Raw genomic sequence first — 44,939 nt, 5'->3', positions numbered from 1 at the left:
AAAACCATTCAGTAAACATTATAACTGCAATTATGTAGTTATTATCATGCGTGTAATTCAGGTTTTAACGTGCTAATTACTTATTTAACGGATGAAATAAAGTGACCCAGTTATAAAAGATAAATTCTTAATCTGAATAGCGAATTTTTTGGCATAGTTTTGTTTGTTCAATTAAAGTGGCTGTCTAGTTTAGTCACTCTTATTTAACGGATGAAATAAAGTGACCCAGTTATAAAAGATAAATTCTTAATCTGAATAGCGAATTTTTTGGCATAGTTTTGTTTGTTCAATTAAAGTGGCTGTCTAGTTTAGTCACTAAAGTGGCTGTCTAGTTTAGTCTGGCATCAGTTCAAACGTAAAACATCGGCGAATTAGCATCTCTAATACACGCCGATGTTTATAACTTATTTAAGTAAGCACATTACTTGTAAGGTATTAAGCCTTAGTCTTGTTTACGGTTAAGGCTTATTAAACATATAGCTAAAAGTAACGTTGCAATCATGCCTGAAGCGCCAGCAACAGCTGATGGTAGAAATCCATCACGGCCAAAGGTGATTAAAATACCATTGGCAAGGATTGCAACTCCGCCTGCTAAGGCTGTAAGGCCGCCAATTGCTTTGCCACCTTTAGCGATAAAAGATAGTCCAAAAACAACTGCTGCTAATCCCAATAATAATTTAGCTGCGTAGTAAATCATGAATGACAAAGAAACCACGCCACCAATTAAAGGTTGTGCGCCTTCTACAGTGCCCGCTACTTTCCCAAATGTAGAAAACAAAGTAAGGCCAATACTCACTTGTACTATGTTAAGTATTGCGCTAAACGCGATTGCCGACCAGCCTAGTTGTGAATTTTTTGCTTGCACCATAGCTGTGCCTGCAAAGGCAACTAGTAAAGTAAATACCAGTGCTTCTAGCCCCCAAGCTACCTGCCTTGAAAAACTAATTTCTGCACTGTAAAGGACAGAATAAATAGCCTGTGATATCGCCAATACCAATAATAAAGATGCTGTAATTAGCATGGTGCGTTTATTCGTAAATTCCATTATGGGTCTCTTATAATTTTATATTTAATGCTTTAAAAAGCTGTAACAGATTTGAATAAATCAAACAGATGGGGCTTTTTAACTAATTAGCGTTCTACTTGCTGATATAAGACAGGTAAAGTTATTTAATTATTTCACTTAAACTTATAAAAATAATAATTAATAACAAATAGGCTAAAGCTTTGGATTTTTAACCCAAAATTAAATCGGTAAAACTGTTTTGATTCAAGCCATTTATGCTCTTAAAAGCGCAGCGACTAATTCCCTCTTAGTAAATCAACGTTTAACTATCTTAATTATCAAGAGGGCATTAATTTTGAGTACGTGGTTAAACGGCTTATTACTTAAGGCGTTAAGATAAAAACGTAAAATGAGACCAGTCACTTAACGCTGTAATAGTTTGCTTTGTAGGGGGCGCAACATAGATTAAACCTGCAATGGCAATAATTGAAGCTAGCGTAATTAACTTATTATCGAAGTCAGCTATTTTTAAAGCGGTGCCGAAAGAGCGTTTAATGGTGACATTGCTTAAATCTACACTGTAAATTTCATCCAGCAATAAATGAATTAATCCACCTAATAAAATAAACCCACCCGTTAACCAGGCAAAGACGGCTGCTTGTGTAGTTGATTGGTCATTTAGTTTCCATACTACTTGGGTCGTTAATAGCGCGCATAACAGTATAAATAGTAAAGAGTGGCAACTACCTCTATGTACTGTGATCCATTCAAAAATTGGTCTAATAATATATTTCATAAATCCGTAAACCAATAATGGCACTACGATTAACTCGATAAAGCTAATTTCAATAATGAGCTCGGTGGTTATGTAATGCAGTACCAGTAATACAGCGCTGAGTGCGAATAAGTTAAAAATAGTATCGAGTGATGTTGAGTTATCTGAATCTATATCTGGTAATAAGCCGCCGATTGATCCTAAAAACCATAACCAGAGTGCGCCCTTTAATTCAATATGTCCTGCAGATAATAAGGTGGCTGAGGCTAAGCCTGTGATGATTACGGCAGTATTAAGATGAGTATTGAAGTTTGCCATTGTATCTCTTTATGGGAAAAAGTAGGGCATTCTATCAATTGAAAAGTTTATTGTTCAATGTTCTTTAAAAATTGGGCTTAAATAACCTGGGCTCTGCTTATAAATCACTCTCTAGCAGCCATTTTTAGTGCTAACTGCGTTGAAAGAGCTCAATTAACCCTCTTACTTTTTAAACTCGTCATAAAATGCAATTTGTCCTCGGCCTGTTTCTTTTACGTGGTAGAGCATTTTGTCACCATTGATCATTAATTCGAGTAACTCATCACCATCATTAGGGCCGACTGCAATACCAATGCTTGCACCCACGGCGCATGTTTTATTTTGTGAAATATAAATGTCTTGTTGTAGCTCGTTTAGCATAGCGATTGATTGCTCACGCGTTTCTGCTTTGTTGTAGGTATTAACCTGCCTTGCAACTATAAACTCGTCACCGCCTAGGCGGATGCATATGTCGGTTTCTTGGGTAAAGTGCTTTTTAAATCGGTGTGCTATTTCAATAAGTACTTTATCACCGGCTTCGTGGCCGTAGGTGTCGTTAATGGGTTTAAACTTATCTAAATCAATCATCATTAGTACTAGGTGCTGATTGTGTTTAATGCACTCGCGCAGTGCTTTTTTAAGGCGTTTTTCGCCGGCTCGGCGATTAAGTAAGTCGGTAAGTGGGTCGTGATCGGCTTCAAAACGGGTTTGAAATTCGCGTTCGGCGCGCTCAGTTACATCATGTAAAATTACTTCAACGAAGTGTTCTTGATGAGCGCTTCGCTTTGTTTCACGTTGCTCTGTTAATCTAACAAATAAGCAGTGCAACCAAATAGTTTTATGGCCCACTTTACACTCTATATCTAGGGTTGCTTGTGGTGGGTTTTTATCACAACGTATATTTGCAAGCAGGCTTTGTAGTTCATCAACGTTATTTAACAGAGCAGGAAAGTGCAAGGTTGATAATTCTTCTTCGCCGGGTACGGTAAAGTAATGTTTAAACGCGGGGTTAAAGGTAGTTATAATATTTTTGTCATCTAATAAACAAATACCGGCGCTGGCTTGTTCAAAAATAAGTCTAAATTTAGCTTCTAGTTCTTGAGTTTTTTTACGAAGGGATTGCTCATTACTAATGGTTAGCTTTAACTCATGCATTAAGGCATTTATACCTTGCGTTAGCCTGCTTATTTCGTCTCGCTTACCTTGCTTAAACTGTAGCATTGTCATGGTTTCGGGATTGGTAGGATCAATTGTCGCAAAGCTGTCTGTTAGGTTTTGAATAGGCTGAGTGAGCCATTTGCGTACAACCAGCGACACAAAAAAAGCGATGACGATTGATTGAATCAGCATTAAAATAAATTCTTTTATAAGTGATGACTGTGCTTGTTGTTCAATAAAGTTATCGTCTGGGTATATGGCCAGTACACCAATAAAAGTGTCTTCTATAAAGGGGTGAACTAATTTAATTAAAACAGCTTCTTTTTTCTTGTTAGTAGAGCCACTTGCAATAAATAAATCCATTTCTCCTTTTGGGTTTACTTCTCCTTCTAAGCTTGCGCCTTGCACTAGATCATTACTTAGCAAGCCGTTAATAATTTCTTGGCTTAATTCACGATCGTTTAGGTAGGCTGCTATGGCGGCTGTTTTTTCCATTGTTTGCGCTAACTGTTGAACGAGTAGGTAATTTGTGTTTTTTTTCTCTTTAAAGCCTGAGTAATAAGAGAGCATAGACGAGACTAAAGACACAACAATAGCAACTAACGCAATTGATATAGCGACGCGTATGTAGAGTTTTTGGCTAATAATTTTAATCAAATGTGTATACCACTTTTACTGCATCTGTAACTTGCGAGAGCGGAATGTAGCCAATTGCAAATTGTGATGCTGCTATTTTGTTTATTGCGTCTTCTACCGATGTTGAAGGCGTGGGTGGCTTTGCGCGCCCTGAAAATAAAAGCCTTGCCCAATACGCATTTATTTTTTGCTCGTCTTTATTAACCAGTTTTAAGTAAAAGTCGTTTTTTAATGTTGATTGCGCGGGCAAATCAAGCGGTTTTGAGGTCTCACCATCAGGGAAAGTTAAATACCTGCCCATGTAAATATCAATAATTTCTCGTTTTGATAATGCGTTAATCGCATTGCTTTTATTAACCACGACTACAAACTCTGTAGATTTAGCATAAAAGCTCATAAAAAGCAGGCACAAGAGCAGCAATGCAGTTATAAAAAAGTTGCGAGGGCTCATCATTAAAACACCATACTAGCATTTAGACTAAGTATATGTACTTTGTGGCCCTCATCAACATCTGAAGGGTTGCTAAGACTCCATAAGCCAGCGCCTTGAGGTTTTATATCAAAGCGGTCTAACTGGGCTTTTAATGCTATGCGCTCAGACAGTTGCCATTTTACGCCTACGTTAATTGAGTGTTGGTGAACATTGGTAACTTTAACAGCAGACTGACTGGCAACTGCGAGTTGTTGTATAGGCACTGAAAATTGATCGGGAGTGCTTGGCGGAAAAGCAGGATCGTTTACTTTTATTACGTCATGTCGGTGTTTAGCCGCTGTAAAACCTGTATAAAATATTGCGTTATCTACACGGTAACCTGCACTAATGTAGCCACTAAGAACTGACGGAGCAACTATCCAATCGGATTCTGAAATACCCACCTCAGATTGGATTAGCCAATTGTTGTGATCGTAAGTAAGCCCAAACGCGGCGTATTCTATACTGTTACCTTTGGTGTTAAATTTGTTTGATATTTTTTGCGCTTGCGGCCATATACTTTGTGGTATTGAGTTGAGTGCGGCTAAATACTCATCTAAAGAGGTTAACTTATAATCCCCAAAGTCTGACTTTGATAATGAAAAACGCATAGTCCATGCATCTAATGTATAGGTTGCGCTAAAGGTGGTTAAGTTATCAAAATCAATAAAAAAGTCGTCATTATAGGCTTGTAGCTTGGCTGTTGTACTACCATAAGCAAGTTTTAAACGTAAAAAACCGTCGTTAATTGCTTTGCTGTATTCCACATCTACACCATCGAAATTTCCTGCAATGTTTGCAAAAGAGTAGTACGAATGAGGCGGGCGCACCCATAAATAGGCATATCCTACGTAAGGGTATTCCGATAGTAAGTAAAGGTCGCTATTTAACCTGCCTGCACGAATAGCCCAATGACGGGTAGGGCGATAGCGCACAAAGGCGAGCTCTAAAAAATTATCAAAGCTTTTAAAGGCATGATCTTGAATAACTACTTGAAACACAGAGTCCCAATTTTTTGAGAGTGATATATTAGCCTGCCCACCTAAAATTGAATCTCGCGTTGCTGAAAAACCAGATTCGTTGACATTTGAATAACTCGATGCAAAGCCAATATCTGAATCGTCCGTGTAGCTGAGTGTTAAGGATGCAAAACCACTAAATTGTACATCTATGTCGTTTGCATAGGTTTTATTAGCAGCAGAAATTGCCAATATTGCTATGGCAATTGTACCTCGGAACAACATGTTAGCTCGTATTTTTATAATGTAGATAGTAAAAAGATAGCACAATTTATTAAATTACCAACTTAAGCATTACAGTGCTTTATGAATTAAATACAAAAAAACATGACACACCCCCTAAATTTTGTACTTTGTTAAGCGAAGTACTGGGCCATAGGAAAAGCAAGGTGGAAAATTTGTGTTATCTATTGTTATAAGTGACGACAATATAGATTATGAATAGGGCGGTTTTTTGATATTACCAAACTTAAAACGTGTTGGTTACTGGATAAGCTTTACTTTTATAAGGCTGCTTAAATTAGGCAGCCTTTTGACTTAAAACTCTAAAAGCGCTTATTTAAAATGGTGCATAGCCATCATTTGGTTTATTTGGGTTAGTCCAGCGCTGTTTAGCATCAATAGGAATGCGTGGTGCACCTTGTGCTGGTAATCGACCGCGCTCCCCATACAACCACAATACAAAGTTAGTTCGCTCGCCACTGGTAATAGGCTTGGCTGCGTGTGCAATATTGCCACGATGTAACATGGCAGTGCCGGGCTTAAAGGTAAGTGATTTAATGTCACCTGTGTACGGGTGATAAAAGTCAACTTCTGACCCTGTAAACTCTTCCCCTGGTAAGTTTAAGTTAATATTAAGCGTTACGGCCGATGCATCTGTATGTGGACGAATTGACGAATCTGTGTTTGGCTCATAATAAATAGAAAAACCAAATGTTTGTGTATCAAACCCCATAACCTCCGGGAACAGCATACGCGAAATAGGGCGCATATAAGTGTTTAGTATTTCGTTATAAAACGCTTGAAAGCTTGGCGCGGCTAAATAACCTTCTGATCGACTATCAAGCATTGCACCACGGCGATTTAACACTATGCCGTATGGTGGACGCATAGGAATTTGCGAATTCCATACTTGTTCTAAATATCCGCGTAAAACCGCTAGGCGCTCTGGATCAAAAAATTGAAATTGAAACACATCAGGCGCTACTTCGTGTAATAACGCTTTTACGGCTAGCTCTTTTGATGGATCTTCTCATGCTTGCTTTACTGCTTCACGTAGGTTTTTATCAAGTAGTGAGTCGCCTAACGTAAACGTTGAGCTATCTATTGATGTTGTTTCCCATTCGCTCCACGCGTTTGTAATTAGGTCGGTGTTGCTATTCCAAAAGTCTTGTACTGCTGGTTCACGGTAAAGCATGGCTTGTCGTGTAGGTAACTCTAGAGCACGCGCTAGTTGTAATTGATTGGCAAACATTTTGTGTAACTCCAGTTGTTAAGTTTGGTTTATATCAATCTAGGAGTGCAATTTATTATATTTGATTTAGTAGATAAACAGCCTACTTTAGGAAACAGAATATACTATTTATTGATAATGAAGGTTTGTATACTTATTTGAAGCAGAGAAAGCTAGCTTTGTAGATAAGTAAAAGGCTGCACAATATGCAGCCTTTTGTTTGTGTAATTTAAGTTGCTTTATAAATACTAGTGAGTTGCTCTTTCGCCCCAAATATCTTCTAGGCGGCTGTCGCGACCACAACGCCAACGATAAGTGTTGTATCGGATTGGGTTGTTTTTGTAATAATCTTGGTGAAAGCTTTCCCTCCCTTTAATAGGGTAAAAGGTACTTGCGTTTAGTATAGGTGTAACCACAGTTTGATTAGGAAACTCGGCTACTACTGCTGCTTTTGTTTTTTCAGCTAATTTACGTTGTTCGTCGTTTTCTACAAAAATAGCGCTTAAGTAACTAGGGCCTTTATCGCAAAATTGGCCTCTGGCATCAAAAGGATCAATATTTACCCAGTAATGATCAAGTATACCTTGATAGCTTACTATGGCTGGGTCGTAAGTAATTTCTACAGCCTCGTAATGGCCTTTATGATTACCATTATAGGTAGGGTTTTTAAGTTTGCCGCCAGTAAAGCCCGATATTACATCGGTTACGCCTTCTAGCTTTTCAAAGTCACTTTCCATACACCAAAAACAACCTCCAGCTAAAACGGCTTTTTCGGTTTTATCTGCATGAGCAAGTGACGCATAAAACAAAACAGATGAAGTTAAAACTAGAACTAATAATTTTTTCATAAAATCTCGCATCAATATGATGAATGTATAAACAGTTATGTACAGCTAGTAGACCTTTAATTAATAAAAGGTATTTCAATTTTTAGTGGGATAAATATGTTTTAGATCATTAAATAGCAATATTATTTCTACAAGCTGGGCGTACTCGTGTAAAAATACACATATAAACTGCTTTGTATGCAGCTAATAAGTTGAGGCATTATGAATTTAAAAAACACGACTGATCATTACAACAAACTTTCGATTGCGCTGCATTGGCTCATGTTACTACTAATGATAGCCGTATATGCTTGTATAGAGTTACGAGTATTTTTTGATAAAGGCACCGATACACGTGAAGCATTTAAAATGTGGCATTTTATGCTTGGGCTGTCGGTATTATTTATTGTGTGTATTCGTTTAGTCGTACGTTTTAAAAGTGGTCCAAAACCACTCATAACACCAACGCCACCAAATTGGCAAGAAACGGTAGCTAAAATAATGCATTTGGGTCTATATGTTTTAATGCTTGCAATGCCAATAGCTGGTTGGCTAATTTTAAGTTTTGCGGGCAAGCCTATCCCATTTTTTGGCTTAGAGTTACCTGCATTGGTGGCAAAAAATAGTGATTTAGCAAAACAAATAAAAGAAATACATGAAACCGCTGGCGTTGTTGGTTATTACTTAATTGGCTTACATGCCGCAGCCGCTTTGTTTCATCATTATGTAGTGGGCGATAACACGTTTAAGCGTATGCTATTTGAAAAAAGTAAATAGCCTAGCGCTAGGTAAACTCAAAAAGGGCTTTATATTATGTATAAAGCCCTTTTTGTAATTTAGATTTGGCGGTTAACAAAGTTTATTGTTGGTTTTGTGCTTCACGGGCTAACTGATTTGGTAAAAGTTCTTCTACTATTTCGCGTGCTGGAAGTGTATAGCGTGTGCCGTCAAACATTACTGAGGTAAACTCGTTAATATTAGTAATGCCTGTTAAGGTCCAGCCTTCGCCGCGCTTTGGGCAATATACTGTGGTAGTGGGTTGTATTACTTGAAAATCGTCACTCATTACGTTCTCTTACTCTTTTTGCTTTAAAGATAATGCTTGTTAATGGGGTATGGTAAGTTAATAATGCCTGCCCATAAAGAGCTAATTTAACTAACCACTTAAATAAAATGTTTAATGCCACAAAGCTTGAACGCGTTACGCTGCGTTTAATTACCCACAAACACGCTGCGTGTTTATTTAATATTTTAAACCACCCGCATGTGTCAGAATTTAACGACTACGAAACACCGCTCAGCAAAACACAAATCAAACAATTAATACAAGATGATATTAGTGCCTATTACGAAGGCGAAGTGATTAGAGTTGCAATTGAACATAATACATCTGGAAAGTTAATGGGTACTTGTGGGCTTTATAATTTAACGCCGTGTAAAAGTAGTGCGTTTATAGGATTTGAGCTGCACCCCGACTTTTGGGATAAAGGCGTAATGTTTGAAGTAGTCACTGGTTTTATTGAAGCGCTACTTAAGGATATTCCGCTTAAACATGTATCGGCTGAGGTGAGTGCACACAATGCACGTTCCCATAATTTACTTATTAAGTTAGGTTTTAGCTTAAGAGAAAATTCTATTTGGCATAAATCACTTTAACGAAAGACGGCAATTATAAGTGCTTATCTTTTTTCAATCCTGAAAGGTCAACGCCTCCAAGTGTAAATAAAATACAAAAAATAACGGCTTTCTATTATAGTTAAGCGTAAGCAAATGAATTTGTTACCCGTGTTTTATTAAATATTTACGCTTAACAAGGATTTTATATGCTAGAAAAACTATCTCAAGATGCGCTTGTTATTTGGGCAACCATTGACCCAATAGGCACTATGGCGCTGTTTGCTGCGCTTACTTCTCATTTAACAGATCAACAACGTCGTAAAACAGCCTTTAAAACGGTGCTTTACGCTGGTTGCGTACTATTGGGTTCTATTTTAATAGGGCAGCTAATACTTAATGCGATGGGAATTAGGTTGGTGTCGTTTCAATTAGGGGGCGGAATTATATTGTTTTTGTTTGGCCTGCAAATGATATTTGGAAACGATTCTAACAAAGCTAAACAAGACCCCGAACACGATATTGCGGTCTTTCCGCTAGCTATACCAGCAACTGCGACCCCTGGCGCTATTTTGGCGGTGATACTACTTACCGACAACCACATACACCCAATTACCACTCAAATAGGCACAGCGCTTGTTACACTTGCTGTGTTGGGTATTACACTAATACTGTTGCTGCTTTCGGGTAAAATAATTAAGCTTATTGGTACTGGCGGCGCGTCTATTTTAACGCGTGTAATGGGGATGATTTTAGCCGCGTTTTCGGTTGAGCTTATTATGACCGCGCTTGAAATAAAACAATGGGTTAAGCTCGATTAAATAACTCCTAAACATTTAAAGGAATGCCGCATGGCAATAAAAATAACAAAACACTATTTTATTAATTTAAGTTTAGCCGTAGTAATTTTTGCTATCGGTATTTTAGCCATACGCTATTACAACCATTATGTATCGGCCTATACAGATGTAACAATTAACTCAAGCGTGCTTAATGAGTCGCGCAAGGTGTTTATAAGATTACCCGCTAATTACAATCCTAAAAAAGCGTATCCGTTAATTATTAAAACCGATGGTAACTTTAATTTAGATACATGGGATAAAGCACTTACAAAACAAGCTAAGAGCGAAAAAGGGGATAAGGCTATATTGGTGTCTATTCCTAATTTGTTTTTTACAGATACACGTAATCGCGATTTAGTGCCTCCTTATGCTCGCCAAGATGTAAATACACAAGCGCGCCCAGAGGGCGAAACACTTATAGAGCCTAATGGTGAAGCCGACAAGTTTTTAGCGTTTATTGAAACTGAGTTATTCCCGTATTTATCGGCAAAATATAAGCTTAGTAATAATCGTGTATTAAGTGGTTTTTCGGCAGGTGGTAGCTTTGTACTTTATACACTGCATACAAGGCCTGAACTGTTTAATGGCTACTTTGCATTTAGCCCAGCGGCTTGGTATGACGACATGACAGTGGTTAATAATGTAGAAGCGTTTTTAACTACTCAAGCTAACAAAGTTAAGGCGCCTACTTATTTATATCTTTCGGTGGGTGGGGCAGAGCATCCGTTAATGTTAAAAGCGTTTGATAATTTAGAGTCTGCTTTAACAGCAAACCCTAATAATAACCTTGTGTGGCAAAGCGCTATAAACGAAGGTGCTGAGCATTCAGATAATCCACCACTTAGTGTATCAAAGGCATTAGCTGGTTATAGTGCGTTTATTAAAAAGTAGGTTAGATAGGTTTTAGCGGTAACTGTATGCATATACAGTTACCGCTGTTTTATCTATTTATGATAACGAATCAGCTTCATAGCACTTTACTTAGTTCAATATTATTAACGACTTACAAAGGGAAGTTGGTTTAAATTATTTTTGACAGCAAATACACGTACTGTGTTTATATACAGTACGTAGCTATTGAGTTAGAATGCAGTCAGTACCTATGAGCATATATCACACCTATTTGTTACTGCTTTTAATCAGCCTTACGCCTTTGTGATCAGCAATAAACAGTGTAAGTACTTTTTAATTTCAATATAGTTTCACCACCTTTTTACACTCTTAATGCAATTAATATAAATTAGCTGGTGGCTTTATAGTGAAAGAACACATCATACTAAGTTTTATTATAAAGCTAAACTTAGCAATAGAGTCAAATTAGAAAAAAGTAATCAGGGAAGTAGTGCAAATAATAAAGGGGGAGGTTTAGGTAAAAAAGAGTATTTATAAAAATGCTCTTTTTTAAGTTACTACTACTTTGCTTTGATCGGTTTAAAAAACAATACCAGTGCAATTATAAATGCTGAAACGCTACAAATTATAAATACGTTTTTTTCACCACCAGGTATGTACTGCATAAATGAGGTAAAAAACTGACCCGAGAATACAGCCATCGTAAAGTACGATAAGTTACGGCCGCGTACTTTCACATAGCTGAGCTCTACCGTCACATGGTTTAAAGGCGCACTTAAGCTCGGCATGTTTAACCTTTATGGCAGCACTGGTTCGAGAATATAAACAGCAATACCCAAGCGTGCACGTTACATTGTTTGAAATGACTGCAACTGAGCAAATACATGCGTTTAAAAACGATTTAATTTATGTGGGTTTTTCACGGCCTTGACCTGATTCAATTAATGATGAATTTGTAAGTCATACTATTTATGTAGATTCATTGGAGGCCATCGTTGATCAAAATCATGCGCTGGCAAATTATAAAAATATTGATTTAGCTAAACTAAAAAATGAGCCATTTATTATTTTTAATAGAGAGGAAGCACTTGGTCTTTTTGATGAAACCATTTTGCAATGCAAACATTAGTGACCGAAGTGGCTGCTGGCTTTGGTGTGGCAATTGCGCCTTATTGCGTACGTAAATTATATAGTGAAGGGTGCCATTTTATAAAACTGAGCGACGTACTCACGCAAATCCCGGTGCTATTACAAATTAAAAAAGCAGATACTAATGCGGCTGTTAATACATTTGTTGAAATAGCCTTAAATGCAGAATTGAGTATTGAAAAAAGTATGGCGGAATAAAAAAAGCCCAGTTAAAAAAGTTAAAAGGGCTAAAAGGGTTGTGCTTAGGGAAGTTGTAGTCGTTTTTAAACTTATATTTAGAGCTTATATTTAGAACTTATATCTAAAACCAAATGCTATACCGTCATCTTCCGACTGCTCCATTTGTGCTTGTTGATCGTCGTTATCACTTTCAAAGTCGCTAAAGTCTTTACGCGCTTCTACGTAGGCAATAGTGTCTTCGTCAATTAAGTAGTGAAGGCCAATAACAGCAAACTGACGCTTAAATACATCGTCTGGATCGGCGTTAAAGTTTGGCTGAATTACGTAGTCATCACCGGCATCAAACACGTTGTAGGCAATAAAAGGGCGAAAATCGTTATCAAAGCGGTAAGATGCAAATGTTTCTATACCTATTGCGTCTTTAATTAAGCGACCAATATTATCTGTGTCGTGGTTTTTGTTTTTATTTATGTTGGCAGCAACGTAAAGGCCTGGCTTATCAATGTTGCCCCACATAATGCCTGCACCGTAAATTAAATCTTCAACATTGCGAGTAGAACCATCGCCAAACGTTAAATCAAACTCGCCACGGTTAATGCCCGCTGTAAGCGTGAGCATATCTGTAGGGGTATATGTTACAGATGCACCAAATGTGTAGTTAAATTCAACTTCTTGGGCTGCACTATCGCCAGAGTTCCATAGCGTTTCGCATTCTTTTTCTGAAATATCGCTTACGTCACAGGTATAAAATTCGCTGTTTTTAAGCTGCGCTTGTACTGCAAAACTAAAATCGTTATAGCTATTGCGGTACTGCACTAACTTATCACCACGGCCAGTGCCATTTACAGCGCCATCGTCTTTGTTATAGGTGTAAACGCCAGCTGCATTACCATCCCATACAAAGCTATTATTTGTGCCATAAACTACGTCGTACCATGCACCCCATTGTTTACCAATGGTAAGTTGACCATACTTTTCGTGTGAAAGGCCTGCGTAACCTAAACGGTTATACAAAAACTCGTCCTGAATTGACTCAAAACGATTGTTATAAATTATATCGCTACTGCCTACAGGGTTTACACCCCATTCTACGAGTGCAAGGGCAGTCCAATCTTTCTTGAGCTTTCGGGTAAAGCCAAAATTAATGCGCGAAGTACCGTTAACAACTTCGGTTTCGTTTTGTGTGTTAATTACACGCACATCAAGATATCCACCTACTTTTAGAGTGTTTTTATCATCTTTGTATAACTCTACCGCTGAAACAGCGGGTGCTAATACAATACTTGCGCTAATCAGTGTCGCTAATTTTTTGCTCATCTTGTGTGTTGCCCTGTGTAAATTTCAGTGTTTTTACGTAGGTAAAAATTCAGGTTCGAAGATTAACAAAGCAATAAACGGCTAAAAAGTGAAAAAAAATCAACAAAATTGAACGGCAAACTTAATTGACATTCACTTGAGGTTAATTTTGTTTTTCAGGTGTTGCTGAGGTTTGTTTTTTTAGTTGTTTTGTAGGTAAAAAGGATTGGTAATAGGTGGTGTGTAAAAATTCTAATTTGAATTAATTTCATCTTGGTTAAAAAATAGCGACTAGTGCAAAAGCTCTAAAAGTGCTTTATTTTCATAAATATAACTTTTTATTGTTACTGCGTGTACAAAAATGAGTTAAGTAAACACACAAACACGTTAAAAGTGTTTTTACTCTAATTCAGTATACGTAATTCTAAACTCCCTAGACGTATTAAAGTGAATATATTGATGAATTTTTACTTGTGTAAGCTGAATAAAAATTTACAAAACCATTTAATTTAATCTGTTATTTGAGTTACCCACTATACAGTGCTAATAAATGGCTAAAACGCGTTAGTTTGCCTTTAAACTTTCATAGAAAAACAGGCCATTTTGGTTTAAACTGCGCGCAATTTAAATACATCATTACTCCTTTGGAGGGTAGCGCTATTATTAGTACAGCTAATGTCACCATGCAATTTGGTGCTAAACCATTATTTGAAAATATCTCAGCAAAATTTGGCGACGGAAACCGTTACGGTTTAATCGGTGCAAATGGTTGTGGTAAATCAACATTTATGAAGATTCTAAGTGGTGAGCTCGAAGCGTCTTCAGGTAATGTAAGTACTGATCCAAATGAACGTGTTGCTAAACTAAACCAAGACCAGTTTGCCTACGAAGAATACTCAGTAATTGATACTGTGATCATGGGTCACAAAGAGCTGTGGAAAATAAAACAAGAACGCGACCGTATTTACTCTTTACCAGAAATGAGTGAAGACGACGGTATGAAAGTAGCCGATCTTGAAACTGAGTTTGCTGAAATGGATGGTTACTCTGCTGAATCTAAAGCAGGCGAGCTTCTATTAGGCGTAGGTATTGGCACAGACCAACACTTTGGCCCAATGTCAGAAATTGCACCTGGTTTTAAACTACGAGTGCTACTTGCACAGGTGTTGTTTTCAGACCCAGATATAATGCTACTTGATGAGCCTACCAATAACTTGGATATTTACACCATCAAGTGGTTAGAAGACGTGTTAAACCAACGCGACTGTACCATGATAATCATCTCGCATGACCGTCACTTTTTAAACTCTGTGTGTACTCACATGGCCGATATTGACTACGGTGAGCTACGTATTTACTCAGGTAACTACGACGAATACATGTTTGCAGCAACGCAAGCACGTGAGCAGCTACTTAGCGAAAACGCGAAGAAGAAAAACCAAATTGCTGAACTTCAACAGTTTGTATCACGTTTCTCTGCTAACGCATCTAAAGCTAAGCAAGCAACATCGCGCGCTAAACGTATCGACAAAATTCAGTTAGACGAAGTTAAAGCGTCTTCACGTCAAACACCGTTTATTCGTTTCGACCAAGAAAAGCAGTTATTCAGAAACGCGCTTGAAATGAATAACTTAACGCAAGGTTTTGACGACAACACGTTGTTTTCTGGACTTGAAGGTTTAGTAGAAGTTGGCGAACGTATTGCTATTATTGGTGAAAACGGTGTTGGTAAAACAACATTACTTAATACATTGGCAGGGCGCTTAGCACCTAAAGCCGGTGAGTTTAAGTTCTCAGAAAATGCGAATATTGGTTACTACGCGCAAGATCACGCAGATGAATTTGCAACCGACATGAACTTGTTTCAGTGGATGGAACAATGGCAACAAGAAGGCGACGACGAGCAAGTGGTTCGCAGCTTCTTAGGTCGTATGCTGTTCTCTCAAAACGATATTAAGAAGTCAGTTAAAGTAATTTCAGGTGGTGAGCAAGGCCGCATGCTGTTTGGTAAAATTATGATGCATAAACCAAACATATTGCTAATGGATGAGCCAACCAACCACATGGATATGGAATCTATTGAAGCGCTTAACTTAGCACTTGAAGCCTACGAAGGTACATTAATGTTTGTATCGCACGATCGTCAATTTGTATCATCGGTAGCTACCCGTATTTGGGAAGTTAAAGATGGTAAAATCATTGACTTTAGAGGCAACTACGCAGAATACCTAGCGAGTAAAGAAGCTTAATTAGCTATTTACCCGTTAACCCTAAAAAGCCATGTTTAAACATGGCTTTTTTGTTTTTGTAGTTTTGTATTAGTCGCAATTAATATGGCTTTGGGTATAATACCCGGCTTAAACAGGACATAAGTCCGCTATTTTAAAAATATATTACTGAGGAGTATTTATGACTGTTGGCATTATTATGGGTTCTAAATCAGATTGGCCAACCATGGAACATGCAGCACTTATGCTAGAGCATTTTGGCATTAAGTACGAAACTAAAGTCGTGTCTGCACACCGCACTCCTCAATTACTTGCTGATTACGCAAGTTCAGCCGCAGAACGTGGTATTAAAGTTATTATTGCTGGCGCTGGCGGCGCTGCGCATTTACCTGGCATGGCAGCTGCTTTTACGTCACTACCTGTACTTGGCGTACCTGTAAAATCAAAAGCATTAAATGGTGTTGATTCACTTTTATCTATTTGCCAAATGCCTAAAGGCGTTGCAGTGGGCACACTTGCAATTGGTGAGCCGGGCGCAGCAAACGCAGGTTTACTAGCCGCACAAATTTTAGGGTGTCAAAATCCAGAAATTTTTGCAAAAATTGAAGCGTTTCGTAAAGCTCAAACCGACACTATATTAGCTAATCCAAACCCTGCAGAGTAATAATGAATATTTTAATATTAGGTGCAGGGCAACTTGCACGTATGATGAGTCTTGCAGGCGCGCCGCTTAATTTAAACGTTGTTGCGTACGATGTAGGCAGCAAGCAAATTAAGCATCCGCTAACTGGTGAGGTTTATAGCACGTCACTTGAGCAAGCAATATTAAACGCTGATGCAATTACTGCAGAGTTTGAGCACATTCCTGATGACGTACTAACACTTTGCTGTAACAGCAATAAGTTTTACCCAGGTAAAGCTTCTATTAAAACCGGTGGCGATCGCTCGCTTGAAAAAGCATTGCTTGATAAAACAAACGTAACTTGTGCGCCGTATCAATTAATTACTGAAAAAGCGCATCTAGAACACGCAGTTAAAACCCTAGGTAAGCCACTTGTTATTAAAACATGCCAAGCAGGTTACGATGGAAAAGGCCAATGGCGTTTAAAATCGGATAGTCAAATAGACGAAATTTGGTCACAAATGGCTGATTTTATTGCATCGGGTACGCAGCTTACCCCACATACGATTATTGCTGAAAAAATGATCCCGTTTGATCGTGAAGTATCTATTATTGGTGCGCGCGATAAACACGGTAATGTTGCTATTTATCCGCTAACAGAAAACGAGCACACAAATGGTGTGTTAACGCTTTCTATTGCCGGTAAAAATAATCACAGCGTTGAAGCGCAAGCAAACGATGCATTTACAAAAATAGCAAACGAGCTTAACTACGTTGGCGTATTAGCAATAGAGTTTTTTGATGTACAAGGCACGTTACTCGTTAACGAAATTGCACCGCGTGTACATAACTCAGGCCACTGGACGCAACAAGGCTGCCATTGCTCACAGTTTGAAAACCACATGCGTGCTGTTGCAGGTTTGCCGCTTGGTAATACAGAGCTTAAACACATTACCGCGATGATAAACGTACTAGGGCAACCTAATATTCCAGCTGACGTACTAAAATACGCAGATGTGACTAGCCACTGGTACGGTAAAACGGCAAAACCAGGTCGTAAAATGGGCCATATAAATGTATCAGCCACTAGCATGAACGATCTAGCAGATAAATTAGGTGAGCTTACTGAATATCTACCTGAGCAAGACTACCCAGGTATTTTAAAAGCGGCGGCTAACATAATTCTTCATTAAATGGCTAACCGTTTTATTAAATGCCGAGCTTGCTCGGCATTTTTTTGTATTTAAAAAAGGCGCAAGGTTACCTAGATTGTGAAATAATGATTGGGTCTAAAATTTTACAGTGAAATTATTTAATGAAACTTAAAGCAATTTATAGCGCACTACTTGTTGCCGCTTCTTTTAGTCCTTTTTTTAGTAACAGTGCATTTGCATCAGACTCTCTTCGTGTTGCTACTTTTAATGTAAGTATGGATGCAACTAATCACACACCTAAAGGTGAGCAAGTTAAAAGTGATGCTTTAGTTAATGCACTTAAAGCAAACCACCAGCAAATTAAGAATATAGCGGAAATTATTCAACGTGTTCGCCCTGACATTATTTTACTTAACGAATTTGATTACATCCCAAAAGAGCAGGGAATTGAATACTTTAATAAGCATTATTTAAATGTAGGTCAGCAAAAACAAGCCGCTATTAATTACCCTTACTCTTATATTGCCCCTGTAAATACAGGCCTAGCCACTGAGTTTGATTTAGATAACGATGGCAAGAAAAATGGCGTGATGGGCGATGCACAAGGTTTTGGCTTTTTTGAAGGCCATTACGGTATGGCTATTTTGTCAAAATACCCAATCGATTTTGATAAAGTAAGAACCCTTCAAACCTTTAAATATAAAGACATGCCAAATGCACAAATGCCCGTAATGCCTAAAACAGGCGAAAACTGGTATAACACACAAGAATGGCAAGCGTTAAGACTTAGCTCTAAATCGTTTTGGGATTTACCTATTAACGTAAATGATAAAACCATTCATGTTATTGCATCTCACCCAACCCCCCCTGTATTTGACGGTGAAGAGGATAGAAACGGCAAACGTAACCACGATGAAGTAAGGTTAATTGCCGATTACGTTTCAAACGCTAAGTATATTTACGATGATAAAGGGGAAAAGGGCGGTTTAAAAACTTACTCTCGGTTTGTTATTTTAGGCGATTTAAATGCTGCACCAGAGGGCGATAAAGCCCGCACAAATACCACCGACCAACTGCTTAAAAACCCATTGATAAATGCAAGCTTTATTCCAAAAAGTGAGGGCGCTAGAGAGCAGTATGATGTGCCTTATGCACAAAATTACAGTGCTAATTGGCAAGCGCGTGTTGATTACGTTTTACCGTCAAACTACGGCTTAAAAATTAAGGATGGTGGTGTGTTTTGGCCTACTAAAACGAGTAATGAATATCGTTTAATTAAAGACAGAAACGCATCGAGCGATCATCGACTGGTGTGGCTTGATTTAATCGTTGAATAACGCCTATTAACAGAGGATGCGCTAGTAAACTGAGCTTTACCCTGTTTAATGGCTATTTATCTTAAAAAATTGCAATAACTTGAGTGCTTCTGCTTAAATACGGCTTAATTATAATAACCGTATAGAAGCACTATGATTTTTAATTTTTCTTCATCTAAAACGTTAGTGGCCTTAGCTGTTGCCTCAAGTGTCATGCTTGCAGGTTGTAGCGCGACCGCTAACACCTCATCAACACAGCAAAGTGCTTTACCAGCAACATCGGTTGCTGCGGTTGTAAACACGCCAGCAGATATCGGCTCACAAAAAATAACGCTAGAACAAGCAATGGCCGATCCGGATTGGATGGGCAATCAGCCAGAGAGCGCTTATTGGGCAAGCGATTCGGCTACTATTATTTATGCTCAAAAAGAGCAAGGTAATACACTACGCGATTTATTTAGCCAATCTGTTACTAGCCAAACAGCAGAGCAAATTGCACTTAATAAACTTCATACTGTGGGTTCAAATAAAGCCGTTTATTCAAAAAATAAAACAATGGCGGCCTACACCTTTAAAGGCAATGTATTTGTTAAAAACCTAAAAACGGGTGAACTTAAGCAAATTACAGCGACATCAGCGAGCGAGTCTAAACCACAATTTTTAAATAACGGCGATTTAGTTTACCGCCAAGGCAATGTGTTTTTTAAAGTTGATTTAAAAACAGGCTTAACCACAGAGCTTGCTAACTTAAAACTTGCTGATGAGCCAAAAGGTATTGAAGAGCCAAGCACGTATATTGCTAAAGAGCAGCATAAATTGATTAAGTTTGTGGCGCTTCAACAAAAAAATAAAAAAGATAAGCAAGCACGTAATGAGCAAATTAATGAACAAAACGATTCAATTGCTAACACGGCTTACTACTTAGGTGACGGTAATAAAGTTGCAGAAGCGCAGCTTTCGCCAAATGGTGATGCACTGTTAGTCGTTGTACAAAAGCAAACAGATTGGCGTGGTGATGGCGATATTATGCCTAACTACATCACTGATGATGCAACCATTGAGCCTAAAAAAGCACGCCGCCGTGTAGCCGACGCTAAAGAAGAAACCTCAAAGCTTGTGTACATCAATTTAACTAACAAAGAGCAAACATCACTTAGCTTTAATACCTTACCGGGCTTTGACGAAGATGTTTTAGCCGCAGTTAAAAAAGAAAATTATGCACGTGATGGTAAAACATATAAGTCTAAAAAGGTGCCTCGTGGCATTAACCTTATTATGGACTGGGGTTTTGAGCAAAGCCCAATAGTATGGAACGATGACGGCTCGCAAGTGGCTGTCATGCTAGAAGCGTGGGACAACAAAGACCGCTGGCTTGCGAACGTTGATTTTGAAAGCAACAAACTTGTGTCGCAACATCGCCTGCATGACGATGCATGGATTGCTTACGCGTTTAACGACTTTGGTTGGTTACATAACTCAAACACGCTTTATTACCTATCGGAAGAGTCGGGTTACAGCCAGCTTTATAAAAAACCAATTAACGGCAAAGCAACCGCGCTAACACAAGGCCAATTTGAGGTTTCTAACTTAACGCTTGCCAGCGATGACAGCGCAATTTATTACAAAGCGAATGTTGAGCACCCAGGTCTGTACGAAATTTACCGTGTTAACCCACAAACAGGTAATAGCGAGCAAGTTACTGACTTAAATGGCATGACTGATTACACGTTAAGCCCAGATGAAACTAAGTTACTCCTTAAGCACTCTACAATTACCATGCCTAATGAGCTTTATGTAGCTGACGCTAAAGCCAATACGAAAGCAACGCGATTAACGCATACTGTGTCGGATGAGTTTTTAGCTAAAAAGCTAACTGCACCTAAAATTGTTGCTGTGCCATCGAGCCATACTGATCAACCAATATACGCAAAAGTGTACTACCCAGCTGATTACGTAGAAGGTGAAGTAGGTAAAAACCGCAAAGCGGTTATTTTTAATCACGGCGCGGGTTACTTACAAAACTCACATATGGGGTTTTCGGTTTATTTTCGTGAATTTATGTTTCATTCATTGCTCGCTGATGAAGGTTACATAGTAATGGATATGGATTACCGCGCATCTAAAGGTTACGGCCGTGATTGGCGCACCGCGATTTATCGTCAAATGGGCACACCTGAAACACAAGATTTAGCCGATGGCGTTAAATGGATGGCGCAAAATGCCAACGTTGATACCAAAGCAGTTGGTACTTATGGTGGCTCATACGGCGGCTTTATGACCTTTATGGCATTGTTTACCGCGCCTGAGTTATTTCAATCAGGTGCGGCACTACGACCTGTTACCGACTGGGCACATTACAACACAGGTTATACGGCTAATATATTAAACCATCCTGATGTTGACCCGATTGCATATGAGCGCAGCTCGCCAATTTATTACGCTGAGGGTTTAAACAAACGTTTATTAATTAACGCACCCATGGTTGACGATAACGTGTTTTTCCAAGACTCAGTGCGTTTAGTACAGCGCTTAATAGAGCTTGAAAAACAAAACTTTGAAACAGCTATATTCCCTGTTGAACCACATGGTTTTGTACAGCCTTCAAGTTGGTTAGACGAATACCGCCGTATTCATAAATTATTTAAAGAAACGCTTTAATCTTTAATTCTTAAAGTATAAAAACAAAAACGCCGCATTAGTTTAGTTAACTAATGCGGCGTTTTTATTGGGTTGAACAAAATCTAACTTTATTTTTTCTTTTTAAAGTTTTTTTTAAGGAGCTCTATAGCCAGTGGTAGGGCAAGCAGAGTCCCGCCAATTACACCAATTAAATGTGCGTCAATAGCCACAGTGGAGTTAATAAGCTTTCCAATATCAGCATTAGGGCCGCTAAATTGCTCAAACGCTATTTTAATCCATACGCCTATAAATAATAAATAACCCGATTTAAGCCCTAAGGTTATATCTTTAACTGCCCCCCAAATAATTACACCATGCAGCAGAGCACTTAATCCGGTGTAAATATGTATGCTTGGGCAAAACCAATACACGCCGAGTCCACACCACAGTGCTAGCGCAGTTGTATTAAAAGCGTAGCGAGTAGGTGATGTGTATTCGCCATGTAAAAGCCATATTAGTAAAACACCACTGGCATTTAGTCCCAAATGAGCCCAATTAGCATGAACAAATTGGCTAGAAAAAATTCGCCACAGTTCGCCTTCATCAATTAAGCTTCGGTTAAATTCAAGTAAATTATTTAAATCAAATGCAGCAAAAATGGTACTAAATAGCAGCAGAATAATAGGCGGTAATATATAACGAGGTTGAATAGGTAAATTAAGCATTTTATTATATTTTTTTAGTCAAAATTTTTGCATATTGTGCCCGTTTAACTTTAAGATGCCAAATACAACTACGTAATTAAGTGTTTTTAGTATTTTTATGCATTTTAAACTTAACTCATTATTTGCCATTGGACTGTGCGCAGTATCACTGCCTTCATTTGCACAGCAAGCAACTCAAATTGAAACTCGCGAACCTGAAGCAGCTACTGGATTAATCCATAAAAAAGTAGTGCAAGGTGATAAATACATGGTTGCTGCGGCAAATCCATATGCCTCCAGAGCCGGTCAACAAATTTTAGCCCAAGGCGGCAGTGCCGTAGATGCTGCCATTGCAACTCAACTAGTGCTTACTTTAGTTGAACCGCAATCGTCAGGTATTGGCGGCGGTACATTTATGATGTACTACAACAAAGCAAACAATAAGCTGACTAGTTTTGATGGCCGCGAAACAGCACCTGCAAATGCAGACGAAACACTGTTTTTAGATAAGCACGGTAAAGCCGTTAAATGGATTGAAGCTGTAGTAGGCGGACGCTCTGTTGGTGTGCCTGGTATTTTACATGCCTTTGCAAGCGCGCATAAACAATACGGTACATTGCCGTGGGAAGCGCTTTTTAAACCGGCTATTGAACTTGCAGAGCAAGGCTTTGTAATTTCGCCGCGTTTACATGGCTTATTAGCACGCCAGTTAAACCCAGGCGTATTGAGTATGCCGATTATTAACGAATACTTTTACCCAAATGGAAAATTAATCGAAGCGGGTAGCGTTAAAAAGAATCAACCACTTGCTGATTTATACAAAGACATCGCAAAGCAGGGCATTGATGCATTTTACAAAGGCGAAAACGCTAAACAAATGGTTAATGCTGTACAGCACTCTAAAGTTGCCCCTGGTAAATTAAGTGTGCAAGATTTAGCAGATTACAAAAGTAAAGAACGCGATGCGGTATGTATACAATACCGTGCTTATAACGTGTGCTCTATGGCGCCACCAAGTAGTGGCGGTGTAGCAGTACTACAAATGCTTGGCTTACTTGAGCATAAAGATATGAGCGCACTTAAACCAAATGGCGAAAAGGCGATTCATTACTTTAGCCAAGCTTCGCGTATTGCATTTGCCGATCGCGATATGTACATGGGCGATCCCGATTTCACTCAAGTACCTACACAAGAACTCTTAAACAAAGATTACATTGCCTCACGCGCTAAATTAATTACCGAAACAGACCAAAAAGCCGTAGCCGGTAATCCAGTAGGGTACTTAAGTTATGCAATGGATGATTCATACGAGTTACCTTCTACTTCGCATGTCTCTATTGTAGATAGTAAAGGTAATGCAGTTTCGATGACCAGTTCAATTGAAATGGCGTTTGGCTCTACGGTTATGGTTAATGGCTTTATTTTAAATAACCAACTAACTGACTTTTCGTTATCGCCACGTAAAAACGGCAAGCTTGTAGCAAACCGTGTAGAGGCTGGTAAACGCCCGCGTAGCTCTATGTCACCGGTAATGGTATTTAATAAAGATGGCAGCTTACGTTTAATTGTAGGCTCACCTGGCGGTAGTCGTATCATTGATTACGTTGCACAAGTTGTTGTGGGTGTTATTGATTGGAATTTATCAGCGCAAGACGCTATTAACTTACCGCGTACAACAAATCGTAACGATTACACCAGCCTTGAAAAAGGCACAACCATTGAAGCCATTGCGCCTGCGCTTACTAAACGCGGCCACAATGTACGTATTATTGATTTAAACTCAGGCTTACACGCAGTTGAAGTTAAAAATAATACCTTATATGGTGGTGCAGACCCTCGCCGTGAAGGTGTTGCGTTATCTGATTTAACTGATAATAACGCCACTATCAAATTTTAAATTATGTATAATATGCATGCGGGCAGTGAAGCCCGCATGTATTTTCTCTCAATGGTCTGACTAGCTTAATTGTCGTTGCAATTAAACCTCTAACACTGATAATGACAGATCATAACTTAAGACTCCGTTAAAGCCTGGAAATATGACAACTAATACTGATCCTAACTACTTATATATTCATCATTCTGGCCCTGGCCTAATTGAAACACCGCTATTAAATAAAGGCAGCGCCTTTAGTAAAAAAGAACGCGAAAATTTCAATCTTGCTGGTTTACTTCCTCCTCGCTTTGAAACAATAGAAGAGCAAGTTGAGCGTTGTTATCAGCAGTATTCTAGCTTTACCGACAACCTTAATAAGCATATTTACTTACGTGCGATTCAAGATAACAACGAAACACTTTACTACCGTTTAGTGCGTGACCACCTTGAAGAAATGATGCCAATCATTTACACGCCTACAGTTGGTGACGCTTGTGAAAAATTCTCAGACATTTATCGCAGCGCACGTGGCTTATTTATTTCGTATGAAGATCGTTACCAAATTGACGACATTTTACGCAACGCTACCAAAGGTAAAGTAAAAGTTATTGTTGTAACCGATGGCGAGCGTATTTTAGGCCTAGGCGATCAGGGTATTGGTGGCATGGGTATCCCAATTGGTAAATTGTCACTTTACACTGCGTGTGGTGGTATAAGCCCAGCATACACATTGCCTGTAATGCTTGATGTGGGTACTAATAACGAAAAGCTTTTAAACGACCCTATGTACATGGGTGCACGCCATAAGCGTATTGCTCAAGACGAATACGATGAGTTTTTAGATTTATTCATTAAAGCGGTTAAACGTCGCTGGCCAAATGTATTACTTCAGTTTGAAGATTTTGCACAGCCAAATGCAATGCCGTTACTTAAGCGCTACCGCAATGAAATTTGTAGCTTTAACGATGACATTCAAGGTACTGCGGCTGTAACGGTCGGTTCTTTACTTGCTGCGTGTCGCGTTAAAAATTCAACCCTAAGCCAACAAAAAGTAGTTTTTGTGGGTGCAGGCTCTGCTGGTTGTGGTATTGCTGAGCAAATTATTAGCCAAATGGTTTTTGAAGGTATTACAGAAGCTCAAGCGCGTAGCCAAGTATTTATGGTTGACCGTTTTGGCCTGCTTTCAGAGGGTATGGAAGGCTTACGCGATTTCCAACAAGCACTTGCACAACCGCAAGGCTCGTTAAGTGATTGGACTTACAGCGGTGAATACGCATCACTTCTTGATGTTATGAACTGTGCACAACCAGACATTTTAATTGGTGTTTCAGGCCAACCTGGTTTATTTACTGAGCAAGCTATTCGTGCAATGCACGCAGGTTGTGAGCAGCCAATTATTTTCCCATTGAGTAATCCATCTAAGCAGGTAGAAGCGCATCCTGCTGATGTTATTAAATGGACAGATGGCAAGGCACTTGTTGCAACAGGTAGCCCGTTTGATCCGGTTGAACACAACGGTGAAATTTTCCCAATCCCACAATGTAACAATAGCTATATTTTTCCTGGTATTGGTTTAGGGGTTATTGCCGCTAAAGCGACACGCATTACAGATGCTATGTTAAGTGTGTCTAGCGAAATGCTTGCAGAGTCGTCGCCGCGTGCAAACATAGGTAAAGGTAGTTTATTACCAGCCCTAACTGAAATTGAAACGCTAAGTAAGCGTATTGCATTTGCCATTGCTAAAAAAGCAATCGAAGAGGGCGTTGCTCTTGAGATTACTGATGATGCGTTATGGGCAGCAATCGACAAAAATTACTGGTTACCAAAATACCGTAACTATAAACGTTGTAGTGTTTAATAACGTTTATACGTAATTAAAAGTAAATGGTGTAATAGCATTAATTACAACGCTTAACAAAAAACAGGCAATGGCCTGTTTTTTTGTGCTTGTTCATATTTAATTAACCACGTACGGTGTTTACTTGTTTTTACATAATTAAAGGATCGACTTAATGAAAACACTGACTTTTGTTTTAGGTGGTGCACTGGCTTTAAACGTACTTAGTTTTGATGCACTCGCGGCAGCGACTCCCGATGCTCCTCATATTTATGTTAAGGGCGAAGCGACTCTTACTACAATGCCAGATTACGTACAGCTTAGCGTAGGTATTACTGAAGTTGATAAAGACTTAATTGCTGCTAAAAATAAAACCGACTTAACCATCGCCAAGGCAATTAAGCTCGTAAAAGAAATTGGTGTTAAAGAGGGAGATATAAACGCCGGACAAATTTCAATAAACCGTGATAGCCAATACAACCGCACTACCGGTAATCAAGAATTTAAAGGCTTTAAGGTTTCTCGTACATTAACTGTAAAACTTAGCGATATAAATAAATACCCTGAGTTACTACAAAGCTTAGTTAACAACGGTATTAACGAAATTAATCAAACGCAATTTTTAGCAAGTAACTACAACGAGCTGCATAAAAAAGCGCAAAAGTTAGCAATTAAAGACGCACGGGATGCAGCAAAAGAGTTTAGTGAAGATTATGGCGTTGATTTAAAAGGGTTGTACAGCGCGTCACTAAGTCCACTCAATGTGCAGTCGCAACCTTATATGCGCACAGAAAAAGTAATGATGGCTGATAGCGCACCAAGTAACTATGTACCTGATGCCTACCATGCTGGAGAGATTAAAGTAACAGCCTCAAGCTACGCTGTGTACTACATAGATTAAACTTTATTTTTGGTGGTGCTCAAAACGTGCCACCAACTTCTCACCTTGCTCTTGGCTAATACGCGCTATTGAGTTGAGCATATTAGTCACTTCGCGTCTGTCGTATTCATTAGTTACATGTTCATTTATGTCATCAACAATCGCATTTAAATAGTTAAATAAACTGTTGCGTGCATCGGTATCTTTATGGGCAACAAACAAAATATTTTTAAATGCCTCAAGCACGTTTGTCATTACGTATGCATCGCCTTTGGCGTAATTACGCAGCGGTGTAAAGTTGTCGTGTAATAACTCATCAAAGCTTGTTTCATGAAGGTACAACAATGGGGCATTATCACTGTGCTTAAACGAGTAGTTAATATCGTTAATTGACAGCCGTTGAATAAGTAAAATACTCAGCATATCAATTGATTTAACCGCAGTACCTGGATCGTTTATGCCCGGGCTCATTGCCTTAACTGCAATTTCTGATATTTGCGTTAACCCATAACGGTAATGATCGCTAATGTACTCTTCTATATAAAAAATAAAGCAGTCGAGAATTTTATTTATCAGCTCTTCATCGTTCGCTATATCTTTATTACATTTTAAAAACGGATAGCCTTTAACTGTAAAATAGCCCTGGTTTACAGATATATACACCTTTATATCTTGCTCTGCCAAAATGGCACACAGCTTATCGGTATGTACGCCTTTATAATACCCTTCTGTTTTACTGCTAACCGAATGCCATTTGCTAAAGTCTGGAAAGTCTTCTACTGGGTTCTCTTGTTGTCTTTGTATTATTGTTTTAATTTCGTTTTTAGTTTGGCTAAACAAGCCATTTAATACGTTATCAACCTGAATGGCGCGAGAGATTGAATGTATAAAAAATACAAACAAACCTAATGAAATCAGGCCAAAAATAAGTGCAAACAACACACCAATTGAAGGAATTGCCGTACTGCCACCATCAAGCTTATTAATATTTATAAGCATAATAATAGAGTAAATTATGCTGCCTAAATAAAACCCCAAAACCATTTGGTGTGATTTACGCGTAATAAGCCCAGGCACTACGCGGGGCGATAAACTCGCACTGGCCGAATTTAAAACAACCATAACCATAGAAAAACTAAAAACAGTTAGCGAAATAATACTCCCTGCTAAGGTGCTTAAAATAGTACGCGCGTTTTCGGCGCTATCAACAAGTACAACCGATATAAACGATTTTAGCTGCTCAATAGGGGCTAAATATTCAACCGACATAGTTATAATGGCAAATACTAAAAAGCCCACTGAAAGCATAGAAGGGTAAAAGCCAATACTGTTAATCATTTCACGGTAACTGTCGGCTACTTTGCGAGGTACAAACATAAAATCCTTATGTATTTTTCTACTTACTTAATACCCTTAGCTTAGCATAGGCATTTATTAAACTTCTGATAATGCTGCTCAAATTTATATGTTATTATCACGCCCACAATAATAAAGCGCATGCTTATGCGATAAAAATAACAGGAAAACGCCGTGATCATTTCAACTTATGCTGCATTACTTGCATTCTTTTACATTTATTTGAGCTTTAACGTAATAAAAGTGCGCCGCGCGGAGCAGATATCACTTGGTGATAATGGTAACGCAACGCTGCAACGTGCTGTGCGTGCCCACGCTAACTTTATGGAGTACGTGCCAATTGCTTTAATTTTACTTTTTTTGGCAGAATACCAAGGGATTGCTAGCCATTACTGTCATATATTAGGTGGTGCGTTATTAATAGGGCGTGTGTTTCAAAATATAGGCATAGTAGAAAAAAGCCTGAAATATCGCCAAATTGGTACTATTACTACATTTTTAGTGATTATTGTTAGCGCCTTTGTATTGCTAGTGACACGTGGCTAATTAAAGAAAAGTTAATGAGCAAAATATTTATAATAGGTTTACCGCGTACCGGCACAACGAGTGTGTGCCACGCATTTTTAGAGCTTGGTATTACAACGGCGCATACCGCGTATACTAATGCTTGTTTTGAAAATGCTAACGCGATTGCCGACACTCCCATATTTAATGACTTTAAAGCGCTTGATATTCATTACCCACACTCTAAGTTTATTTATTTAGAGCGCGAACTTGGTGCATGGCTTGTATCAATAAAACAGCTTTTAACGCGTATGCACACTAATTTAACCCGTGCAGACGGGGGCTTTAATATTCATATAAAACGCTGTTATTTAAATACGTTTAGTGAGCTTTCGCTTAATAATATTAGCGACGATAGTTACTTAGCTCACTGCTATAAAAAACATTTTAATGATGCTCAAACGTACTTTAATAACCGCGACAACGATTTTTTATCCATTGATATAGCAAAGCCTGATAGCTATAAAAAGTTATGCGATTTTTTAGCATTAAAAAGTGATAAAACTGATTTTGAAAAAATGAATATGGGCGGCAAAGTCACCGCGTGGAACGATATTAAACACCCGTTAAAAGTTGAATCTACGGCTAAAGGACGGATAGATAAATTACTGCCTTACAAGATTTTTTAAAACAAATACGTTAAAATCCCCGCATTATTATTTAAGTTGTACAGAACATGTTTGAATTAAAATACCACACCCCATTTGAATGGACCGAAGTTGTCCTTGCTGACTTTAATACTTTTTTACAAGATCATGCCGCTGCTGAAAAAAAAGCATCGGGTATGGCTATGTCTATGCTTTCGCATTACCCAGACAAACGTAAATTAGTAAAAGCCATGACCGATTTAGCACTAGAAGAATTAATACACTTTAAACAAGTGCTTAAGTTACTTTTAGAGCGCGATGTAAACTTAGGTGACGACAAAAAAGATCCGTACATAAAACAAATACGTGCACTATTTAGACACGGTCGTGATGGTTTTTTAATGGACCGATTACTAGTAGGTGGTGTCATTGAAGCACGTGGCCACGAGCGTTTTTCTTTAGTTGCACAAGCACTTCCTGAGGGTAAAGAAAAAGACTTTTATGTTGCTATTGCTAAGTCAGAAGAAAAACATAAAAACCTATTTGTAGAACTCGCTTACGAATACTTTGAAAAAGAAGAAGTTGATGTTCGTCTAGAAGAGCTGCTTATAGCTGAAGCTAAAATTTGTGAAAGCATTCCGTTTACAGCCGCTTTGCATTAATTAATACCAGTGCAGAGCGTATTTACATGCTCTGTGCTTACCCCTTTTAAGCTTATTCCTTTATTAATCCCTGTGTGAATCATTGATTTGCAATTTGCGAATCAAAATAATAAAAAACACGTTCATACATCTTAATCCATTGATTATAAAAACAAAAACCTTTGGCCTCATACTTGCTACCTATATAGTAAGCAAATTGAGGGAAAGGCTTATGTTAAAATTTATTTTTATACTATTACTAATATCTTTTACCGCTATGGGCAGTGAAAGTCATTTAGATTATATAGAAAATGCAAATGGTGAGCGGGTACAAAAAGTATCGCACTTGGTTAAATGGACGCATACTCGCTTTGTGTTTACCCGTGATATTTCGCGTATAGCACTAGGCCACGAAACAACGCTTGATGTGAACGTGGTTAATGGTCGCGAGCTACTAATTTTAGCTAAAAAGTTAGGCCGTACATCTATGATGGTGTGGTACGACGATAAAAGCTCTGAAACATTTTTACTTGGCGTAACCGAAGACTACAGCGTACTAGAAAATGCCTTAAACGATATTCACCCTGACGTGCAGTTAACCATAGCACCTGATCGCCATGCTGTTGTATTACGTGGTGAAGTACCTACTATAAATTATCGTCATGCCGCTTATGAAGCTGCAAAAAACTACCTTTATGCCAGTAGCTCACAAGCATCACAACCCGTTATCACCTCAAATCCTAACCAAGGTATGTTTAATTCACTTGCTCAACGCTTGCAAGGCTTGGGTAACGCAAACGGCGGCAGCTCTCAAAACTCGAGTAAAGTCGCTATTATTAATTTAATAAAAGTAACTCAAGCACCCAAGCCAAAAGAAGAGCGTATTAGCGAAGTGATTAAATCAATGGGCGCAGATAAAGTGACCATTAAACGCATCTCGGTTGATGAGTTATCAAATGACGACAACGATGTGTTTTTACTTTCCGGCTCTGTAAAAAACCAGATAGAGCTAGTGCGCTTATTAAATACAATTAATAAATTATTCGAACCAGAGCAAGCATTACAAACTCAGGGCTCTCCTCTTGATCCTAATAATTTAATGGGCGGCGCAACGCAGGATAAAAGTTCAGGTATTGAAGTACTTGCCAACGAGTCAGGCGGTTTAATAAATGATGCTACCTCAGGATTAAATTTAAGTAATGTGAGTTCTAATATTGCAAGAGCAACGTTGCTGTCAGTGGCTGGCGGTAAAGTTTTGTCGAGTATTGAAGTTGAAGATTTACCGCAAGTGCGTGTATCGGTGCAGCTATACGAAGTAAATCAACGTAGGTTAAAGCAATGGCGCCCAGATATTAGCGTGCTCTCTAATGGATATGAAAAAGAAGCGGGTTTATTTGGCCGTGACGGTATGACTGAACGCGAATCAGGCTCTGCAACAATAGAAAATGCGCTGCAATTAATTGGCGGTCAATTAACTAATAACTTACAGCTTTCTACCTCACAGTTTGCCATTGATATGTTATTTTCATTACTTGAACAAGAAGGTATTTCTCGAACGCTTTCTCGCCCTACAATCACGGTTTTAGCCGGTGAAAGTGCCGTGTTTAAAGTCGGTGGTGAAGTACCTGTACCTACAAGTTATAGCCCATCTGGCATTACAAGCGGTCAGCAAGGTAGTAGTGGGTCGGTGTTTAGCGGTACAGAATTTAAATCATTCGGAGTTGAATTAAATGTACGCGCCATGGTTGACGACAAAGATAGAATAACACTTGATCTAAACCCAGTAATTTCATTACCCGATACCACGTTAACTGCCGAAATTGCACAAAGCACAGGCAGCAGTTTAAACAGTAGTGCATTTAATACACGCAGCATGCAAACGTCAACGCGTTTAAAAGATGGTCAGCCTCTTATTATTGGTGGCTTAATTAGCACCGATAACAATGCAAGCCACGACTTTGTACCTGATGGCAACGGCAATAGCATGCTAGGCAAGTTAAGTGAAACAACCAGCAAAAGTGAAAACAACCGCGAGCTTATAATTGTTGTAACTCCAAATCTGGTGCGTGAACCAATTAACACATTACGTTCGTGGGAACAGGCAAATATAGACACACAGGTACTTAGCTATATACAGGAGCAAGGGCTATGAAAATATTTTATATTATTTTACTGCTTACTTTATCGGGTTGCGCTCATATTGATTACAAGCCAACAGTAAATCCTTACAACGCGTTGGGTGACATAGTAAAAAAATACCAATTAAATGCCCAACCATTAAAGTGTGAAGGTATAAATGCAAGTAACTGTTTAAACCTAGTGCATGAGGTGAATCAGTTAATGCTTGAACACCCCGATAACACGGCAATACTGTCGATATCGGCCTACGTACTTTATAAAAGTGGCCGTGCTAATCAATCTCAACAAGTTATAAACACATTACTGAATAAAGCTAATCCACCATTAAATGCAATTACTTTAGGGGTTACGTTAGCAATAGAGCAAGGTAATTTAGCTAAAGCAAAAAGTATTGCTCAATACGGCGTTGATGTTTTTGGTACACATGCTTCACCATACCTGCAAATGGCCTCTATACATTATGCCCAGGGCAACTACGTTATAGCTTCAAACTACTTAGAGCTTTCGGTTAAGTTTGGTTTAAATAGTACCGCCTATTTTTACCATAAAGGGTTAATTGAAGAAGCTAATACCAATAATTTATTGGCCTGTGGCTACTATGAGCAAGTTTTACGTGTAGAACCCACGCATAAAAAAGCACTTGCTAGGCGCGGTAAACTCTCTGTTTTAGGTAATTGTTATTCTTAAGGCCTTCGGGCCTTTTTTTATACCTAAAATTTGGCATTATTAAGGAGCCAAAACCACTTTATTATTTATCAAAAATAGTAGTAGAGCTTACGCTAATCATACGTTTTATAAGTTACCCCACAAGACTGCTTCTAATATTTAACCCTTTTTGAATACCTATTAGTTTTAATAATTTAACAGAGCGTTTCTAACATTAAGTATCTAAAAATTATTTTTTAATATTGATTTGCATTTTGCAAATCAAAAGTAAAAACAGCTAAAGAATAAATAATCTAAACACACTAACCATATGTATTTAAAGGATTTAATTAGTTGGCATGGTCCTCGCTATATATAAAGTGAGCATAAGCTCTTCTAATTTAAAGGCTACGATTATGAAAACTATTAAACATAACTTAAATAGCAAAAAGCAAAAAGGTTTTGTACTAACGTCAGAGCTAATCATTCTTTCTACTTCAATGGTAGCGGCACTTGTAATTGGTTTATCTACATTACGTGACTCGGTAACCAGCGAACTTGAAGATGTAGCTGAAGCAATTGGCTCACTTGACCAAAGCTATGTATTTGACGGCATGATTAACGCCGAAGGCACAGCTGAAGTGTCTGGTTCTGGGTTTGTAGATTCAGTTGATGTGTACGCAGGCGATGGTAGTTCATTCACTTTTGTTGCATCAGACTTTAGTGAAAGTGCCGCACTTGTTAGTGCAACACCAAGTGGTGATGCTGCAACGCGTACAACGGCAGGCGGCTCACAAGGTAACTAACGCAAGGTACCCAATATAAGGCAAGCAGGTTTGAATACCAAGCTTAAGGCTCACTGCCACAAAAAGTGTGGCAGTGAAAGTTACTCTGGAGGAATATTATGAAAAGTAAAAGTAACAAAGGCGCAACCACTGCGGCTCTCATATTACTCATCACCTCTGGCATGTTAGCTTCGGCTTTGGGTATTAGACAGGTAAACGATGAAAATAGCGTAACAGCTTGGGTAGTAAACAAAAATATGTCTGCCGGCCAAACTGTAACCGTTCACGATGTAGAGCAAAAGAGTATAGATCCAAGTAACTATTCAAATATTGCACTGAGCGTTCAAAATCCGCGTGCATTAATAGGTCAAAAATTAGCAACTAATAAAATGGTTGAACAACCCTTATTCGACACCGATTTTATTAGAGAAAAAAGCCAAAATTTATCAGAAGCCATTCCGGCAGGGCGTGTTTTATATACTTTAAAACTAAACACCTTAGATATTCCGCTTTCGCGCATACACAAAGGTGACCGACTCGACATAGTCGCTAAAACTAATCGCTTAGTAAGAACAGTTGCCCGTGATGTACAGTTGATTGGTGTTTCAAAAGGTCCTAAATCGCAAGCCGCTAAAAGTGGCGTAATGGATAATTTAGCTAAAGAGTCTAACTCCGCTGCGGGCGGTGTTTCATTAGTCCTTGCGGTACTTCCAAAAGATGTTTATTCGTTGGCGGGTATAGATAACGCCGACAAAGTTTCAATTATTGTGCATAGCGCTTATGACATTGAACAAGGTCGTTTGCAAAACTTTTCACGCTTACAAACCAGTCGCACAATCGAAGTGGTTAAAGGCGTTAAAAATGAAGCTGTATATGTAGCTAAGTGAGTTTTTATGTTTAATTTATCAAGCAAACATGAAGAAGTTCAAACCAGTTTAAGTACCTTTGAAGAGCTTAAAAAGCTATTGCACGATGCCGTTATCGAAGAGTACGAACAAGAACCAACCGCGCTTTTATCAAGTAATGTTCTCGAAAAAATCTCTGCATTGTGCAGTGAAATTCCACAATTTAATCAATCTTCATTTAATCAATACCAACAAGAGCAGGTTGTTCAGGCTGTATTTGATGAAATTCAGGGTCTGGGTCCTATTGCACAGTTTATGCTGGACGATCAGGTTAGTGATATTTTAATAAACGACACGCAAGATATATGGATTGATAAACAAGGCAAACTACTTTGCACTGCCAGTAAGTTTGATGACGAACGCCATTTACGCCGATTTGTTGATCGCTTACTTGATGGCTGTGGTCGACAAGTCAATGCGCTTATGCCAATTGTTGATGGCAAACTAAAAGATGGTAGCCGTGTTCATATTATTGTACCGCCTGCGTGTACCAGCGCCGCGATTGTATCGATTCGTAAGTTTAATCATAAAAAAATAAACGATGACTTTTTAGTTAATAATCATTTTTTAGATAAAAACATCTTATCGTTTTTAAAAAGTGCAGTTAAAACAGGCGTTAATATTTTAGTGTGTGGCAATGCGGGGGCTGGTAAAACGTCATTATTAAACGTACTTGCCAACTCAATTAATCCAAATGAACGTGTTGTAACCATTGAAGAAAGCGCTGAGCTTAATTTGCATCACAACCATGTTGTGCAATTGGAAGCCCACGACACAAACAGCGATGGTAAAGGTGCAGTAAGCCTAAGAGATTTAGTAAAAGCAGCCCTTAGAATGCGCGCAGATAGAATACTTGTTGGAGAGGTACGCTCTGGCGAAGTAATCGATATGCTCCAAGCAATGAACTGTGGTCACCAAGGTTCGATGACGACCATACATGCTAACAGCGCAAATGATGCCGTTATTCGTTTATCTACCTTAGTGCAATTACACAATGCACAACTGAGCGATACCCATACAAGTTCGCTAATCGCGTCGAGTATTCAACTTATAGTGCATGTTTCTCGCTCAACTAATGGCACCCGAACTCTAAAAAGTATTGGTGAAATTAAGCGTGTTAATGGCGGCGCACATTTTAGCCCGCTATATAGTATTAACGAAGCAGAGCCTGTACAAAGTGAGTTAATAAATACCTCGAGTGTTATTGAGTTTATGAAAGGCCAAGGGGCAAATGCACAAGAATTAAAAGCATTACTGCACAATAACCCGGAGGCTAACAATGACTAAACTTGATTATTTATTAGCTATAGCGGCGGTTATAACCTTTGTACTTGCAACTAGTGTGTTGGTTTCTTTGTATGCTAAAAATAAAAGCAGCCAAGGCACTAAAAAAGTAGATATTTTAGAAGAAAAAGACGTCCTTACTTTGTCACTACGAGTGCTAGGCTTAAACATAAGTAACGCCTGGTTTATAAGCATGGCGTGCTCGCTCTCTAGTAGCTCATGGTTTTTAGCTAAATTATATTACCCAGAGGCATCAACCAGCGCGTTTATTATTTCAATCGTGGTTTTTGTAACCTGTTTTATAACTGTGATTGACTTGGCTCATTATAAATTAGCAAAATTTGAGCATCATTTTTTAGAATTTATTGAAACCGTACAATCGTGTTTAAGCACAGGGTTATCGCTACAGCAATCAATGCAGTTTGCTGATGAACATGCAGACCCATATATAAAAAAACAAAGCACCTTACTAATACAACGCATGAGCATGGGTAGTGATGCCGAAACGTCGTTTGCCCCTTTAATTGAAAGATACAACTGCGAAACCGTAAGATTGTTTGCTCATAGCATCATTACACATACACAAAGCCAGTGTGATTTAACCGATATGCTAAAAAGCGTATGCAACATGATGTCGCTTCGGACCCTCGACCGCCAACAGCTAAAAGCTAAGCTTTCGGGTACTAAGTACGCTGCTGTATTTAGTGGTTTTTTACCTTACGCACTAATTCCTTTATTTAGCTATACCGATCCAACCTGGTTTGAACCATTATTAAACGATCCTAATGGGATTGCATTTATAACGGTTGCGCTTCTTTGTCAGCTATTTGGTTTTTTATGGCTACGCCTTAGCTTAAGGGTAACATTATGATTGATATACTTTTACTTATCGGACTTTTAGTAAGTATGGGCTCATTTATCCATATTCATAGGCAATCTCTTAAAGTCGAATTAGATAAACCCGATACTAAAAACATTAATTGGTATCCGCTAATCATCATCTCTAAACGTCAACTAAGACAAGCAGGGATTCAAATTAATAAAATATTAATAAGCCTGTACTGCTTCAAAGTGGCTGCTACTTTTAGTGCATTTACGGTTATAGAACTAACAGGTTATGAGCTGAGCCAATCGATTAAATTATTACTGTGTTTTATGTGTTTTTTTGCACCCGAATGCTGGTTTTTATTACGTAAAAATCAACGTAAAACCGTTATAAATAATAGCTTAGAGTTTTTTTTACGGGTGTTACTGGTTTACATGCGCGCTGGATTTTCACTAGAGCGCTCATTTGCACTGGCGGTTGATCATGGATTAAGTCAAAAACACCCATTATACAAAGAGCTAAAGTTATTTTTATTCGAACTAAGCGCAGGTAAAGATCGTGAATTTGCATTTAATTCACTTTTTGAACGAACTGGCGTATTAGGAATTAAAAAACTCGCCAACTTAATGTTAATAGGGTCAAAACTTGGTACGCCACTTATCCAAGCAGTAGAGGCTCAACTTGAAGGCCTAGCTCTAAAAAAGAACATTTTACTCGCTAAAAAAGTAAACAAAAAAGCGATGCACACAACCTTTCCCATTATCTTAATTTGTTTTCCGATGTTTTTGGTATTGGTGTTTTTTCCCGCAGCATTACAAGTAATGAACGTACTTAAAATGCTTGTAGAAGTGTTATAGGAGCCTGATATGAAAAAGCATTATCAACAAGGGTACATACTTACTATTGAGCTTATATTAATTATAACTATTTTAATTATTGGCTCAATTGGTGGGGTGATTTTAGTAAGGGATGCCCTTATTAAGCGCCACCAAACTAAGGTAGATAATCAAATTACTGTAGTTGATGCTAATAATAGACCACTCGGTATTGCAGTAAGTTTTGATGAGCATCAAGCACCACTCATTTTTTATACAGACCGTGGAGCAAACAACACGTACAGGGCATTAATAGGCATAAGAGATGATAGGTTTACCTCGCGAGAAGCTGTTTATTACGATGCTCCAAATTGCCAAGGTAACCCGTGTTTAAAGGGCTTAAGCGATGAAGCAACCGACAGCCAAGGTGTCAGCAAGTTAAATAATACCGGTAATGTAAGTTATATAAATGCGCTGCAGCAAGGTCCAAATTATGCAATAGGGCAGTTAGGTAACACCGTTATTGGTCAGTTATTAAAAAGTACGCCACAACAATGCCCTGCTAATAGTGAACAAATTCTATCTCGTTATGTATCGCAAAAAGTAGTAACAGGCTCACCTTGTGAAAGCTTTGAAATAGATAAACAACCGGCCGACAGCAGTTGTTTAGTTGGAGTAACAGCTTTAGGAAATCCACTTTTAGGTACAAGCGATCAAGGTTTATCGCAATCGTGTGATACATGCCAAACAGGGTACGAATCGCAAGGTGACATACTTGATTTATATTTACCTCAGGTAGAACCGCTTTTAAATACAGCCCTTAATGCACTTTCATTAGTAGGTATAGGCACAAACGTTGATATAGAGCTTGGTACAATATGCTGCCCAGAAGGTACACGCTTAGAAGAAGATGAAAACATTGTAGAGACACTCGTCTTCACTATTTTACAAACTACATTTGAGCTGGTCGGGATCGATTTAGTAAATAACCTTATCATTAGTGAAACACTGAGCTTAATAGGAATTGAGCCAGGCATTACATATTGCAAAACATCACTTAATTTAGTTAATGCAGAACAAGTAATTAATATCACCACAGGCGAACCTGCACTTAGTAGCTTAACACCACCATTTAAAGTTTTACTGCCCGTACATAGCGGCCAAAACAGTACAACGTGGATACATACTCCCCCAAAAGGGGAAGGAGAACGTCAATGAACGCCTCAAATATATTTACCTCACATTCTAATTTAGCAGATACACCAACTGATGAAATATCAACAGAAATTAAAGAAACGCTAACGCTACTAAAACAGTTTTATGACGTTGCAATTGTTAAATTTATCGATTTTAGAGAAGTTTATTCAGAGCAGTTAATAACCTGCAGCGATAAAGAAAGCGTCGAAAATGAGTTATTAAGCTATCAAAAACGCTGCACACAAGAAAAACTATATTTATTTGAAGATACTTTTTTTGATGATGTATCAAACAACACTCACAAATTAATTCGTTTTTATGCACAATATCCAATTTATAGTGTCACTAATAAATTGATAGGCGTAGTGCTGATGGCCGATTTAGCACCTAAAACATTAATAGGTTCACAAAAAGATCAGTTTATTTCATTTGCTCAATTATTGCAGACACAGTTAAATAAAAATTCAGATTCAGTAAGTAATCAAAGTACTAATCCTGAGAAAAAGAATTATGGGGAAAAGTATATTCATGTATTTAGTTTAGCACCCGTCGCATTCTTAATTGCATTAGTATTATGCTCATTCACTGCATTACTTCTTTATACTATAGAAAAAAAGGAGCTGCAAAGTAATTACAATGAACAAACTCAGCAATTACGTAAAACGTTATTTAATGCTTTAGAGCGATTTGATAATCAAGGATTATATATATCGCAAAAAGATTTAGTTATCGCAGGTTTTTTACAAAGCCAAAATAGCTATACAAAAGAACAACTTAATAATTTAGTGCAGAGTCAGGTTTCACAAAGCTTAACTTATAAAGGGTATGTTGTGTTTGATTCTGAGTATAACCAGCTTGCACTTTGGTCAAAAAATAATTTTGATTTAGCCGCGTATGGGTTTAAAAATTGGTTAGAAAAATTTAATAAAAGAGCGAATAAACAGGCAGTAGAAGTATTTACGGTTGCTGATACGGCCTTCTTGATTTCTGAAATAAAAATAAAACAAGGCTCTATTTATACACTTACAGCATTTGATTTAAGTAAGTTTTTAAAAGCCGTTATTGGTAAATTAAACACTGAAAATTATAACGTTTTTATAGCAACACCACAGTTTACTTTAGGAAAACAAGGAGAAGTAAACCCGAGTATAATTAAAAATAGTATTAGCGCTTTAAGCAGTCGTTTTCCTCCTACTTGGCGCTTGCATGTGCAACCAATGAATAAAATAGTACGACCAAAAATAACTAAATACAGTTTAATTAGATTAGGGTTAATCTCTTTTTGTGTATTCGCGTTTGTGTATTATTTTTTACGTTTGCCAAGGCGTTTACACAGTGAAATAAAACAAAAAAATCAGTTAATACTCAATAGAGAAGAGCTTTTTTCAAGTTCTCTGGATGCATTGCCGCATGGGTTTGCTATTTTTAATAGCCACGAATTTCCTGTGATTACCAACAATGCTTTTAATCTTTTATTTGCACAGGTGAATAAACAAAACAGTCAGCTATCGTATAGCCAGCTGATAAGTATTGCGCAGCAGCATAATATTATAAATCACTACCATGAACATCATAAGCTTGATGATGACCGTAACCAATTAATAGATATAGGTTTTACAGACGGGAAGTGGATAACTGTATTACAAAGACATACAGATTTTAATGGTTTCGTTTGCTACTTTAGAGATGATACAGAGGCACATCAAAAAGAATGTTTACTCGCTGATGTTCTCGAAAAATCAAAACAGACAAATCAATTAAAAGAAAAATTTGTTACAAGGCTTAGTCGTCAGTTAAAAACGCCTTTATCATCTTTAAAGTCATTAGTTGAAATATCTAAAGATCCAATAAGCCTTAACGAATTTAAAAACAATGTGGGGAATATTTCTGATGCATGCGACCAGCTCGAAAGTGTAATTCAACAACTCGTAAATATAAATAAATCGGAAATAGGTAAGTTAAAGCTTCAGGCCAAAAACGTAAACCTAAATCAAATGATCAATAATAACATGTCGATTTTAGCTAAAGAGGCTGAAAATAAAAGAATCGCTCTTAAAAATAATATTACGCCTGAATTAACGGTCGCAAGCGATGAAAAGTTAATTTCTCAATTGGTTATTCAATTAGTGACTGAGGTTTTGGATTCATCAAATAATACAACGCTTTCAATTAACGCTCAGATTAAAAATGAAAGTAAACGTAATTACTTATACCTCGATTTTTCATTAAGTAATTTGATCGACAGTAGTAACTTTATAACTGAGCTTAAAAGTATATCGGGTGATGATATAACGCGCTTTATAGATGATAAAGACGTGTCATTAGAGTTAAAGTTTTTTATTTCAATATTTAAAATGTTAGGTGGTAAAGCGATAACTGTAAGTAGTAACGCGAATAAGTCAACGATATCACTTTCTATGTTGGTCAACATAGCAACCAAACAAGGTAAAGGTAAAGACAACGAGCAAGAAGTACCAAGTAGCTCGTTAACAAATAATGATTTAGTAAAAGCTAGTTTAGTAACTAACAAACACCAAAACACGCTATTACTGGTTGATGACGATCCTCTTGTTGAGATTGTAATTAGAGCGATGCTAAAAAATGAGAATATTAAAATAGATTACGCGCGCAGTGCAATAGAAGCGATGTTGATGGTATCGCAAAACAGTTACGACATTATTTTAATGGACATAGTAATGCCAGAATTGTCGGGAACTGACGCTATGTTAAAAATTAAAAAACACAGTGACAATTTGAAAACTAAAATAATTGCGCATACATCGACACCCGATACAGATTCAAAATACGTTAACCAGGGCTTTGATGACATGCTATTAAAACCAGTAAAACAAGGTGTATTAATAAACCAAATAACACGCATTTTAAAAGATAAGTCGTTATAAATTAGCGTATATTACTGGAACAGTAATGAGGTAAAACATGAAAAACACTATTGAAAATATGGCTGAAGTTATCGAGTTTAAAGTAACGCCAATAAATAAAACTAAACGACTGCTTTTAGTAGATGATGACTTGCTAATAGAAATAGTAATTAGAAAAATGCTTAACGAAGAAAATATTTTAATAGATTTCGCATCAAGTGCTATAGAGGCGCTACTTATGGTTTCTCAAAATATTTACGATATTATTTTAATGGATATAGTAATGCCGCAATTTACAGGCACCGACGCAATGCTGAAAATAAGGAAGCATGCTGACGCATCAGCAACAAAAATTATCGCTCATACATTTAGTGAAAACGAAAATAGTGATAACAAGTATGTGAAGCTTGGGTTTAACGGCCTGTTATTGAAGCCAGTTAAGCAAAGTGTATTAATAGAAAATATTAGATATTTTTTGGAATGATAAATAGAAACAGTAGGGCGGTTAACTATTTTTTATTTATAGCTTACTAAAAAATTAAATTATAATTTTTTAAAGCACTAATGTTTATTAGTGCTTTTGTGTATATGAACCTTTAATTTATTTAAATTTATAAAAATCCTTTAATAAGAATAATTATTTCAAATTATTCCTTCAAAGTATTAAAAACTACGCTTTTGTAATTGTTGCATGTATACGAGTCATCGTTTCACACTTCTTAAAGCGGTTTGATAATCACAATTATTAAACACTGCAATATTATAAAGTCAGTAAATTTATTTTGCCTAGAGCCCACGTATCACAGGGGTTTAACTTTTAAAACATTAAGATTTTTTAATAACTAATAAATACTCATCTTGGGATGGAATTTGCTTTATAAGGCTATATTCTAATTTTATAGTTTACTAAACATTATAATTTTTAAAATTAACGAGGCACAAGCATGAGCAAAACACAGTACGTTACAGTAGAAGGTCATCAAATTGCTTATCAAGAAATGGGACAAGGAACACCTTTATTATTGATACACGGAATACCAACCAATAAATTTTTATGGCGAAATGTGATGCCAAAACTTGCATCACAACATCGAGTAATAGCGCCTGATTTACTAAACTTTGGTGAATCTGATATGCCAATTAACACCGATGTATCTATAAATGCGCAATGTAGAATAATGTGTAAGTTTATAGAAGAGCTCGGTATTTCTAAAGTTAATATTGCTGCACATGATATTGGTGGTGGTGTTGCTCAATTAATGGCTGTAAATCATCCGGATAAAGTAAACGGGTTGGTTTTAATTGATAGTGTATGTTTTGACTCTTGGCCAATACCAGAATTTGAACCTTTGCTAGAACCAGGTGTAGAAGAAAAAACAACTGTAGCTGAATTTGTGGATACATTAAGAGATTTCATGCCCAAAGGTGTTTACGACTCGAGCGTAATGACTGAAGAGTTGATGAAAATATACTTAGCACCATGGAGTAATGAAAAAGGAAAAGCCGCTTTATTTAGTAACATGCGTAGGCTCAATAAAGAATATACCGAAGCTATTACAGGCGATCTTAAAAGCTTACCTCATGAAACACTCATAATATGGGGTAAAGAAGACAAGTTTCAAAAGCCAAAGTATGCGCCAATGTTAGAAGAAGCAATTCCAAATTCATCATTGATTTGGATAGATAAAGCCGCTCATTGGGTTATTGATGAACATCCAGATAAAGTGTCTGAGCTTATTAGTGAATTTATGAATAATAAAACATTCTAGTGAATTACTAGGTTTATTAAAAAACTATTTGTTTCAATACGTTAAGTTTGATTGGGTAAAGTGGCGAATAGGCAATCATTGTAATACCGCTTGATTATATTAATAACCAAGCGGTATTTTTATAAACACATCTTAATTAAAGTTTCAAAAAAAACTAAAGTATTCCTTCAGTTTTATCAAGGAGAAAAGCTATGAATAGTATAAAAATGTAAAACTTATGATGTCATTGCATCCCATAACTGTAAATAATCAGCGCTGTTTAATTTTAGAAAAGTAAGTATTAAAGCGCATGTAGATAGAACATATGGTCCTAACAAGTCTAGCTCTTCTCTATATTTTGCAATAGATTCAATCATATATTTCATTTCGAAAAAGTGTAACTTTATTAGATCTTTGAGTTTCCATTCATCATTAAATTTATTTAATGATATTGTTTCTTCTAATAACTCAGAGCCATCATGATCTGAGTATTCTTTTAGGTAAACTATTTTCCTGCAGTATAGTCCGTCAGTTAGATACTTAGCATCTTTGATACCTGGTTCATCCTCACCTGATAGATAAATAGCTTTGCCTAATAGCCCAGTAACTTGTTCTTGCTGATGGTTGTATCGAAATATATTAGAGTTTTTTAACATCCTTTCGGCTCTTAAATTAAACAACTCTTCATGGAATTCATGTGCGTAACTGTAATAGCGGATAAGCATGTAGACAACAGCAATAAGTAGAAAGATGCTTAAGCCATTTTGATTTGTAAATACAATTTTAAAAATGAAAGTATTTGCTTCTTTAAATTCAGCACCTGTAAATTGTATAGCTAATAATAGAATAGATAATGTGGTTAGTATTTTTCTTTTCGAAACTAACCCTAAATTGTCATCTAAATTTTTTCTATATTTTTTTAATAAATCATTGCTCATCTTAACTTCCTTATTGATAGTAGATATATATAAAAGCTTTCATATAAATTTATAATTAGAAGCTTATAACCCCCTTAAAGGATGATAAACCTCCCATGAGTCCTTACTAAACTTTAACATGAACAATAAGATTTTTTTTAAAAGATTCAATATTTTCATTAACTTTGCTTTTTAATTCAAAAATTTCATCCGAGTATACTTTTCGTAAATCATAAGCTTGGTGATGATAGTTCTGTATCTGGCAAGACATTATCTTTACAGTTAAGTCTTGTATAGACCTTAGTAAATCTAATCTAATAATTTCCATATCAGGGAAATACATATTAATAAGCATTTCCAACTCTATTAGAGGTGGTAATTCTGGGACATCGTCTAATTTATATGGAGTTTTAGCATGTAAAAATTTAATGATTTTCCCCACATCGCTAGTTATATCTTTGTCTATTATAATCAAAAGCTTATATATTTTTTCTATTCTTGCTCTGATTCTATTTTCTCTAGCTAGTAACTCATCTTTATCTTTATTGAATTTTGAGGTTGCAAAAGCAGCAATAAAAGCAATAAACCCTCCAATCATAGTACCTACGATTGGAAGATATTGCGTTGTCGATATTACTTCAGCAGGCATAAATATCCTTAAAGTGATTACCTGATTTTATAAGGTCAGATATCAACACTAGTTTGTAAATTTCACCCGTTTAAAGTCATAACTACAAGAGAATCATAATTTTTATTGTATGTAGTGGTACAGTAATTTTGGCCACCCATTAAGAAAGAAATGTTATGCTGATAAGCATACAAATTTGGGTGAAAAA

41 protein-coding genes and 1 pseudogene are annotated in these 44,939 nt (G+C 37.4%); 28 read left to right on the top strand and 14 right to left on the bottom strand.

Features of this window, described 5'->3' with window-relative positions:
• Positions 1-442: 442 nt before the first annotated feature.
• From I6E85_RS18160 to msrA, 7 genes and pseudogenes are all read right to left on the bottom strand, one after another.
• A complete protein-coding gene (locus I6E85_RS18160) occupies positions 443-1,045 on the bottom strand; it encodes a hypothetical protein (protein WP_024589400.1) in 603 nt (200 codons plus the stop codon).
• Positions 1,046-1,397: 352 nt separating this feature from the next.
• A complete protein-coding gene (locus I6E85_RS18155) occupies positions 1,398-2,099 on the bottom strand; it encodes a metal-dependent hydrolase (RefSeq protein WP_024589399.1) in 702 nt (233 codons plus the stop codon).
• A 162-nt stretch (positions 2,100-2,261) separates the two neighbouring features.
• On the bottom strand, positions 2,262-3,893 hold the full coding sequence (locus I6E85_RS18150; RefSeq protein WP_197237217.1) for a sensor domain-containing diguanylate cyclase: 1,632 nt from the start codon (positions 3,891-3,893) through the stop codon (positions 2,262-2,264).
• A complete protein-coding gene (locus tag I6E85_RS18145; RefSeq protein ID WP_024589397.1) occupies positions 3,886-4,326 on the bottom strand; it encodes a hypothetical protein in 441 nt (146 codons plus the stop codon). The genes I6E85_RS18150 and I6E85_RS18145 overlap by 8 nt, the downstream gene beginning before the upstream one ends.
• Positions 4,326-5,588 (bottom strand): hypothetical protein, encoded by a 1,263-nt coding sequence (locus I6E85_RS18140; RefSeq protein WP_029769797.1) that lies wholly within the window; start codon positions 5,586-5,588, stop codon positions 4,326-4,328. The genes I6E85_RS18145 and I6E85_RS18140 overlap by 1 nt, the downstream gene beginning before the upstream one ends.
• 334 nt (positions 5,589-5,922) lie before the next feature.
• Positions 5,923-6,837: pseudogene (locus I6E85_RS18135) on the bottom strand (2OG-Fe(II) oxygenase family protein).
• A gap of 227 nt (positions 6,838-7,064) precedes the next feature.
• A complete protein-coding gene (gene msrA, locus I6E85_RS18130) occupies positions 7,065-7,664 on the bottom strand; it encodes a peptide-methionine (S)-S-oxide reductase MsrA (RefSeq protein ID WP_024589395.1) in 600 nt (199 codons plus the stop codon).
• Positions 7,665-7,865: 201 nt separating this feature from the next.
• Here msrA and I6E85_RS18125 point away from each other — a divergent pair, with 201 nt between their 5' ends.
• The gene (locus I6E85_RS18125; protein WP_024589394.1) at positions 7,866-8,420 is read left to right on the top strand and encodes a cytochrome b; all 555 of its coding nucleotides are present in this window, start codon (positions 7,866-7,868) and stop codon (positions 8,418-8,420) included.
• Positions 8,421-8,502: 82 nt separating this feature from the next.
• On the opposite strand, the gene I6E85_RS18120 is transcribed toward I6E85_RS18125, so the two are convergent.
• Positions 8,503-8,709, bottom strand: a complete 207-nt coding sequence (locus I6E85_RS18120) for a hypothetical protein (protein WP_024589393.1) — start codon at positions 8,707-8,709, stop codon at positions 8,503-8,505.
• Positions 8,710-8,816: 107 nt separating this feature from the next.
• On the opposite strand from I6E85_RS18120, the gene I6E85_RS18115 reads away from it, so the two are divergent.
• The 3 genes from I6E85_RS18115 to I6E85_RS18105 all read left to right on the top strand — a co-directional run bounded on the left by I6E85_RS18115 (position 8,817) and on the right by I6E85_RS18105 (position 10,990).
• A complete protein-coding gene (locus I6E85_RS18115; protein ID WP_024589392.1) occupies positions 8,817-9,299 on the top strand; it encodes a GNAT family N-acetyltransferase in 483 nt (160 codons plus the stop codon).
• Between the two features lie 167 nt (positions 9,300-9,466).
• Complete coding sequence (locus I6E85_RS18110) at positions 9,467-10,078, top strand: MarC family protein (protein ID WP_197237216.1); 612 nt, start codon at positions 9,467-9,469, stop codon at positions 10,076-10,078.
• A 30-nt stretch (positions 10,079-10,108) separates the two neighbouring features.
• On the top strand, positions 10,109-10,990 hold the full coding sequence (locus tag I6E85_RS18105) for an alpha/beta hydrolase (protein ID WP_024607191.1): 882 nt from the start codon (positions 10,109-10,111) through the stop codon (positions 10,988-10,990).
• Positions 10,991-11,511: 521 nt separating this feature from the next.
• Here the strand turns inward: I6E85_RS18105 and I6E85_RS18100 are convergent.
• Positions 11,512-11,739, bottom strand: coding sequence for a hypothetical protein (locus tag I6E85_RS18100; RefSeq protein WP_024589390.1), 228 nt, complete (start codon positions 11,737-11,739; stop codon positions 11,512-11,514).
• Between the two features lie 11 nt (positions 11,740-11,750).
• On the opposite strand from I6E85_RS18100, the gene I6E85_RS21175 reads away from it, so the two are divergent.
• Together I6E85_RS21175 and I6E85_RS21040 are read left to right on the top strand one after the other, a co-directional pair.
• A complete protein-coding gene (locus I6E85_RS21175) occupies positions 11,751-11,882 on the top strand; it encodes a hypothetical protein (protein ID WP_263640614.1) in 132 nt (43 codons plus the stop codon).
• A gap of 185 nt (positions 11,883-12,067) precedes the next feature.
• Positions 12,068-12,298, top strand: coding sequence for a hypothetical protein (locus I6E85_RS21040; protein WP_024589389.1), 231 nt, complete (start codon positions 12,068-12,070; stop codon positions 12,296-12,298).
• A gap of 90 nt (positions 12,299-12,388) precedes the next feature.
• On the opposite strand, the gene I6E85_RS18090 is transcribed toward I6E85_RS21040, so the two are convergent.
• The gene (locus I6E85_RS18090) at positions 12,389-13,597 is read right to left on the bottom strand and encodes a porin (RefSeq protein WP_197237215.1); all 1,209 of its coding nucleotides are present in this window, start codon (positions 13,595-13,597) and stop codon (positions 12,389-12,391) included.
• Positions 13,598-14,235: 638 nt separating this feature from the next.
• Between I6E85_RS18090 and I6E85_RS18085 the strand changes: the two genes are divergently transcribed.
• The 5 genes from I6E85_RS18085 (at position 14,236) to I6E85_RS18065 (ending at position 21,554) form a co-directional block, all read left to right on the top strand.
• Positions 14,236-15,825, top strand: coding sequence for an ABC-F family ATPase (locus I6E85_RS18085; RefSeq protein ID WP_076915491.1), 1,590 nt, complete (start codon positions 14,236-14,238; stop codon positions 15,823-15,825).
• 160 nt (positions 15,826-15,985) lie between these two features.
• Positions 15,986-16,468, top strand: a complete 483-nt coding sequence (gene purE / locus I6E85_RS18080) for a 5-(carboxyamino)imidazole ribonucleotide mutase (protein ID WP_002962540.1) — start codon at positions 15,986-15,988, stop codon at positions 16,466-16,468.
• Positions 16,469-16,470: 2 nt separating this feature from the next.
• On the top strand, positions 16,471-17,619 hold the full coding sequence (locus tag I6E85_RS18075) for a 5-(carboxyamino)imidazole ribonucleotide synthase (protein ID WP_024589387.1): 1,149 nt from the start codon (positions 16,471-16,473) through the stop codon (positions 17,617-17,619).
• Between the two features lie 122 nt (positions 17,620-17,741).
• Positions 17,742-18,917, top strand: a complete 1,176-nt coding sequence (locus I6E85_RS18070) for an endonuclease/exonuclease/phosphatase family protein (protein ID WP_024589386.1) — start codon at positions 17,742-17,744, stop codon at positions 18,915-18,917.
• 132 nt (positions 18,918-19,049) lie between these two features.
• Positions 19,050-21,554 carry a prolyl oligopeptidase family serine peptidase gene (locus I6E85_RS18065; RefSeq protein ID WP_024589385.1) on the top strand — a complete coding sequence of 835 codons (2,505 nt, stop codon included), beginning with the start codon at positions 19,050-19,052 and terminating at the stop codon, positions 21,552-21,554.
• Positions 21,555-21,643: 89 nt separating this feature from the next.
• On the opposite strand, the gene rrtA is transcribed toward I6E85_RS18065, so the two are convergent.
• The gene (gene rrtA, locus I6E85_RS18060; RefSeq protein ID WP_024589384.1) at positions 21,644-22,240 is read right to left on the bottom strand and encodes a rhombosortase; all 597 of its coding nucleotides are present in this window, start codon (positions 22,238-22,240) and stop codon (positions 21,644-21,646) included.
• A gap of 97 nt (positions 22,241-22,337) precedes the next feature.
• Between rrtA and ggt the strand changes: the two genes are divergently transcribed.
• From ggt to I6E85_RS18045, 3 genes are all read left to right on the top strand, one after another.
• Positions 22,338-24,116, top strand: a complete 1,779-nt coding sequence (gene ggt, locus I6E85_RS18055) for a gamma-glutamyltransferase (protein ID WP_010552786.1) — start codon at positions 22,338-22,340, stop codon at positions 24,114-24,116.
• Positions 24,117-24,258: 142 nt separating this feature from the next.
• Positions 24,259-25,953 carry an NAD-dependent malic enzyme gene (locus tag I6E85_RS18050; RefSeq protein WP_197237214.1) on the top strand — a complete coding sequence of 565 codons (1,695 nt, stop codon included), beginning with the start codon at positions 24,259-24,261 and terminating at the stop codon, positions 25,951-25,953.
• Between the two features lie 154 nt (positions 25,954-26,107).
• Positions 26,108-26,833: an SIMPL domain-containing protein gene (locus tag I6E85_RS18045; RefSeq protein WP_024589382.1), complete on the top strand. Its 726-nt coding sequence runs from the start codon at positions 26,108-26,110 to the stop codon at positions 26,831-26,833.
• 3 nt (positions 26,834-26,836) lie between these two features.
• Here I6E85_RS18045 and I6E85_RS18040 read toward each other — a convergent pair whose 3' ends face one another.
• Positions 26,837-28,189, bottom strand: coding sequence for a DUF2254 domain-containing protein (locus I6E85_RS18040; RefSeq protein WP_024589381.1), 1,353 nt, complete (start codon positions 28,187-28,189; stop codon positions 26,837-26,839).
• A 153-nt stretch (positions 28,190-28,342) separates the two neighbouring features.
• Between I6E85_RS18040 and I6E85_RS18035 the strand changes: the two genes are divergently transcribed.
• The 14 genes from I6E85_RS18035 to I6E85_RS17970 all read left to right on the top strand — a co-directional run bounded on the left by I6E85_RS18035 (position 28,343) and on the right by I6E85_RS17970 (position 43,207).
• Entirely contained in the window at positions 28,343-28,714 is a 372-nt protein-coding gene (locus I6E85_RS18035; protein ID WP_024589380.1) for an MAPEG family protein, read from the top strand.
• A 14-nt stretch (positions 28,715-28,728) separates the two neighbouring features.
• On the top strand, positions 28,729-29,361 hold the full coding sequence (locus tag I6E85_RS18030; protein WP_101163108.1) for a sulfotransferase: 633 nt from the start codon (positions 28,729-28,731) through the stop codon (positions 29,359-29,361).
• A 47-nt stretch (positions 29,362-29,408) separates the two neighbouring features.
• On the top strand, positions 29,409-29,981 hold the full coding sequence (locus I6E85_RS18025; protein WP_007586685.1) for a tRNA-(ms[2]io[6]A)-hydroxylase: 573 nt from the start codon (positions 29,409-29,411) through the stop codon (positions 29,979-29,981).
• Between the two features lie 211 nt (positions 29,982-30,192).
• Entirely contained in the window at positions 30,193-32,112 is a 1,920-nt protein-coding gene (locus I6E85_RS18020) for a pilus assembly protein N-terminal domain-containing protein (RefSeq protein ID WP_024589378.1), read from the top strand.
• A complete protein-coding gene (locus I6E85_RS18015; protein WP_024589377.1) occupies positions 32,109-32,786 on the top strand; it encodes a lipopolysaccharide assembly protein LapB in 678 nt (225 codons plus the stop codon). Before I6E85_RS18020 ends, I6E85_RS18015 begins: the two co-directional genes overlap by 4 nt.
• Before the next feature lie 374 nt (positions 32,787-33,160).
• The gene (locus tag I6E85_RS18010) at positions 33,161-33,550 is read left to right on the top strand and encodes a hypothetical protein (RefSeq protein WP_024589376.1); all 390 of its coding nucleotides are present in this window, start codon (positions 33,161-33,163) and stop codon (positions 33,548-33,550) included.
• 98 nt (positions 33,551-33,648) lie between these two features.
• Positions 33,649-34,416, top strand: a complete 768-nt coding sequence (locus I6E85_RS18005; RefSeq protein WP_024589375.1) for a hypothetical protein — start codon at positions 33,649-33,651, stop codon at positions 34,414-34,416.
• A 6-nt stretch (positions 34,417-34,422) separates the two neighbouring features.
• Positions 34,423-35,721, top strand: a complete 1,299-nt coding sequence (locus I6E85_RS18000; protein WP_024589374.1) for a CpaF family protein — start codon at positions 34,423-34,425, stop codon at positions 35,719-35,721.
• Complete coding sequence (locus tag I6E85_RS17995) at positions 35,714-36,589, top strand: type II secretion system F family protein (RefSeq protein WP_024589373.1); 876 nt, start codon at positions 35,714-35,716, stop codon at positions 36,587-36,589. Before I6E85_RS18000 ends, I6E85_RS17995 begins: the two co-directional genes overlap by 8 nt.
• Positions 36,586-37,401 carry a type II secretion system F family protein gene (locus I6E85_RS17990; RefSeq protein WP_024589372.1) on the top strand — a complete coding sequence of 272 codons (816 nt, stop codon included), beginning with the start codon at positions 36,586-36,588 and terminating at the stop codon, positions 37,399-37,401. The genes I6E85_RS17995 and I6E85_RS17990 overlap by 4 nt, the downstream gene beginning before the upstream one ends.
• Before the next feature lie 9 nt (positions 37,402-37,410).
• Entirely contained in the window at positions 37,411-38,577 is a 1,167-nt protein-coding gene (locus I6E85_RS17985) for a hypothetical protein (RefSeq protein WP_024589371.1), read from the top strand.
• Positions 38,574-41,459 carry a hybrid sensor histidine kinase/response regulator gene (locus I6E85_RS17980; RefSeq protein ID WP_197237213.1) on the top strand — a complete coding sequence of 962 codons (2,886 nt, stop codon included), beginning with the start codon at positions 38,574-38,576 and terminating at the stop codon, positions 41,457-41,459. Before I6E85_RS17985 ends, I6E85_RS17980 begins: the two co-directional genes overlap by 4 nt.
• Positions 41,460-41,496: 37 nt before the next feature.
• Complete coding sequence (locus tag I6E85_RS17975) at positions 41,497-41,922, top strand: response regulator (RefSeq protein WP_010552799.1); 426 nt, start codon at positions 41,497-41,499, stop codon at positions 41,920-41,922.
• Positions 41,923-42,382: 460 nt separating this feature from the next.
• Complete coding sequence (locus tag I6E85_RS17970; RefSeq protein ID WP_197237212.1) at positions 42,383-43,207, top strand: alpha/beta fold hydrolase; 825 nt, start codon at positions 42,383-42,385, stop codon at positions 43,205-43,207.
• A 215-nt stretch (positions 43,208-43,422) separates the two neighbouring features.
• Here I6E85_RS17970 and I6E85_RS17965 read toward each other — a convergent pair whose 3' ends face one another.
• Both I6E85_RS17965 and I6E85_RS17960 read right to left on the bottom strand, forming a co-directional pair.
• A complete protein-coding gene (locus tag I6E85_RS17965) occupies positions 43,423-44,124 on the bottom strand; it encodes a hypothetical protein (RefSeq protein ID WP_197237211.1) in 702 nt (233 codons plus the stop codon).
• Between the two features lie 106 nt (positions 44,125-44,230).
• On the bottom strand, positions 44,231-44,752 hold the full coding sequence (locus tag I6E85_RS17960) for a hypothetical protein (protein WP_197237210.1): 522 nt from the start codon (positions 44,750-44,752) through the stop codon (positions 44,231-44,233).
• Positions 44,753-44,939 lie beyond the last annotated feature (187 nt).

It is taken from the genome of Pseudoalteromonas sp. NZS71 (assembly GCF_015864715.1).
Lineage (GTDB): Bacteria > Pseudomonadota > Gammaproteobacteria > Enterobacterales > Alteromonadaceae > Pseudoalteromonas > Pseudoalteromonas arctica.
The sequence above is the reverse complement of the archived record's forward strand: the minus strand, read 5'-3'. Positions and strand labels throughout refer to the sequence as shown.

Coding starts and splice junctions, on each gene's coding strand:
- I6E85_RS18160 (WP_024589400.1), bottom strand. CDS start 1,045: ATGGAATTTACGAATAAACGCACCATGCTAATTACAGCATCTTTATTA.
- I6E85_RS18155 (WP_024589399.1), bottom strand. CDS start 2,099: ATGGCAAACTTCAATACTCATCTTAATACTGCCGTAATCATCACAGGC.
- I6E85_RS18145 (WP_024589397.1), bottom strand. CDS start 4,326: ATGATGAGCCCTCGCAACTTTTTTATAACTGCATTGCTGCTCTTGTGC.
- I6E85_RS18140 (WP_029769797.1), bottom strand. CDS start 5,588: ATGTTGTTCCGAGGTACAATTGCCATAGCAATATTGGCAATTTCTGCT.
- msrA (WP_024589395.1), bottom strand. CDS start 7,664: ATGAAAAAATTATTAGTTCTAGTTTTAACTTCATCTGTTTTGTTTTAT.
- I6E85_RS18125 (WP_024589394.1), top strand. CDS start 7,866: ATGAATTTAAAAAACACGACTGATCATTACAACAAACTTTCGATTGCG.
- I6E85_RS18120 (WP_024589393.1), bottom strand. CDS start 8,709: ATGAGTGACGATTTTCAAGTAATACAACCCACTACCACAGTATATTGC.
- I6E85_RS18115 (WP_024589392.1), top strand. CDS start 8,817: ATGTTTAATGCCACAAAGCTTGAACGCGTTACGCTGCGTTTAATTACC.
- I6E85_RS18110 (WP_197237216.1), top strand. CDS start 9,467: ATGCTAGAAAAACTATCTCAAGATGCGCTTGTTATTTGGGCAACCATT.
- I6E85_RS18105 (WP_024607191.1), top strand. CDS start 10,109: ATGGCAATAAAAATAACAAAACACTATTTTATTAATTTAAGTTTAGCC.
- I6E85_RS18100 (WP_024589390.1), bottom strand. CDS start 11,739: ATGCCGAGCTTAAGTGCGCCTTTAAACCATGTGACGGTAGAGCTCAGC.
- I6E85_RS21175 (WP_263640614.1), top strand. CDS start 11,751: ATGGCAGCACTGGTTCGAGAATATAAACAGCAATACCCAAGCGTGCAC.
- I6E85_RS21040 (WP_024589389.1), top strand. CDS start 12,068: ATGCAAACATTAGTGACCGAAGTGGCTGCTGGCTTTGGTGTGGCAATT.
- I6E85_RS18090 (WP_197237215.1), bottom strand. CDS start 13,597: ATGAGCAAAAAATTAGCGACACTGATTAGCGCAAGTATTGTATTAGCA.
- purE (WP_002962540.1), top strand. CDS start 15,986: ATGACTGTTGGCATTATTATGGGTTCTAAATCAGATTGGCCAACCATG.
- I6E85_RS18075 (WP_024589387.1), top strand. CDS start 16,471: ATGAATATTTTAATATTAGGTGCAGGGCAACTTGCACGTATGATGAGT.
- I6E85_RS18070 (WP_024589386.1), top strand. CDS start 17,742: ATGAAACTTAAAGCAATTTATAGCGCACTACTTGTTGCCGCTTCTTTT.
- I6E85_RS18065 (WP_024589385.1), top strand. CDS start 19,050: ATGATTTTTAATTTTTCTTCATCTAAAACGTTAGTGGCCTTAGCTGTT.
- rrtA (WP_024589384.1), bottom strand. CDS start 22,240: ATGCTTAATTTACCTATTCAACCTCGTTATATATTACCGCCTATTATT.
- ggt (WP_010552786.1), top strand. CDS start 22,338: ATGCATTTTAAACTTAACTCATTATTTGCCATTGGACTGTGCGCAGTA.
- I6E85_RS18050 (WP_197237214.1), top strand. CDS start 24,259: ATGACAACTAATACTGATCCTAACTACTTATATATTCATCATTCTGGC.
- I6E85_RS18045 (WP_024589382.1), top strand. CDS start 26,108: ATGAAAACACTGACTTTTGTTTTAGGTGGTGCACTGGCTTTAAACGTA.
- I6E85_RS18040 (WP_024589381.1), bottom strand. CDS start 28,189: ATGTTTGTACCTCGCAAAGTAGCCGACAGTTACCGTGAAATGATTAAC.
- I6E85_RS18030 (WP_101163108.1), top strand. CDS start 28,729: ATGAGCAAAATATTTATAATAGGTTTACCGCGTACCGGCACAACGAGT.
- I6E85_RS18025 (WP_007586685.1), top strand. CDS start 29,409: ATGTTTGAATTAAAATACCACACCCCATTTGAATGGACCGAAGTTGTC.
- I6E85_RS18020 (WP_024589378.1), top strand. CDS start 30,193: ATGTTAAAATTTATTTTTATACTATTACTAATATCTTTTACCGCTATG.
- I6E85_RS18015 (WP_024589377.1), top strand. CDS start 32,109: ATGAAAATATTTTATATTATTTTACTGCTTACTTTATCGGGTTGCGCT.
- I6E85_RS18010 (WP_024589376.1), top strand. CDS start 33,161: ATGAAAACTATTAAACATAACTTAAATAGCAAAAAGCAAAAAGGTTTT.
- I6E85_RS18005 (WP_024589375.1), top strand. CDS start 33,649: ATGAAAAGTAAAAGTAACAAAGGCGCAACCACTGCGGCTCTCATATTA.
- I6E85_RS18000 (WP_024589374.1), top strand. CDS start 34,423: ATGTTTAATTTATCAAGCAAACATGAAGAAGTTCAAACCAGTTTAAGT.
- I6E85_RS17995 (WP_024589373.1), top strand. CDS start 35,714: ATGACTAAACTTGATTATTTATTAGCTATAGCGGCGGTTATAACCTTT.
- I6E85_RS17990 (WP_024589372.1), top strand. CDS start 36,586: ATGATTGATATACTTTTACTTATCGGACTTTTAGTAAGTATGGGCTCA.
- I6E85_RS17985 (WP_024589371.1), top strand. CDS start 37,411: ATGAAAAAGCATTATCAACAAGGGTACATACTTACTATTGAGCTTATA.
- I6E85_RS17980 (WP_197237213.1), top strand. CDS start 38,574: ATGAACGCCTCAAATATATTTACCTCACATTCTAATTTAGCAGATACA.
- I6E85_RS17975 (WP_010552799.1), top strand. CDS start 41,497: ATGAAAAACACTATTGAAAATATGGCTGAAGTTATCGAGTTTAAAGTA.
- I6E85_RS17970 (WP_197237212.1), top strand. CDS start 42,383: ATGAGCAAAACACAGTACGTTACAGTAGAAGGTCATCAAATTGCTTAT.
- I6E85_RS17965 (WP_197237211.1), bottom strand. CDS start 44,124: ATGAGCAATGATTTATTAAAAAAATATAGAAAAAATTTAGATGACAAT.
- I6E85_RS17960 (WP_197237210.1), bottom strand. CDS start 44,752: ATGCCTGCTGAAGTAATATCGACAACGCAATATCTTCCAATCGTAGGT.